The following is a 41,717-nucleotide window of genomic DNA, read 5'->3' on the forward strand; positions in this document are numbered from 1 at the left end:
TGTTTTCCGTACTGAACGGAAAGATCCTTGATCTCAAGCATAAATAAGCGCTCCTTTACTCGGCAAGAGTGATATCCTTTGTCAGCCAGTAATAATCCATTGGATACATCTTAACACCTGTTACCTTTTTGTTGGAGAAGAGGTAGGTTGTCTCATAACCAAAGAATACAGTTGCAGCATCATCCATGATATCCTGCTGAATATCGATGATGAGATCTTTTCTCTTGTCCTCATCAAATGTCTGCGCAAGCTCGTCAAGAAGCTTGTCAACCTCCGGGTTATTGTATCCTGCAGTATTGTTTGCAGAGGAGCTGTACCAGTTCTCTCTTAAGTAGTTCTCAGGGTCTCCAGTGTTTGCTACCAGCACGTTCCAGATCAGAAGGTCATACTGACCGGAATCTCTCATGTCAAGAAGTGTCTCATAACTTACTGTGTTCAGGTTTACGTTGATACCGATCTCCTTCAGACTGGCCTGTGCTGCCTGTGCGTATACACCAAGCTCGGCACGGCTTGTGTAGATAACAAAATCAAGAACAAGAGGATCTCCGTCAGGAGTTTCTACAAATCCGTCACCGTCAACATCTTTGTATCCGGCCTCATCAAGGATCTTCTTTGCGCTGTCCGGATCATAGGAATTCTCATCCTTCAGATCATCGAATCCAAAGTCAAGTGTTGGAGGAACCGGTGCTTTACCAGCTGTTGCACCCCCCTCAAGAAGAGTGTTGCAGTATGTTTCCTTGTCAAGGCCACGAAGAAGTGCCTGGCGAAGAGCCTTATCGCTGAGTGCATGATCCTCATTCTGGTTCATGAATGCATAGGTGGAGCGAAGAGACTGAAGCTCCTGGATGTCGTAATTGTCATTTCCCTCAAACTCAACCAGGTTCTCTGTTTTCAGGTTGTAAGCGATATCGATCTCACCTGTCTGAAGAGCCATGGAACGTGTTGTCTGGTCATCCACACATTTCAGTGTAACTTTATCAAGGGGAACTTCTCCATCCCAGTAGTTCTCATTTTTTACTACGATACAGGAATCCGTCGGGCTGAAAGACTCTACTGCGTAAGGTCCTGTACAGATCGGTCCTTCCATGGCAAATGTAGAATCATCTACATTTGTATTTACGATCAGAAACAGCGGGTCTGCAAGGCATCCGGCCATGTTTGCATTTGCTCTGTTCAGGTGGAAAATCAAGTTCTGTCCGTCAACTTCGAGGCTGTCGAGATCAAAGAATTCCGGAACACGGTCACTCTTTTCAGCGGTACGTTCGATGGAGGCTTTTACCATTTCCGGTGTCATATCGTCACCGTTGGAGAATTTTACGCCCTCACGGATCTTGAAGGTCCATGTTTTTCCATCGTCACTGTTTTCCCACTTTTCCGCAAGACATGGAACGATCTCACCGTTCTCATCGAATTTTGTGAGGCACTCGCCGATCGCATAACGGGATACAACCCAGCTGAAATACTGCTCTGTCGGCTCCAGTGTATCTGCAAAGCTTGTTACTCCGATGGTGATTTCCTTATCACTTTTTTTGTCACCCTTTGCCTGAGCCACTGTTGTCATGGAAAAAGTCATCATACATGCAAGTGTAGCAGCCAGCACTTTTTTAACTACATTATTTCTCATTTCATCCTCCTAAAGATAATAACTGATCATATGGTGTTGGTTTGTTACAGAGTTGTTTTATTGATCCTGACGCGGATCCAGTACATCACGGATGCTGTCTCCAAGCATGTTGAAAACAACAACACAGATCACGATAGCGATACCAGGGTAGATCATAAGCCATGGCGCCTTTGCCATGTAGGTTCTTCCTTCATTCAGCATCAGTCCCCACTCCGGTGTCGGCGCAGTTGCACCAAATCCCAGGAATGAAAGGGAAGCCAGCTCCAGCATCATAGTTCCGATATCTGCTGCCGCAGTTACCACCATCTGGGTTACCATGTTGGGAAGAATGTGTACAAGAAGAATTTTCCAGGTCTTTGTTCCGTTTACTATAGCTGCCTCTATGTAAAGACTCTTCTTGACTTTCAAGACCATACTTCGTGCAAGACGGGCATATTTTGTCCAGCTTACAGCCGCAATGGAGATAACGGCATTGACCAGGTTTGGTCCAAGCATGCCGGCAATGGCAATGGCCAGTACAAGCCCAGGGAAGGAGATCATCATATCTGCGATACGCATGATCACTGCATCCACAACGCCGCCGAAATATCCGGCAATAACTCCTAAAAATGTACCGATGACAAAGATCACCGCAACCAGACATAAGGTCATGATCAGAGAGGTTCTTGTTCCGAAGATAACACGGGAAAGAAGATCTCGTCCAAGCTTATCCGTTCCGAATAGATGAGCGGAGCTTGGCTCCTGCAGTGATTCGGTCATAACTGCATTCAGTGGATCATATGGTGAGAGCTGTGGCGCAAAGATCGCAATTCCGATCACCACGAGACCCAGAATGAAGAAAAGAGTGAACTGTTTATTTTCTTTGAATGTTCGTAATACCTTTTTCAATTATCTATCCTCCTTAAGTCTTGGATCGAGATAAGTATAGGACAGATCCACAAGCAGGTTGATGCACATGTACAGGATCGCGATCCAGAGTACATAGCCCTGTACAAGAGGATAGTCACGACAGGAAATTGCTTTTACTGCCATATTTCCCATTCCAGGCCAGTTGTAAATGATCTCTACAACTGCAGTACCTCCCAGAAGACTTCCAAGGGAAAGTCCCAGCAATGTTACCAGAGGAAGCATTACGTTAGGAAGGACGTGTTTCCAGAGAATAACGCTTTCCTTGATTCCACGCATTCTTGCACCTGTGACATAATCCTGGTGAAGTTCCTCCAGTACTGCACTTCTTACCTGTCTGGTATATTTTGCAGACATGGCAAGTGCAAGAGTCAGCGCCGGGAGGATCATGGATTTAAAATCAGTACTGCCTCCTGCAACATTGATCCAGCGAAGCTGAACACCAAAGATGCTGAGAAGGATCAGGCCCAGCCAGAAGCTTGGAACAGATACTCCCACAAAGGTAATTCCTCTCACAAAATAATCCGGGAATTTGTTCTGATATACAGCGGCCAGGATTCCAAGCGGTATGGAAATAATGACCATCATCAGAAGTGCCAGCAACGACATCCTCAGCGTCGGCCAGAAACAGGATACCAGTTTATCTGTTACCGGCATTTTGAAAGAATAGGACTGTCCCATATCTCCTGTAACAACACCCTTCAGCCAGGAACCATACTGCACGAGAAAGGGCTGATCAAGGCCAAGCTCATGTCTTGTCTGTTCCAGAAGCTCTGGTGTAGGAAGATTACCACACTCTGTCAGCATGATCTCCGCAGGATCACCAGGTGACAGATAGGTCAGTCCAAATGTGAAAAAGCTGATTCCAAATAATACAATGATGATCTGGAGAAATCTTTTTCCTACTTGTTTCTTTGTCACGTTTTACTCCTTTCCTCATTTGATGCGATTTTAACATTGCCGTTTTAATTTAGTTAGATAAAAGAAACTATTGGATTCTTAATATGCAGAATATGCATGGAATTTTAGAAAATTTGCACGAAAAAAGCCCGTGACGAAATACGGGCACACAAAATAAATATGCTTCCTATCTTCCGTAAGAATCATTTTAAAACAATTGCAAGCAGGTCTCCTGACTTAGGATCCTTACCCTCAGGCACCTTCCCGGTCTATTTCTCACGTACTCGACCAGTGGTACTTTGTCTGAGGATTCCCCCTTACAGTGACGGGATCGTACCGGATTTACACCGGTTTCCCTATTAATCCTCTCAGAACTTACAACGGCTGATGTGAAAATCAGCAAATGCTGTTAAATTACTGCAACATTATATGATAAAACTATAGTTTATGTCTATGGAAAAATGTTATATTTTTAGAAAACTCATAAATTTTGTTAAAGATGCTTGAATTGTATATATCCCCCATGGGGGATATGACAATTGGATTTATCTGATCTGCTAAAAAAAACACGGATTTTACCTCGCTGTTTTTACAAATAGAATAGCAAATGGTAAAACCCGGTTTTCTTACTGTTTCAATATGATTTCAGACAGAAGCGTTCTGAAAAGGTTGTTTACTATCAGGTCAGAGTCTCCGTGATCGCTGCATATGCGATCATTGGTCCGTCTTCAATAATGTTCAGACTGGCTGTTTGATAAAGTACGACTCCGTTTTCAGTTGCAATAGATGTGTAAAGTAAATTTCCATAGTAATCTTTCAGTTCACCCAGTTCTTCTCCCTTAAAGAAGTACTCTCCAGGCTTCTTGGATGGATACCAGCATCCGGTATACGGCGCATATTCATAGACTACATTTTCAAGAAGCATCTGACGGTAATGCTTCAGACCATGACATTTCTTTCCCTGGAGATGAAAAACAAGGTGACGGACGTCTCTTTTATCCTGTTCTACTTCCTCCCAGGTCCAGTAGCTGTGTCCGCCTCTTTCGATGAGAATACTTGGAATTCCAAGAGAAGAAGCATAATTGTAGGCGCCACCTGTGGCGGTTGTGGAACGGACCACATATTTTACGCCGATATGCCGTGCCATATGTAATGATTTCTCTGCTGTCTTTTCATCTACAACCCCTACATAATAAACATAGGGATGAAGCTGTTCGAACCCATCTCCGCTATGCAGGTCGATATAATAATCTGCTATGGAAAAAAGCTTTGTCACTATAGCATAGGCAATACGATCTGCAGCTGTTCCCTCAGGATCTCCGGGGAAAACGCGGTTCAGGTTCTTGCCATCCTCATAGACCAGACTCATGGTGCGATGCTCAAAGCCACTGACATTGACCAGTGGAACGATGATCACATTTCCCTTCAGTTCTTCCGGTTGAAATTCTTTTGCAAGTTCCATTGCCGCCTGGATTCCTACATACTCCGCACTGTGTATTCCCGCTGTGATCAATATCGTCGGTCCGTCTTTCACTCCGCATATCACAGTTGCCGGCATTGCTATGCCGTATCCTGTGATCTTAATTTTCCCCTGTGCCTTCTCTCCTTTTTCAATCACCCAGTCATCAATTTTGATCATTGGTTGTTTCCCTTTTCCTTTTTTATATTTCCGCACTTTTGACGATAAGTATATCATGCCTAACCGAAATTGTACATATTCTTTTAAGATTCCGGGAAAACAGAAAAAAGCTTTCGTAACCGTTCATTCTGATCCGACGTACAAAAGCTTTTTTCCTGAATGATATATAATTTATCTTTTTACCAATTCTTTGGTGATTTCTTCCCAGCTGACTCCTTTTTCCACCATGAGTACCATCATATGATAAAGAAAATCTGAAATTTCGTATTTAATCTCTTCTTTATCCGGATTTTTGGCTGCAATGACGATCTCTGTGCATTCTTCACCGACTTTTTTCAAAATCTTGTCGATTCCTTTATCAAAAAGATAATTGGTATAGGAACCTTCCTTTGGATGTTCTTTTCGGTCAGTGATCACATCATACACATTCTGGAACACGTGAAGTGGGTTGGTATCATCGTACTCTTTTTTCATCAGCGGTTTGAAGAAACAGGTACGGTTTCCTGTATGGCAGGCTGCGCCCACCTGCTCCACTTTGGCAAGGATCGTATCATTATCACAGTCAATGGTAAGAGACTTTACATACTGTACGTGTCCGGATGTCAGACCTTTGGTCCAGAGCTCATTCCGGCTGCGGCTCCAGTATGTCATTTTTCCAAGCTTCAATGTTGTGTTAAAAGCAAGCTCATTCATATAGGCCAGCATCAGTACTTCATCCGTCCGGTAATCCTGGACAATAACCGGAACCATTCCGTCACTGTTTAATTTAAAGTCCGACCATGCAATATTACTTTTATATGTGTTTACCGGAATTCCGGCTTCTTCGCAAGTTTCCTTAAATGTATGCAGATCATTTTCAAGACTGCTTACATAAGCACCGCAAAGTCCGGACACAGCTGGTTCTCCTAAAAGCTCCAGAACGTTCTCAGATCTGTTTTCATCGGTATGAAGAACAATGGAAATCTGAGAAATCTCTGCAATTTCATTTTCGACAGTGTCCAAAGCCAGAACAGTGTCTGCATATGTTTCGATCAGATCCTGATTTTCTGTGAATTCTCTCAGATCAGAGATGCTGATCATCATACGCTCTTTTCCAAAGCGCCGGGATACTTCTTCCAGAAGCTTGATATTATTCTCTTTCGAAAAATTCAGTACAACTTTGGCACATCCCGCATAGATCAGCTTTTTTACATCTTCCATACGTTTGATATTTCCCGCTGCGATCACCGGGATCTCAGATACCTGACAGATATCACGGATTTTTCCGATCGCACGGTCATGCTCTGCATCTGCGGAAGAAAAGTCAAATACCAGAAGCTCATCTGCCCCATTGTCACCGTAAAATTTTGCAAGTGTTTCTACATTTCCGTCTCCGAAAAGATTTCTCTGTCCAAATCCTGTTACCGCCTTTTCTGAATGAAGATAAAGGCATGGGATCAACTGTTTGTTCATAAGTGGTCTCCTTCTGTATCAGAGGCTTCCCTTGGTAGAAAGCACGTCTGTAATCCGGGAATCGTACTGTGTTGCTGCATCAAGGGCTTTCGCAAAGCTTTTAAACATGGCCTCTGCCACATGATGGCTGTTTCCTCCGGAAAGAACCTTGATGTGAAGATTCATTGCCGCGGAATAGGATATTGCATAAAAGAATTCCTTTACCATCTCTGTAGCCATATCTCCTATTTTTTCCGTAGAAAACTCTGCATCCCATCCGAGATAAGGTCTTCCGGAAAGATCTACTGCGCAGAGCACAAGCACTTCATCCATAGGAAGGATACAGCTGCCGTAACGTTTGATCCCTTTTTTGTCGCCAACTGCCTCGCGGATAGCGTTTCCAAGGACGATCCCCGTATCTTCAATGGTGTGATGATCATCTACATTCAGATCACCGTGGACTCTCAGTGTAAGATCATACAGTCCATGGCGCGTAAAACCGTCCAGCATATGGTCAAAAAAGCCAATGCCTGTATCAATATCGGAACTTCCTGTTCCATCAATATTCAGCTGCAGACGTATCTGCGTTTCTTTTGTGTTTCTTTCAATCAGTGCTTCTCTTGCCATTATTCGTTCTCCTTGTCCTCTTCCTCAAAACGGACTGCAATGGAATTTGCGTGTGCAGTCAGCTGTTCCGATGTGGCAAACTGGATAATGTCCTTGTGGATCTTTCGGAGTGCTTCCCTGGAATAATATACAATACTGGATTTTTTGATAAAATCATCTACAGAAAGTGCGGAGAAAAATTTGGCAGTTCCATTGGTAGGAAGTACATGGTTTGGTCCTGCAAAATAATCTCCAAGGGGTTCAGAGCTGTGCTCTCCGATAAAGATCGCACCTGCATTTCGTACCTTCATCATATCTTCAAAAGGATTCTTTGTGACGATCTCCATATGTTCAGAAGCAATTTCATTGGCAGCCTCAATGGCCTCGTCCATATCTTCTGCGATCAGGATATAACCAAAGTTCTCCAGGGATTTCTCAATAATGGCTTTTCTGGAAAGTACCTCAACAAAACCTCTGACTTCTTCATCTACCTGATCTGCAAATTCCTCATTTGTTGTGATCAGGATCGCAGATGCCATCTCATCATGTTCTGCCTGAGAAAGAAGATCTGCTGCAATATAACGAGGATTTGCAGTCTCATCTGCAAGAACGAGGATCTCGCTTGGGCCGGCAATAGAATCAATGCTTACGTATCCATAAACTGCCTTTTTTGCAAGCGCAACAAAAATATTTCCGGGTCCTACGATCTTGTCAACCTTTGGAATACTCTCGGTTCCATATGCAAGTGCTCCGATGGCCTGTGCACCACCCACTTTATAGATTTCATCTGCTCCGGCTTCGTTGGCAGCAACAAGTGTGCTTGGATTTACTTTTCCGTCTTTTCCAGGAGGTGTTGTCATTACAATACGGTCAACACCGGCAACTTTTGCAGGAACGATATTCATCAGCACGGAAGACGGATATACAGCCTTTCCACCGGGAACGTAAACACCTACACAGTTCAGAGCGGTTACCTTCTGACCAAGCATGGTTCCGTCTGTTGTGCTTGTGAACCAGCTGTTCTGAAGCTGCTTTTCGTGATAGCTGCGGATATTCACCAATGCTTTTTTGATCACATCGATCAGGGAAGGATCTACCAGCTTGTATGCTTCCTCGATCTCCTCAGGGGTTACACGGATCGTATCCTTTGTCACTTCGACTTTATCAAATTCTCTGGTAAATGCAAATAACGCGGTATCTCCCTCTGCTTTTACTTTGGCAAGGATATTTGCTACTGCATCCTCGTATTTTCCATAATTATTAGGACTTCTTTTTAAGAGAGTTTCCAGAATATCTTTTGTAGATTCTTTGGTGAGTTTTACCTTACGCATAATAAATTCTGCCTTCTTTCTGTATTTTGGAGGTTCATCTGTTATTCGGTTTATTTGATCACACCTCGAAGTTCTGTGATCAGTTTGCGGATCCGTTCATCTTCCATTTTCATGCTGACCTGATTAACTACCATACGTGCAGACAGCGGGCAGACTTCTTCCAGCACCTTCAGGCCATTCTCGCGAAGGGTGCTTCCGGTTTCCACGATATCCACGATAACCTCGGAAAGTCCTACGATCGGTGCAAGCTCGATGGAACCGTTCAGCTTAATGATCTCCACAGTCTGATGCTTTTTGTTATAGAAGTAATCCTTTGCAATATTTGGATATTTTGTAGCTACACGGATCAGCTGATTGTTATTCAGGACTTCTCTGGCGCTTTCAGGGCCGCATACGCACATGCGGCATGCTCCAAATCCAAGATCCATAACCTCATATAGCTTTCTTCCTTCTTCCAGAATGGTATCCTTACCTACGATACCAATATCTGCTGCACCATACTCTACATAAGTCGGCACATCCGGACCTTTTGCAAGGAAAAACTTCAGCTTCAGTTCCTCATTGGTAAAGATCAGCTTTCGGGAATCTTTGTCACGCATCTCCTCACATGTAATACCGATCTTCTCAAACATATCCAGTGTTTTGCTGGCCAGACGCCCTTTTGTGAGGGCAAATGTAAGATATCTCATCAGTCCTGCTCCTCCTTTGCCGGGCACAATGCCACTTTTTTGCCTTTATTTCGAAGCTCCATTGCTTCCTGGATCGCTTTTTTCAAATTTCCCGGATCATAAGTGATCACAATGGTCTTATCACCGGACGGAACGGTCAGCTTCTGTCTGGAAAGCGCGAGCATCAGGTTGTCAACCACAATGGCAAATCCAATGGAAGAAGCCGGTTTTCCGAAATGCTTCATCAATTCGTTGTAGCGTCCGCCTTTGATCAGGGGTTCACCGGTTCCATATGTATAAGCCTGGAAAATGATCCCTGTATAATAACGGAACTTACTGAGCATTCCAAAATCAAAAGCAATGTATTTCTCACAGCCGTATACTTTCAGGATCTCATAAATTTCTTCCAGTCGTTTTACTGCAGAAAGTGCTTCCGGATTGGAGGTGAGTTTTTTTGCTTTTTCCAGCACTTCTGCTGAACCGAACATCTGAGGCAATTCAGCAAAAGCCTTGGAAAGGTTATCGCCTAAATTCTGTCCCTTAAGAAGCTCTTCCACACCAAAATAATTCTTCTGAGAGATCAGCTCACGAAGATGCTCTTCTATCTCCGGCTCCAGATCTGCCTCTGCAAGCAGGGATTTATAATAATCTACCTGGCCTACGCTAACCTGGAATTCGGTAAGTCCTGCTGCCTTCAGACACTCCACGGTCATAGCAAGGAGCTCAGCATCTGCTGCTGCAGAATCATCTCCCATATGCTCAACACCCATCTGAGTATTTTCCTTCATCTGACCTCTGTAACTGGAATTGTTGATAAATGTATTTCCGGTATAACAAAGTCTTACAGGTCCTTTTTCCGGATCAAAATAAGTTGCACATGCTCTGGAAACAGACGGTGTAAAGTCAGGTCTGAGGACAAGTGTGTTTCCCTCTCTGTCAAAAAATTTATATAAATCCTTGGATGGGATCGTTCCTACTTCATTGCTGAACACTTCAAAATACTCAAATCCCGGTGTTTCTATATCTTCATATCCATATCTTGAAAACACCTGGTGGAGCTCCCTCTGGAGCCGTTTTTTGCGGCTGCATTCCTCTCCATAAATGTCCCGCACACCTTCCGGTGTATGAAAAATACGCTGCATGTTCATTTCCTCCGTAACACGTTTTGAGATTTTCTGCGTTCCGCTTTAATTCGCTACCATGCTACCACAGAAAAACTTAAATTTGATTATATAGGAAACCTTTCCAAAAGTCAATCCCGTAATTGCAGATCTTTCTGGATCCCTTCCAGATAAGGAACCAGAAATCCATTTTTTCCGGAAAGATAAAATTCCTCGTCCAGCTCTTCCCGACGAAAACTTTTTCGTCCGCCGTCTTCCATCCTTTTCCAGAATTCCTTCAGCTTACGAAGGGTAAGATAATAAAAAACATTATCTGCGCTGAAATAGATCAGAAAAAAAGCAATCCCCTTCTGCTTTTCAAACTCATCCATAAATGCTACCTGATGAGGATGAATGTTCGCAAGGGGAAAAGTTTTTACACAGCATTCTTTTGCATCGAAGCAGACAGGGATTCCCTGTACTGCTCCGATATAATCTACGGTACTTTTCTGTTCAAAATATGCCAGCGTGATATGCCGGGAGGTTTTATCCATTTTGACCGGAGTGATCGGCGTCGGGATTTTCTGGATGAGGGCCAGTCCCTTTTCCCTGTACTGCTCATTGGTACGATTGATAAGTTCCTCCAGAGTAGAACCACGAAGTCCTCTGCTGTTCCATGTTGCCATAAAGTCTGCCCTTTAATTTAGAAGTTTGATGGATGGGAAATAACGGATCTCCGCCTTTCCGACGATCTGATCAAACTGTACATATGTATTCTGCCAGTATCGGGAATCCTTGGAATTGTTACGGTTGTCTCCCATCATAAAGTAACAGTTTTCCGGTACTTCGTATGGTCCGAAGCTTCCAAGAGGAGTTTCCGGCACAAAGGAATCATCCAGAGGTGTCTCCGAATCATTGATATAAACTTTACCATCTTTGATCTCTACTTTATCTCCGGGAAGACCGATGATACGTTTGATGAACAGCTGGGACTCATCATCCGGATATTTGAAGATCACAATGTCAAAGCGTTCCGGATCTTTCCATTTTTTTGAGATCTCGTGACCAAATACATCCATATTCAGACCATAGGCCAGACGATAGCCAAAGATACGATCCCCGGTCATAATGGTATTTTCCATAGATTCTGACGGGATCTTTGCATTGATCAGTACTACATTGTTGATAACCAGGACTACAACTACCACGATGATAATCATCTTGACGTAATCCCATATTTCATTCCAGATTTTCATAATAACTCTCCTCCAACTTTTCCTCTTTTAGTGTTCTGAGAAAGATTTCCGGAAGCGGTGCTGTAAAGACCTTCCCGGATAAATATGACAGGCTTCCTTTCATAGATGGAAACTCCATTCGAAAAGAATGAAGCAGCTGTCCTTTCAGTTTTTTATCGGCTTTTCCATATTTGGGATCACCAACAACCGAATGTCCCTCCGAAGCAAGGTGAGCTCGGATCTGATGTGCACGTCCTGTGATCAGTTCAACCTTAAGAAGGGTACGGGTTCCATTGGTACCCAACGGATAATACTTTGTTTCCACTGGAAGGGCATTTTCTTTCTCTTGTTTATAGATGGTTACTTTATTGCTTTTTTTATCTTTTGCCAGATAACCTTTGATATATCTTTCTTCTTTTAAAACTCCCTCCACAAGACAGAGGTAATATTTATGAAGTTCCCTGGACTTGAACATCCCTGAAAGTTCCTGCAGACCGGAAAGGCTTTTGCCTGCCGCTATCAGTCCGCTGGTATTGCGGTCAAGGCGGTTGCATACGGAAGGACGAAAGGTTCTCAGATCATTCTCTGTAAGAGAGCCATTTTTCAGAAGATAGCCAGTCAGATATTCTACCAGTGAAGGGGTTCCGTCATCAGCAGGCTGAGAAAGCATTCCTGCCGGTTTGTTGATCAACAAGATATTTTCATCCTCGTAAATGATATCCAGAGCATAATGTGCCCGTGGAGCAGAATCATTTCCGCTGAATTTTTCAAATGTTTCATCACTTAAAAACAGTTTTACATGATCTCCTGAAAACAGCTTTTCATTCCCGGTGGCTTTTTTTCCATTGAGCGTGATATTTTTTTTCCTCATCATTTTGTAGAAAAAGCTCTTTGGAGCTTCACGGAGAAGCTTGGCCAGATATTTGTCAAAACGCTGTCCGGCCTCGTTTTCGTTAATGATAAATTCTTTCATTATATAATGCTCCTACAGACAGATTGCCAGGATCGTATGTTTGATCAGTTCTTCCCTGGAAAGATCCGGGTATCGCTCATCCGGCGTGAATTTAATCCCGTTTCTCAAAGATTCTTTGTGCTCATTCATGGAATCCAGACGTTCCAGATAGGGTTTCAGTTCCCTCAGGATCTTTACATCTACTTTATATCCGTTTTTACGGATGATTTTCTGTGACTGCTCTGCAAGGTAGGCGATATCTGCTTTTGGATCACTGGTATAACCCACTACTGTATTTCCGCACACGGCAACAGCGTCCAGATAACCGCTTTTCTCATAAAAAGTCATGTACATTTCATAGGACATGACCAAGTCACCGGCATGCTTGCGGATCTCTTTATAGAGCTTTTCATCCATAGGATGACGTAACAGGATCATGATCAGGCTTACCATGGATTTACATCCTGGCAGACAGCCTACTACGGTCAGAACCGTCCAGACTGTCATTCTTGTTCCGTTGACGGCCCACGCCACAAAGAAAATGAGCAGTGGAAGCGAAAATAATCCTGCGGTGATCAGGAGTCTTCGTTTTTTTTCGCTGTTAAAATAACCGAAATCACCTTTTTTTGTTTTTCTTTTTCTGGTATCTTTCATGTGCCGAACTCCTTGTCTGTGTTTTTTTGGCTTTTTTATGAAGCTCTCTGGGACGGATCAGACATTTCGGTCCAAAGCCGACCAGATCCATACGTCCGGTCATCTTAAGTCCTTCCAGGACCAGTTCGCGATTTTCCGGATTTTTATACTGCATCAGTGCTCGCTGTATTGCTTTTTCGTGTGGATTTTTCGGCACATATACCTTTTCACCTGTCAGCGGATGGATTCCTGTGTAATACATACAGGTAGAAAGTGTTGATGGCGTTGGATAAAAATCCTGAACCTGCTCCGGCGTAAATCCAAGATCACGGACGTATTCCGCAAGCTTCACGGCTTCCTTCATTGTACACCCGGGATGGGACGACATGAAATACGGAACGGCATATTGCTGCTTACCAGTCCGCGCATTTGCTTTTTCATATTCCTTCAGAAAGCCCTCATAAACCTCGTGCCTGGGTTTGCCCATAAACTTCAGGACTTCATCAGAAACATGCTCTGGTGCTACCCGCAGCTGACCGCTGACGTGATATTTCACAAGCTCATTAAGAAAAGTTTTATCCGGGTCTGCCATCAGATAATCAAACCGGATGCCGGAACGGACAAAAACTTTTTTAACTTTGGGGATATTCCTGACCTTTCTGAGAAGCTGAAGATAATCCTTGTGGTCTACCGTCAGATTCTTACACGGAGAAGGAAACAGACACTGCCGCTCCTTGCAGACTCCTTTTGTCAGCTGCTTTTTGCAGGAAGGATAACGAAAATCAGCCGTAGGGCCTCCTACATCATGGATATAGCCTTTAAAATCCGGATCCTCCGTCATCTTTTCAGCTTCTTTCAGAATGGAAGCGTGACTTCTTGTCTGAAGGATACGGCCCTGATGAAAGGTCAGCGCACAGAAATTACAGCTTCCAAAGCATCCTCTGTTGCTGGTCAGACTGAATTTGATCTCTTTCAGTGCCGGAATCCCGCCTTCTTTCTGGTACATGGGATGATATCGTCCTGTATAAGGCAGATCGTAAACATCGTCCATTTCCATCTGCGTCAGAGGCTGAGATGGTGGATTCTGTATCACATATCCACGGTTCCCATAAGATTCTGCCAGAGGCTTTGCTGTAAATGGATCTGTGTTTCGGTACTGAATGGCAAAGCTGTCCGCATAAGCTTTTTTATCGGTCTGTACCTGTTCAAATGACGGAAGGACCACCGGATCGTAAACCCTGCTGATATCGTGGCTTTTAAAAACCGTCCCTGCCACATATGTGATCTCCTGGACCGGAATCCCGCTTTGCAGGGCTTCTGCGATCTCCAGGATGGAATGTTCCCCCATTCCATAAGAGATCAGATCCGCACCGGAATCGATCAGAATACTGTGCTTGACCTTATTTTCCCAATAATCGTAATGTGCCATTCTTCGAAGGCTGGCTTCGATTCCACCAAGAATGATAGGCGTATGTTTATAGGTCTGCCGGATCAGATTGCTGTATACAACAGAAGCCCTGTCCGGTCTTAATCCCATTTTTCCTCCCGGAGAATAGGCATCTGTGCTTCGGTGCTTTTTGGAAACCGTATAATGATTCACCATGGAATCCATGTTTCCTGCTGTAACGAGAAAACCCAGGCGCGGTTCCCCGAACACCTGGATGCTCTCCTTCTTTCGCCAGTCAGGCTGAGGGATCATGCCTACACGATATCCTCTGCTTTCCAGAAGACGTCCAATGATCGCAGATCCAAAAGACGGATGATCCACATAGGCATCTCCTGTCACGTAGACAAAATCCAACTCATCCCAGCCTCTTGACTTCATATCTTCTCTTGTAACTGGTAAAAAATCCTGCATTTATAATTCCTCGTATGTATGTGTATTAGTACTGTCTGCCCTGTGTTCATATGCTGTGATGGACTGCCTGGGCACGATAACCCTCTGCAATGATATCCAGCTGCCTGTGGAAGCGTTCCAGCTGACGCAGATCCTTGGTTTTGAATACCCGCAGGAACTCATCTTGTATTTTGCTGACTTCCCGTTCACTGGAAACACGGTAGAGATTTTCAATATTATTCAGAATATCCTTTACAAGATTGGACTGCATTTGAGATGAATTCTGGGCATCCATGATCTCATTGCGCACAGAAGACATTTCATGATCCAGCGAAATGATCGCATCGGATGCTTTACTAAGACGTTCTGCTACATGAGGAGGCATATCACCTTTGTATTTATACTGAAGGGAATGTTCGATCGTTGCCCAGAAATTCATTGCCATGGTACGGATCTGTATTTCTACCTGAAGCCGTTTCGGCCCATGAATAGTCTCCACTGTATAATAAAGGATCATGTGATAACTCCGGTAACCGCTCTGCTTGATATGCGTCAGATAGTTCTTTTCACTTTTGACTTCCATATCTGTTCTTTTTCGGATGATCGCAGCAACGGTATCGATATCTTCTTCAAACTGACAAATGATTCGTACTCCTGCCAGATCTTCCATTTCTGTTTCCAGCTGTTCGATCGGGATATCTTTACGCTGCATTTTCTCCAGGATACTGGAAACACTTTTTACTCTTCCACTGACTTGTTCAATGGGAGAATAACGATCATTTTCGTGATACTCTTCTATCATATGTTTAAACTTGACTGTCAGTTCTTTGACAGCCAGCTCGTAAGGGCACAAAATACTTCGCCATAACTGTATTTCCATGTTGCTCGCTCCTTATCATCTGCCGCCAGTCTCTTTTTGGTTTTGGTGACAGCGGCATACATTTTTTATTATAACATATGTTTTGAAAAAAAAGGGATTGTTTATCAATTTTTTATTAAAAAATTATAGAATTATTTTCCTTTTTGTGTGATGCATCCACAAATCTATATATATGTATAATTCTGTATTTTATGAATATTTTTTATCAGGGCATAAAAATACCCTGGAGAAACCTTACGTCTCTCCAGGGTAAAAGTTCGAACATACTCCGAACGGGATCAGTCTTTCAGATTTTTGAGAACCTGTACAAGATAGTTCCATACTCTTTCTGTGGAAGCAATGCTGAGAACCTCCTCGGATGTATGGATATCCTTCATATCCGGTCCAAGGGATACACAGTCCAGTCCTTCCATTTTTTTATAGAAAAGCCCGCATTCAAGGCCTGCGTGGATCGCTACGACTTCAGGCTTATGTCCGTACATTTCCTCAAAAACTGCAACCATTTTATCTCGTAATGGAGATTCCTTTCTGTACTCCCATGCCGGGTATGCACCCTGTACTTCATAGTCACCACCAAGAAATTCTGTGAGATACTCAATCTTATCAGATAATGCACTGCATGCAGCGTCTACAGAGCTTCTTACACTGGAACTTGCAAAAAGCTCGTCCCTATCCAGACGGAGGATACCGATATTGCTGGAGGTTTCCACCAGGCCTTTGATGGTTCCGCTCATTTTCTGGATTCCGAATGGTACATTCTGCAGATAAAATACGATCTTTTCCTGACTTGTAGGATGAAGAACCTCTGCTGTTGCAGTACCCTTTTCTGTTATTTCAAAAGTAATGTTTTCGTCAGAACCAGTATATTCTTCACGGAGCTGCTCCTGGAGCTCTTTTGCGTAAGCTTTTACCTCAGCAACGGAATCCGTAAGAAATTCTGCGGTGCACTCTCTTGTAATGGCATTGTCTTTCTGTCCGCCTGTAAGAGAAATAAGGGCATATTCCGCTTTTTTCTTAAGTTCGTAAAGAAACCGTCCCATAAGTTTATTGGCATTCGCTCTGTTCTTGTCAATCTCGGCACCGGAATGTCCGCCCATAAGTCCACAGACTTTGACCTGTACCTTTTCTCCTTCTCCTTCTACGCGCTGGACAGGGATATGGCTGATACCGGAAAGACCGCCGGCACAGCTGATCCAGAGACTTCCCTCCGCTTCAGAATCCAGATTGATAAATCTTCTTCCCTTCAGCACGCTGCAGTCCAGACCGACTGCACCAAGAAGACCAATTTCCTCATCAACCGTGAGCAGTACTTCAAGAGGAGGGTGTGGAATATCTGTACTGTCAAGAAGGGCAAGGCCATAAGCAACTGCAATACCATCATCACCGCCAAGAGTTGTTCCGTTGGCTGTGATATAACCATCTTTTACAGAGATGTTCAAACCATCTTTTGTAAAATCATGATCTACATCCGGTCGTTTTTCACATACCATGTCCATGTGGCCCTGGATGATCACTGTGGGAGAATTCTCATATCCTGGTGTGCCTGGCTTATAGATCACTACATTATTCAGCTCATCCTGTACATATCTGAATCCATGATCCTTCGCGAATTCCACAAGAAAATCACTGATCTGTTTTGTATTTCTGGAACCATGAGGAATCTTGCAGATTTCTTCAAAATAATGAAAAACTCTCTTTGGTTCACAATTTTCTAATACTGGCATAAATTCTGCCTCCTTCTGCTTCATAAATTCATTTGTCTTTTATAATAATCATATACTGTAAAAAAAGCAAGGACCTGTTTTTATGAAACGAAAAATAATCATATTTTTCTATATCTGCCTGTTGCTTTTTCTGCTTTTTCACCCAAAAGAAGCTCTTACCGGAGTAAAAAATGGACTTGGATTGTGGTTGAATATCATGATTCCCACTCTGCTGCCATTTCTGATCCTGACAGGAGCATTATTAAAAACTGGAAATATCCGGAAGCTTCTGAAACCATCTGCTTTCTTCTGGAAAACGTTTTTCGGGCTTTCACCTGCTGGAGCCTATGTTCTGATCCTGGGTCTGTTATGCGGATATCCTATGGGAGCCAAACTGGCACATGATCTGTACATAGACCAGCAGATTTCCCGCAGAGAAGGGGAATATCTTCTTACGTTTAGCTGCAATGCAAGTCCCGCATTTATCATTTCCTATCTTTCCGGGATACTCTTGAAAAATAAGATATCAGCAGTACAGATGATCCTCACTTTTCTGGCGGCAGATCTCTTTTGTATGCTGTTTTTTCGTTTCGTTGTATATCGTGGGCATACCGTGGACTCTGTCTGCGTAAACAAGATAAAAAAAGAGACATACCAACAGGACTCCATAGGAGTCATCCTGGATGTCTCGATCATGGACGGATTTGAAACCATCACACGTCTCGGGGGCTATATTCTCCTCTTCTCACTGATACTCGCCAGTATCAGCTTTTACTGGCCATTTCATGCACAAAGCTGTATGCTGTTCACAGCACCACTGGAACTAACTACCGGGCTGAAACAGATTGCCGGCGCACCACTGCCATGGAAAAGCAGATACCTTGCTTCTATGCTCCTGACTTCTTTTGGTGGCTTTTGCGTCATGGCTCAGACAAAAAGCGTATTGGAAAACAGTTTGTCACTGATCCCCTACGCTATTTCAAAATGTCTGAACGCCAGTGCGATATTCCTGATCCTAGTTTTCTCCGATATCGTCTAACAGATCTTCGTCTTCTTTTGTTATAGAAGAACTGTCATCATCCTGGAAGGTATTGGAAATTGCCGCTGCCTGAGCAGTCTGTGGTGCAAGCTCCTGACGATTATGATTAACAACCTCAAGGCAGCTCTGCAGAGCATCAATAAATGCTTTGTATTTACCACCGGCATCTTCAAGTGTCTGATTCAGGACAGAACCGATATTAGCCATCATATCATCTGTGTATGTGATCGCACTGAGACGAATGCTGTTTGCATCCTGTGTTGCAGAATCAAGAATCTCCTGAGCCTGCTTGTTTGCAGCATTTATGGTCTCATTTGCCTGTGCATATGCTTTCTGCATGATCTCATGCTGTGTAACAAGTTCCTGAGCTTTGGCCTGAGCATCTGCGATCAGACTGTCAGCTTTAGCCTGAGCATCCTCAAGGATCGCATCCTTATTGCTGATGATCTTCTGATAACGTTTGATCTCATCCGGAGTTTTCAGACGAAGTTCACGTAAATACTCCTCAATCTCTTCTTTGTTCACTACGATCTTGGTAGTGGAAAGAGGCTGGAATTTACAGCTGTCCACATACTCTTCAATCTCCTGAATAATCTGTTCAATTCTGCTGCTCATAATACACTCTCCTTATTTCTCTGTTTCTCTTTTTTTCAATTTCTCTTCGACTGCATCCGTAATCTCACGTGGAGCGAATTTGCTCAGATCTCCTCCGAAATTAGCAACTTCTTTCATGATCGTGGAGCTTAAGTATGCATATTCCAGACTGGTTGTAAGAAAAACGGTGTCCACATCCGGTGCCAGAACACGATTAGTCTGGGCCATCTGCAGTTCATATTCAAAATCCGTGACAGCACGAAGCCCTCGAACGATCACCTGGGCATGGTTTTCCCTGGCAAAGTTCACTGACAGGCCCTCGAATGCTTTCACCTCCACATTCGGGATATCTTTTGTCGCCTTTGTTAGTATCTTAACACGTTCTTCTACAGAAAACAACGGACTTTTTGCAGAATTATGCAAAACTCCCACTATAACCCGGTCAAATGAAATGCTTGCCCGCTTAATGATGTCAAGATGGCCATAGGTTGCCGGGTCAAAGCTTCCCGGGTATACTGCTGTTATCATATGTCTGTCTCTCTTTCATTTTTTTAGGAAAACATGCTTGTTGGTTTTATATTCCTTGGAACGTACCAGATGATATCCAAGGTCCTCTACATAAGAAAAATCCGTATGTAGATCTTCCTCCACAACGATCAGCGTGTTTTCATCTGCAAGAGTGCTGTCAGCCAGATACTCAAGGACTGGTTGTTCCAGATGCTGTTCGTATGGTGCATCCATAAAAATACAGTCAAATGGTTCTCCGCCTTCCAGTGAACGCAGTGCCTGAAGCACATCCATGTTCAGCAGTTTACCACCATCCGTGAGTTTTGTAAATGAAAGATTTTCGCGGATACAAGTGCATGCTTTGGGATTTTTTTCTACAAATACGGCATACTCGGCTCCACGGCTCAGAGCTTCAATACCGATCGCTCCGCTTCCGGAAAACAGATCCAGAAACCGACAACCCGGTATTTCAGGCTGGAGAATGTTAAAAAGAGTTTCCTTAATACGGTCTGTTGTTGGTCGTGTCTCATTTCCGGGAATGGTTTTTAAGTTTAATCTACGTGCTTTTCCTGCTATGACTCTCATTTCAGATTTAATCTCCAATCCAGATCACCGCGGGCCAGTCCAAGGATCAGAAGTTCCGCAGTGGCAATATTTGTAGCAACCGGAATGTTGTACTGGTCGCAGCGTTTGACAATGCTCATGATATCCGGCTCTACCGGATCCATCATGACAGGGTTATAAAACAGGATCACCATATCCAGATCCTGACGCTCTACCATCTCCATAAACTGCTTGTCTCCGCCTATACTTCCGGCAAGAAACTTGTGAACGTGAAGACTGGTTGCTTCCTCAATTCTTCTTCCTGTTGTTCCGGTTGCATATACTTCATGTTTGGCAAGGATATTCTTGTATGCAATACAGAAGTCTTCAATCAGAACTTTCTTACTGTTATGCGCAATAATTCCTAAATTCATAATTCACCTCTCCATTCTGCCCTTGGGTTACATCCCTTTTCTCCCCTTTATATAGGTAAAATCATATAACTCTGTAACTGATTCTAGCATAACGCCCAAAAAAGTGCAATTTAATTCATGTAAATTCATGAAAAATTAATATTTTCCCCGGCGTTACTCCATATACTCTATTCTTCCCAGCTGTTTCCTGTAGTATAATCAATTTCAATTCCCGGCTGTATGTTATAAACAAAAACATGGAAAGATATCTTCTGGTCTTTAACGGATTCGGCTTCCATTTCCACACCCCGGGCTACCAGTTCATCTCCCTTAAAAAACGGAGTTACACGATACATGCAGGGATTTCCTGTACTGTGCACGTAATCTGCAACCTCATTTTCAAAAGGAAGCATTCCCGTCACATTGAGATATCTGGTTCCTGTGATAAGATTTTTCCTGTTTGCATTCTCTCCAGTCAGCTGATATCCGATAAGATGGCAGCGATTATACAGATACCTGCCATCTACATTTTCATATTTTACAGTATGCCATCCTGTAGGCTTCACCATTCCGATCGCTCCTCGCTCTTCATCAGGCATCAGCTCCGGTGTGACCTTGGATTCTGCATAACCACAGCGCCCCAGGGAATCTAGTTCACTATAAAATTCGTATGCAGGTCCTGCGCTTTTTTCATCAGAAAAAGAGGGTATATTTCCATTGATCTCCACATATGGACTGCCGCTGTATTCCGGAATCTGATCCAGAGAAACAGATTCTGTCTGCCCTCCTGTCTTCGTCTGAGATTGTTTCAGTAATCCTGTCACTGCATCGGAAGCGGATTCCGAAATATCTTCCCAGAGGATCTGTGCATTTTCTTCTATATATGTAAGAAATACCTGTCCGAAGATCCGGCTTTGATCTTTTACCTCTTTCAGACTCCGCGGCGGCATCCAGCCATTACATACTGCAAGGATGACACACAGTATAATGGCTGTGAGTATTTTTCGCCTGGGCTGTTTTTTTCGTTTATATTTTCGTTTGTATGTAGGATAACGCTTCTTTTTCACGGGACCCCCTTACTTTTTTTGTCTGACAGATATTATATGTGATGCAGAGATTATTATAGCCGCAATTCTACTCAAAAAGCAACCATACATTCGTTTTTTTACTGCGGTATAATTTATGAACGGAAATATTTTTATATGTTAAATTTCCTTTAACTGCCAGTGTATTATTTTATGGTTTTCACATACTAGCAATGTAACAGTAAACCAAATAACAACCAAGGAGGAAATGAATTATGCCAAGTAACACTTCTTCTAACAAAGCAGTTGTACCGGAAGCAAAGGGCGCACTTGACCGTTTCAAATATGAGGTAGCAAACGAGCTGGGTGTTCCGCTTACAGACGGATACAACGGAAACCTGACTTCCAAACAGAATGGATCCGTAGGCGGATATATGGTCAAAAAGATGATCGAGGCACAGGAGCGTCAGATGTCCGGCAACTCCCAGGGCGGCCAGCAGTACTAAATCTGTACGCGCAGGTAGTTTCATTGCTATGCTGAGTTGATCTAAGCTCATGCAAAAAAGATGCTGTCTGACAGAACTGAAAACCTGCCAGACAACATCTTTTTATTTTATATAAAAAGAGATCTTATTTCACAAACATATCCACACATTATACAGGCAATAAGATCCAAAAGTCTTAAAATCCTATATTTATTTACAGCAATTCCTGTACTTTCCGATATACAACCTCTGCAAATTCCTTATGTCCTGCTGCATTCAGATGTTCCTGATCTGCGTCACAGCAATGTACATAGGATGCTGCCGGGAGGAAACGGATATGACGTTCAGCTGCGATTTTTTCATAAACAGGCTGCAGATTTCTGGAAACGATCACAGACTCTCTGGAAAACTCCTGGTCATATCCTTCCTGCCATACTTTTTCTCCCAGGTAGATCGGAGCCATGAGAAGGACTTTCGCTTTTGGTGCATATTCCTGGACCTGATCCAGCAATCTTATGATTCCCTTTCCAATTACATCTGCGGATGCTCCGAAAACAGTTTTACAGTCATTAGTTCCCAGCATCAGCGTGATCACTTCCACCTGGGCATGTGTTTCCAGAAGTGTGGGAAGAAGTGCAGTTCCTTTTCTTCCATCGCGGAGCGGATCTTCGAAAACCGTTGTTCTTCCGCACAGTCCCTCCTCGATCACACGATATTCTTCTTTATTCAGTTTTTCCTGGAGAAGACTTGTCCAGCGTACTCCCCACGGAAGTCTCTCTCTGCTCTCTCCGTCATATCCCCATGTATTGGAATCTCCAAAGCATAATATCTGTTTCATTCTATTATATTCCTATCTATTTAGTATGTATATTGGTTGAATGAATCATATCACGCTCTTTTACATTGGTCAAATACACAAAAGAAATAGCCTGTTACAGATTTTATCTATAGCAGGCCATCTTACATACTCTTTTATATACTTTTTATCAGAGATTCTTTTTACAGTCCGATAAATCCTGTAACATCTCCGTTGATCACATAATGTGCACCATTATCTTCCGGTTTAATGTAGATTTTGAGGTCTTTCAGTTCAGAGGCTTTTTTGCCCATGTCTTCTGTCCAGATCTTTTTGATCCTGTCAGCAACCTCTGAAGTATGTATCTCTTTGCCCCAGTACTGAACATATACTTCTGTCACTGGTTCAGCTTTTTTAGCTGCTGTCTTTCTTGTTGTTTTAGCTGCTGTTGTCTTAGCAGTCGTCCTGGTTGTTGTTTTCTTAGCTACAGCAGTTTTTCGTGTTGTTGTCTTCTTGGCGGCTGTTTTCTTAGCCGGCTCTTCTGATTTTACAGCTGTTGTTTTCTCTTCATCAGATTTTACTTCTGCTGCTTTTTCTTCTACTGGTTTCGCAGCAGCAGGTTTTACCTCTGCTGTCTTCTCAGCTGCTTTTGTCTCTACAGAAGCTTTTGCATCGTCTGTCTTTGGTGTCTCAGCCTTAACGGCTTTCTCTTCGGATGCGGTTACTACAGATTTTGCAGGAGTCTCGCTTACTGAAGCCGTTTTTACAGTTGTCTTGGTTGCAGCTTTCTTTGTTCTAGCCATGTTTATAGCCTCCTTACAAGGGATTTGTTAATCTTTTCTCGAATTTTAGGATATCACTTTTTGTGAAAGAACGCAAGGTTAGATCCCCAGATTTTCCAGTTCTTCACTCATATACCCCTTGAGATGCTCCTTTAAAGCCTTATGCTGAGGCAGGATAAGATCAAAATCCAGTGCCAGGATCTCACCAGCTGCTTCACTTGCATTCTTCAGGATTCCCGCATCATTGTAGATATCACCGATCTTAAATTCCATCAGTCCGCTCTGGCGGATACCGAAAAGATCTCCTGGGCCCCGAAGCTTCAGATCTTCTCCGGCTATATAAAATCCATCATTGGATTCATTGAGGATCTTCAGACGTTTAGAAGTATTTTCTTCATTATTTCCCTGGATAAAAATGCAGTAAGACTGATGCTCTCCACGCCCTACACGGCCCCGAAGCTGATGAAGCTGGGCAAGCCCGAAACGTTCTGCATTTTCCACCATCATAACAGTAGCATTTGGCACATTCACTCCAACCTCCACAACCGTGGTAGATACCAGCACCTGGATCTCGCCGGAAGCAAAGGCCTCCATGATCCTGTTTTTCTCTTTTGGCTTCATCTTTCCGTGAAGGATTTCTACTTTGATCTCCCCCGGAAGGACCTCCTGAAGCTTTCTGGCATAATCTGTAACATTCTCTGCCTCCAGGCCTTCGCTCTCTTCCACCATAGGACAGATCACATAAGCCTGCCTTCCCATCTGCACCTGCTTTTCAATAAAAGAATACGCCTTGGGACGGTAGGAAGTTCCTACTACGCAATTTTTGATCGGAAGTCTTTTTGCAGGAAGCTCGTCAATGATCGAAATATCCAAGTCTCCGTATAAAATGATCGCCAGTGTCCGGGGAATGGGGGTTGCGCTCATAACAAGTACATGAGGCGGATTTCCTCTGGTCGTCAGCGCTTCTCTCTGGCGAACGCCGAATCTGTGCTGCTCATCTGTGATCACAAGCCCCAGATTCTTATATTCCACCTTTTCCTGGATCAGGGCATGAGTTCCGATGATCACATTCACTTCACCGTCTGCAATCTTCTGATAGATCTCACGCTTCTGTCTGGCTGTGGTAGATCCTGTCAGAAGCACCGGATGGCAGGAAGCGATATTCTGTTCTTCCATCAGCCTCAGAAAGCCTTCGTAATGCTGATTTGCCAGAACCTCTGTCGGTACCATCAGAGCACTCTGAAATCCATTCTCTGCTGAAAGTACCATAGCTAAAAATGCGATCACGGTCTTGCCGCTACCAACATCCCCCTGTACAAGCCTGAACATCAGCTTATGACCGCTCAGATCCCGTTCGATCTCATGCCAAACATTCTTCTGGGCTCCGGTCAGGTCATAGGGAAGCCCTTCTATGATCTCCTCGGTTGTCCATACTGGTTTCATTGGAAAAGTATTTGGAGCCTCTTCTGTTTTCTCCTTCAAGAGCTGTATTGCCAGCACAAAAAGCAGAAATTCATCGAATACCAGACGTTTCCTGGCTGTGAGAAGCTCCTGCATATTTTTCGGGAAATGGATAGTCCGGATCGCATAATTGGCATCTGCGAGCTGATAGCGTTCCCGTATCTCCTCCGGCAGATATTCCCCATGGAGAGGCCTTGTATCCAAAATCTGATGGACCAACTTCGTGATCATCTTGTTGGAAAGTCCTTTCGTCAGACCATATACAGGCTGCATACTGTGAATGATCTCCTCATAAGCTGCCGGGGTAAAAATCTCCGGATGTTCCATCTGCGGACGGCCTTTTTTTCTGATGATCTTTCCTCTGAGGATAAACACACTGCCCTTTTTGAGTGTTCCCCTCAAATAAGGCGCATTGAACCAGGCAACCGGCAATCGGCCGCTTGCATCTGCCACAGTTGTTGTCAGAACCTGGAGATTGCGTATCTGGTTAATATAAATACCTGTTGCTATAGTGGCACGGATAGAGACTGTTTTGTCCTCCTCTGCTGATGCAATCTCCACAGGCTCCTCATATATATCGTAAGTCCGCGGATAATAACGGAGAAGCTCTTCCGCAGTCGTGATCCCGATCTTCTGGAAAAGCTTCTCTGTTTTCTCACCCACGCCTTTTAATTCACGTAAAGGTGTCTTATCATTCATTTTTTTTGCTCTTTATTCTACAGAAATCAGATAGTAGTAAATTGGCTGTCCACCCTGGTTCAGCTCAACCTCGCACTCCGGATATTTCTCGGTAAGAGAATCAGAAAGTGCCTCTGCATCTTCCTCAGATACATCTTCACCATAGTAAACACTGATAATCTCAGATTCCTCGTCAACCATCTCTGCTACCATCTCCTCTGCTACCTGAAGTCGATCTCTGCCTACTGCAAGGATACCTGCATCACCGATTCCCATGATATCTCCCTCATGGATTTCCTTGTTATCAATGCGTGTATCACGGACTGCATAAGTAATCTGTCCGGTCTTCACTCTGGAAATCGCATCGGTCATGGAAGCAAGGTTCTCCTCGCCGCCCTTCTCCGGAACAAAGCTGATCATTGCGGAAATTCCCTGTGGGATTGTCTTGGTTGGTACTACAATGATCTCCTTGTCCTCAGTCAGATCTCTTGCCTGGTTAGCTGCAAGGATAATATTCTTGTTATTCGGGAAAATATAAATTGTTTTTGCATTTACTTTCTCAATAGCATTGAGCATGTCTTCAGTACTCGGATTCATAGTCTGGCCGCCTTCGATCAGATAATCTACGCCAAGCTCACGGAAGATCTGAGAAAGTCCCTCACCTACGGATACGGAAATAAATCCATGATCCTTTGGAGGTTCTTTGTTTTCTGCCTGTTCTTTTGCAAGTTTTTCCGCATCTTTGATCAGTTTTTCCTGATGTTCTTCTCTCATATTGTCAATCTTCATACGGGAAAGCTGACCATACGTGAGTGCGCGTTCAAAAGCCTGTCCCGGATGATTGGTGTGCACGTGTACCTTGACAATCTCATCATCAGCCACCAAAACAATGGAATCACCGATGGAATCCAGAAATTCACGGAAACGGTCGATCTCATCCTGTGGAAGCGGTTTTTCAAGAAGGATAATAAACTCTGTACAATATCCAAATTTGATATCTGCCTCTGCCTGAGGAGAAATCTTTGTGATCTTAGGAGCTGCTGCCTCAAACTGGGAATAATCCACTTCTTTTCCATGATATCCGTCGATGGCACCACGGAAAACTTCCAGAAGTCCCTGTCCGCCAGAATCCACAACACCTGCTTCTTTCAGGACTGGAAGCATCTCTGGTGTTCTGGCAAGAGTTTCCTCTGCATGCTGAAAGATCCCGTCGAAAAAAGCATCCAGATCTTCTGCAGCATCAGCAAGCTCTGCTGCTCTGTCTGCTGCAGCTCTGGCTACAGTAAGAATGGTTCCCTCTTTTGGTTTCATAACTGCTTTGTATGCAGTTTCAGCGCCTCGCTCCATAGCTGCGGCAATGGCAGGTGCATCCAGATCTGTAAGTTTACGCACACCTCTGGTAAATCCACGCAGAAGCTGTGACAGGATAACACCGGAATTACCTCTGGCTCCACGGAGGGAACCGGAAGAAATTGCCTTTGCCAGGGATTCCATATCCGGATCTGTAAGAGCACCTACTTCAGAAGCAGCAGACATGATGGTAAGCGTCATATTGGTTCCCGTATCTCCATCAGGTACAGGAAACACATTCAGTTCATTAATCCACTCTTTCTTCGCTTCCAGATTCTTTGCTCCGGACAGAAACATTCTGGAAAGTATTTTAGCATCTATGGTTTTGTTATTCACCACAAGTTCCTCCTCTAAAACTAATCTATTGCACGCACGCCCTCAACCATAATGTTGATCTTTTCAATCTCCATTCCTGTAAAGGCTTCGACTTTATATTTTACATTGTTGACAAGATTGTCCGCAATAGTACTGATATTCACGCCATATGCTACGATGACATGAAAATTCAGCCGGATCTTATTATCATCCGTGATCTTAACACTGATACCATGTTTCAGGCTGTCAATACGCAAAAGCTTGACCAGGCCATCCTTCATACTGATAGCTGCCATTCCGATGATACCAAAACACTCTACCGCCACACTGCCGGCATAAGTCGCAATGACATCTGTATCAATTACGATCTGACCCAATCCGGAATCTATACGTCCATTCATATGGTTACCTCCATTGTTTCATTCAGATTAAATTATATAAAACTATTATAACCTTTTTTTTATAATTACGCAATGATAGAGTTCAACTTGTTTTATCTTATAGAAAATTAAGCTCATCCACTCTATTGAAGGGAAACCCCGGATTGTGATGGAGCATACTGGCCGATACTATGAAGCCGGTTTTTCTTTTTCGTTTATCTACTTATAATCCTTTTACAAACTCAACTGCATTTTTTATATCTTCTTCATCTGGATGCCCTTTTGCAATTCCACCAACCAGTTTAAATGGACCAAATGTGTCATAGCCCTTGCACCCGAATTTTCCTATCACTTTAGAACGCTTCTTATCCAAAATCTGCTCTATGGATTTATAATTGGCACTTCCACCATAAGTACAGATTAGAAATACCTTTTTGTCGTCCGGTAGATTCTTCTCTGCAAATCCCAATATCGACTGATGAAATTTTGAAAAATAGATTCCTGATGCAAACCCAATCATATCATAACTGCTCACATCTGCATCTGGTTGTTTTACAGCATCGATCAAATCGATCTGGCACGCTTCTGCTACACTTTTTACTAATTTTTCTGTATTTCCATGATGTACAGATGCATATACGATTGCTTTTCTCATTTGTTTTCCTTTCTGCCTGCTCCATCAATCAGGTCATAACTCATGTCCAAAAAGTCCAGTATCTTTGCTTTACTGACCGAACCATCCAGTAAAATCGTGATCCAGTGCTGCTTGTTCATATGGTATCCAGGTAAAAATCCATGCGTCTGAATAATCATATTCGTCATGTCCGGATCACACTTTACATCCATGATATCAACCGGATCTTTTCCTTCTAATCCCAGTTTTGATTTTTCAATAGTCATGATCACTGCATACCATTTTCCGTTTTTATGTCGGAGTACTGCACTGTCTGGCGATTTACTCCATAAATATTCTGGGACTGTTCCGTACTGTTTCTGCACATATTTAAAGATTTCTTCCGTCTTCACAATCTATTCAACTCCTGACGTTTCTGATATCCTACCTATAATCATACCACATTTTCGGATTCCGAACTACCTGCCAAATTCTTTTGCATTTTCCCGGTTTTCCTATTCTCATATGCCAGTTCAGCAAGAATATGTTCTATTCAGCTTCAGGAAAGAGACCAGGCCAAAGAAAAAACGATAAATTAATTCGCACTGGGTAATTTTCTATGTTTCAAATTGATCTAAACCATACACACAACGCTTAATTCTACCATGATCCGCCCTGTTCCCGGAGGTATGGAATACTTTCCTTAAAACTCTTTGCAGAATTTTTGATAAATTTCCTTTTTTTGCTTGCAAAAGAGCAATTCATCTGTTAAAATGGTGACTGTTGATAAAAGGAGGTGCTATTCATGGCTAAATGTGCAATCTGCGATAAAGGAGCTCATTTCGGAAACAATGTGAGTCATTCCCATAGAAGATCCAACAAAATGTGGAAATCTAACGTTAAATCCGTCAGAGTAAAAACAACTGCCGGCGGAGCAAAGAAAATGTATGTATGTACTTCTTGTTTAAGATCCGGAAAAGTTGAAAGAGCGTAAGTAATATCGTATGCCCCCGTAGAATGCGGGGGCTGTTTTTTTATCTTTAAGACAGATAAATTACAAGCGGGAAGTATGCCAGGTGCACACTTCCCGCTTATCTGCAAAACATATGATATCCGCATAGCAGACATATGACTGCCATTGCGATCACAATAAAATTCTCTGTAATAAGGATACCAAGAACCATGCCCACACCAATAAAAAACAGCATAAAACCAGTTAGCTTTCCCACTCCTGTCTGCTCATTTCCTGTTTTTTATTACAGTATATGCATGAAATCTAAATGGAATACTACTCTTCTTTCCCGTCTGTATCCTCAGCATTGCCTGCACCTGGCGCAAAACGGTTCACAAAATCCGGCACCATATCCAGAACCTTGGTAAGGCCATCCTGATTTTTTACGTTTACAAGTTTGGTGCTTCCATTCTGGATCACAAGTACTGCGCAGGGAGACATCTTTCCGGCAAGACCTCCGCCGCCGTTATTTTTCTTGTCCCCTTCAAAAGCTCCGGCTCCCACGCCGAAGGATACATCGACCAGAGGAAGGATAATGGTATCACCTACATGAATGGCATCGCCAACCACTGTTTTGGCCGATACAAAGCCATCCATTCCTTTAAATAATGAATTCACGGTATCTTTGAAATTATTCTCTTTCTCCATGTTTTACCTCCTTATGTCTCCATCGGTGGATGACGTATTTTATATTTTTATTGAAATAAAGCTCTGTTGCTGTTTTGAGAACTACAATTCCATAAATCCTTCCCTTTAACAGGATCTCTCCCTCAAGAACATTTTCATCATCAAAAAGGGGCGCTGCTTCGATCTTGTTTTTATGAAAAGGAATCGTCATTCCTAATACAGCCAATACCATACCTGTAACTGCCGGATCTTCATTGCCAAATGTGATTTTTCCGGTGATCCTTGTCGGAAGCACATGATAAATCAGTTTTTTTGCATTTTTCCACAGAAAGGAAAGAGCCTCTCTGGTTCGGGGATGGTCTAAAAATTCTTTCCACCAGTTTATCTTATCATAGAAATTCCGGATTGTTAATGCAAGACTTTGCATTTTTTTCAGAATCCTTTTGGGGATTCCAAGAAAATTCTGTACGATTCGGATCAGATTTCCAACTGCAGTTTTTATTCTTCCCACTATATTCAAAATTAAATCTGCAATCTTTGTCCGAAGCTTCTTTTCATCTTCCGATTCTTCCGATATTTCTTCGGAAATCGATATCGGCTCCATTATTACATTTTCCAAAATTTCATTTATATCTTCAACAGTATCTTCCTGAGGCTCAGACATTTGCAGCTCTGCGGTATCGTTCTGATTTTCGTTTTTTGATGTCTTTTCATGGCTTCTGGAAGCCTCTGCCTGTTTTTTGGCATTTTGATTTCCGGAGTTGGAAAGAGATCTAGGTTTCTTTTTTTTACGAAACAGATTTTTAAATTTTTCCAAAGGAATCCCTAAAAAACATATTTTTGTTTTCAGAACGCCCTGCTCCCAGAATACCTGTGCAGATATTATATGAAGCAGCCAGCTTACTTCACCGGTAGCATGTATTTCACGAAGACTATCCGTACGGTCTTTTTTTAAATTCCCTCTGTATCTGATTGGACAAAATAAAAGAAGCAGCAGGATCAGAAAGATCAGCCCGATCAGAATCCCCAGAAGGATCAATATCCATTTTATTATCAGCCATAATATATGCAACATTGGTTCACCTGTTTTTCAGATATTCTTTTATTTTAAAATTTCCAGTTTCGGTATAAACCTGTTCGATCATATCCTGTACCATCTGTATAGCACCGGATTTCCCTCTGGCCATTCCAACGATCAAAGGACAGGTGGCTCTGGCGCTTCGCTGTACAAGCATGCCTGCGGGAAGAATTTCCAAAATATTTCCGGGATTATCAGACAAAGTAACAACGTAGATATCCGGCACGAATTTGCCAGCAGTGATCCTGGCTCTTATTCTAGTAGGATTTTTTACATCATTTCCTATGTAATAGTTTTTCATCCATTTCAGCAATCTGCCATCACCTCCGTTTATAATGCCAAACAGGGCTGCGTAAGTACACAGCCCTGTCCTGTTGTTAAAAATACTTCTGCTGTTTCGCCCAGACGCCCTCACTTCGCATTTCCAGATACTCCTGATAGGCCTGTTCCACGATATGCTTCTCGTTGGAAAAACGGAGAAGATGATAGATCTCATGAAACTTATAGTATCCGGAATCTACAAAATATTCCTCTCGCTGGGGTTTGCTATGATAATTATCAGCTATCATGAGATACCAGTGTACCTCTTTCATTACCACATCCTCCGGAACGGTGAAATTATACTGGCTCTTGCCGATATATTTCACGATAGAGGCCCGAACACCTGCTTCTTCCATTACTTCACGTAAAGCAGTCTGCTCAAAAGTCTCTCCTTTTTCTACAGTTCCTTTGGGAAGCACCCATCCTTCATAACGGTTCCTGTAGGATTTATACAATGCCAGGATCTTACCCCGATGAATTACCACACCGCCACAGCTTGTTGCTTCTATCATATTGCAATCCTCCTGTAATGCGTGTGTCTTTTGCACTGGCTATAGTATACCTCTTTTTCACCTTATAGGCAAGGGGCAAGAAGCAGATACTGTTCTCAATTTAATCGAAATAATATGCATCAAAAACATCGGCCGCAATGGGAACTGCCGCTTCACTTCCGGTTCCGCCGTTTTCCACGATCACTGCAATGGCGATATCCGGATCATCTACATTAGAATAACCCACAAACCAGGAATGACTAGAGCCATTTTCATCAAACTCCGCAGAACCGGTTTTTCCGGCAACAGTATATCCTCGTCCGTTCAATGCAGAAGCCGTACCGTTTTCAACTACATTTTTCATTAGTTTTCCAAGGATATTGGCTTCATTTCTTGTCATCAGACGTTTGTATTCTGTTTTTTCTGTTTCCCTGACCGTATCACCGGAATTATTCACGATCTTATCGATCATAGTTGGCTTCATCAGTACACCATCATTGGCGATGGCACTTGTGAGCAATGCCATATGCATCGGAGAAACAAGAGTGTTACCCTGGCCGATCGAGGTCTGCATCACAAGTGCGTTCGGAGAATCATTATCCAGGGTAAAGCGACTGGTTTTATAGGAATTCAGCGGAAGCGCCCTATTAAAGAGCAGATCCTCTGCAGTACTTTTCAGAGTATCTCCTCCCAGACCAAGGCCCATATCTGCAAATGCACAATTACAGGAATGTGCAAATGCGGAATAAAAATCCTCCTGTCCATGTACTGCACCATTGTAACACTGGATCGTGTGGTCATCCACTGTGATACTTCCCTGACACAGATAGGAATATCCCTCCAGTGATCCCTTTTGTCTGAAATAATCCAGTGCCGTGACGATCTTAAATGTTGATCCCGGAGGATAAGCTCCATTGGTTGCACGGTTTAAAAGGCTACTGTTACTTTCATCATTAACAAGGGTATCCCAGTTCTGTGCGATCGTGTTCGGATCAAAATCCGGTTTGCTCACCATAGCCAGGATACGTCCGGTGGATGGTTCCAGTACAACTACCGCTCCTCTCCGGTCTCCCAGAGAATTGTATGCCGTTGTCTGAAGATCTGCATTCAGACTGGAGATCACGGTATCACCCTGATTCTTTTTTCCCAGGAATTCATTTTTCATCTGTTCCAGAAAAAATGAATGTGAGGTGAGAAGCTGGAAATTTGCTTCCGATTCCAAACCACTCTTACCATTGGTATCATATCCTACTGCATGTGCAAAAATATTGGAAAACGGATACGTTCTCTCTTCTGTTCCATCTTCATACACATTGGTCTGTGCCAGAACCTCACCATCCGAAGACTGGATACTTCCACGTACTACCCGGTCCGAAAATGTATCCTGACGGGTGTTGTACGGGCTGTTGATAAAATCTTCGCTTTTTATGGCGTCAAAATAGGCCAGATATCCGATCAGACTGACAAAGATCAATATAAAGAAGGCCGATACAAAAGTTAAAGGCCGGTTCTTTTTTCTACGGAGTCTGGCGATTTCTCTTTCTCTCAGGCGTTGCTCTCTTTCCTCTTCTTTCAATCGTTTCTTTTCGCTGCGTTTCAATTTGTTCGTCCTCATCTTCCCTCAGAATATACAGTCCCTGAATGATCGCAAGCATCAGGATGGTACACATGACAGAACTGCCTCCGTAACTCACCAGCGGAAGTGTAACTCCTGTCATTGGAATAAACTTGGTTGCACCGCCGATGGTCAGAAATACCTGAAAAGCATATTCTGTTCCGAGCCCCAGTGCGATCAGTTTATAAAACGGATTCCTGATCTTTAGTGCAATAGTAACGATCATCAGAAAAAAGCTTGTGCATACAAGAATCAGGCAGATGGCAAAAATGCCACCCAGTTCCTCGCAAATAGCACTGAAGATAAAATCATTTTTTACGACCGGAATCTTCTCCGGAGAGCCCTGACAAAGTCCCATTCCAAACCAGCCTCCGGTTCCGATCGCAAACAGAGACTGCACGATCTGATAACCTTCATTTTGATAGACAGCCATCGGATCCTTCCAGGCACTGACTCGCTGACGGACATGTCCAAAAAGATGATATGCGATCACCGAACCAAAGCATCCTCCGCCAAGTCCCAGAAATAAATAGCTCGGATTTCTGGTTGCCACATAGATCAGTACAAGGTAGGTGACAAAAAAGATTACTGCACTACCCAGATCCCTGGAAAGAACCAGGATCCCTACATGGATCACTGCAACGATCGTAGCCAGTACTACTTTACGAAAATCCACCTTGGTACACAGAAGTGATGCCATAAAAAATACGAAGGTTATCTTGATCACCTCGGAAGGCTGGATTCCCATAAGAGAAAGCTTTGCACCGTAGCTTGTGCTTGCCAGAACAAGAACTGCCGCCAGAAGTACAATACCAATTCCGGCATAAGCCCATGTAAGATCCTTTAAAAATTTCATTTTTCGTATCATTACCGGTATCACCAGTGATACTGCACTACCTACGGCCACGATCAGAAGCTGCTTAGTTGCAGACGGAAGTGAAAGCCGGCAGAGCATGATAAATCCTACGCTCAGGAGCATACACATATTATTTAAAAGAAGCAGCGATGCATTCTGATAAATAATTCGATAAAGGATCTGGATCGCTGCAAAAAAGATCATCATTTCGATATAGAACAGGATGACCCTGAAATCCATGCTTTTTAAATAGATCACAAGAAATGCTGTAAAATCAATAAAAAAGATCATGGTCAGCTGCTGATGGAGCAGTTCTCTCTTTTCTTCCTCATCCTGCCGCCACACCATATAAAAACAATGAAAGGTATAGACGATCATCAATGTGAGGATCACATACTTAGATAATTCTGTAATTACATTAATCATACACTTTTACTCGGCTCCTCTTTTAAAATGGCCTTTTGTATACCTGCGTCCGGAAGGTTTTCCGTTTTCCTGATAAACCGTCCGGAATTCTTTCAGGATCGCTTTTGCTTTCTCTGGCTCTTCGATCGTAAATGCCAGTCGCAAAGAGTGAAGGTTCAGTTTTTTTACCTGATCTTTTTCACCCGGAAGTCCGTAAGGAATGCTGTTATAAATGATATTATAACAGTATTTTGCTTTTTCGGAGATGTTTTTTCCCCATGGATCACAGCTGCATTTTACCGGAAATTCACTGTTATAGCGGTCTTTCAGATAAGCCGTCTCATATTTTCCTGTACATCCGAAAAGATTCTTCCTTACACACTGCGCGGAAAGCATCAGTGGGATATAACCATATAAAAGCAGCTCCGAAGAAGTATTATCTCTGTGTTTCAGTTCACCCTCATTCAACTCAAGGGGGACTGTATTTCGAAGAACTCCCTCTTCCCGCCAGAAATCAACACTCTGATCATTCCAGGTATACATGGATGCATCCAGGATACATTTTCCGCCATATCCCATTTTTTTCAGTACGGCGTAAGATTCCAGGTTTCTTACCAGAAAACCCTTCATACCCTGCTCCAACCATTTTTGAGCTGATCGAAGCCACTTTTCGGGGATTTCTCCGCGATGGATATGTGGAGTAGAAAGATATAATTCACTGCTTGCAGCAAGTTCCGGTGAAAAATATTTTTCCATAGTATCAAAAGGAAAATAAAAACCTGTAATCCCTGGTTCGTTCAAAAGTACTTCCGCAGTATCCGAACGTTCACAGGATACATACACAGGCAGGCTGTCTGTTACCCTTCTGTGACAGGCAGCCTGATTCTTAGATTTCGTCGGCTGCTTCGTAACCTGTGCTCTCTTCTGACATCCGATCAGTGCTTCCCGCAGCTGACTCAGAGCATCTCTTCGTACTTCATTGAGAACTTTAACCGGAACAAAAATCCTTCCATTTATTTCAATGTTCAGATCCTCCCACTGAAAATCTGTATTTCCCAGTTTCTCCATCTGCTGACGGATCCTCTGTTCTTCCATTGGCTGATTTTTAGCAAACTGTACCTCACCGCCCATAGCAGTTACTGTCTGGCCCTTGCAGGTTATTTCCAGTATAACAGGACTTTCAGGAGAAAGTATTAAATTCCCATGAATTTTTTCTTTTATTTTTCTGATCTCCGGCTGTATATTACCGGATTTTTTTTCATTGGCAAAAGCCATCATTTCCGGTCCGCGATACATATCATAGTATCCTTTGCAGGATCCTCCACGACTGAAAAGCTCAAGAAGATACTTCCGATCGTTTTCCTGAACGTGATATTCTTTTCCACTTAAATACATATCCAGATATTTTCGATATACTGCCGTGACGCCGGCTGTGTACGCCGGCTGTTTCATACGCCCTTCGATCTTCAGAGACATAACACCCGCCTCCAGGATATCCGGAAGAATATCCAGAGTGCAGATATCTTTCAGGCTTAATGCACAAAAATCCTTGTCTCCTTTATATTTTCTGTGATCCATGGTTACACTGTAAGGAAGCCTGCATGGCTGTGCACAGCGGCCACGGTTTCCGCTTCTTCCACCGAAAATACTGCTCATCAGACACTGGCCGGAATAGCTGTAACAGAGAGCTCCATGGATAAAAGTCTCTATTTCCAGAGGACTTGCCTTATGCATGGCAGATATCTCTTCCAGGGAAAGCTCTCTGGCCGGAACCACACGCGTTGCTCCCTTTTCCTCCAGAAACCGCATTCCCTCTGGTCCGGTTACTGTCATCTGTGTGCTTGCATGAATATCCAGATCCGGGAAATTCCGGCGTATAAAAGAAAATACTCCCAGATCCTGTACGATCACCGCATCCAGACCTGCCTCATAATACGGAAGCAGATATTCAAACAGCTGATCATCCAGTTCACGGTTCTTCAAAAGTGTATTCACAGTAAGATATAATTTACGGTTATGGATATGTGCGGTCTCAATGGCAGTGATCAGCTCTTCCTGGGTGAAGTTCTGCGCATATGCTCTTGCTCCAAAAGCCGGTCCCCCTACATATACCGCATCAGCCCCGGCACCAATAGCTGCCTCAAAGCTTTCATAAGAACCTGCCGGCGAGAGCAGTTCTGTTATCATATTTTTCAAAGTATTCCCTCATCTCCCATCTGTTAATCAACCCGCTGACCATAAAACAAAAGAGGATTACCGAAGCAATCCCCCATCCTTATTTAAGCAGTTCATCAAGTTCTTTCTCCAGTTCCTTCACCTTACCGTCCAGAAGATTCTTCTGTTCCTGAGCTTCCTGTTCTGCCTTCTTCGCCTCTTCAATCTGCATTTTCAAAGAGATCAGTTCATGTTTCAGATCATACATCTCCTGATCTTTCTGCTGCAGATCCTGTTCAAAAATCTCCGCCTGCTTCTTTGCCTTAAAATAATCATCTGTAATATTCAGACTGAGCAGTGTATGCTTGGTCTCCATGGCCTGTCTGGAGTATCCCGGCATCTGACTCAGCTCACTGATCTTATTATTCATATAGGCTGCAACCTTCTGAAAATATTCCTCGGACTCATACCCGCCCAGAGTAATGATCTTTCCATCGATAACAACCTGTGCTGTATTCTTTACCGCCATTCGTAAAGCCTCCTGAATTTATCTGTTACTGGTAATTTCCTCAATAACATTCCTCTGCATTGCCGGTCTTACAACCCACAATTTCTTTTATTATAACTGATTCCCGCAAAAATGTATAGAAGTTTTTCTATTATTTTGTCGATTACAATATTTTCTTTAAAAATGCAAATGTTTTTCTCAATTATGAGTGTTGGCTTTCATGTGTTCGATCATCTTTTTCCAGGAATCAATACCGCAGGTTCCACTTACCTTTACGCCTGTGTTTTTCTGGAAAACTTTCAGAGATGCTTCTGTATCGTCTCCGAAATGGCCATCCACAGTAACACCAAGTACAGACTGCAGCACGGAAACTGCAACGCCGGAATTCCCTTTCCGGATGATCGGAAGCTGGGTCTCAAATTTTCCTGTCAGAACTACTGCCTTTTCTGAAGTCTGTACAGGATACACTGCTTTTCCGTTCCAGTCATAGATGGTGTAGCCCTGTTTCCACTCTTTCTTTGCATTCTCAAGGCTCTTGTATGCTCCAATCTGGCTCTTGCTGTCAGCCCAGGACTTTCTTGTGCGATAATACTTATCTACCGTTGGCGTGGTGGTCTCAGCTCCGATCAGCTGCTTGAACCGGTTCCAGTCACCTTTTGCACGGATCGCTGACGGGCAGTTCTTTGCGCATACATCATAATGCTGCACAACTCTGTCAGCCGGGATTCCCAGCTGTTTCATAAGCTGTTTGCACAACCGGACTGTATTCTGGAAAGCTTTCTCATAATTATAGCCAGCCTGGACACACATCTCGATTCCTACTGAATTTCTGTTGTTGACAGTACCAAACAGCCGACCGCCGTAGTTAACCCCTACGTGCCATGCGCCACGGTTATACGGAAGCGCCTGATATGCCTCTGTGTCATCCACATATACATGTGCAGAATAGCCTTTAAAGTTTCCATCATGTTGAGCCTTAGCATGTGCTTTCGCATTTGCACCCTTGGCATAGTTATCTGTGTTGTGAATTACGATATATGCCGGTTTATGACCTGCATAGCTGTTGTTGTTACTGATAAGACTTGTGTTGATATTCATGGTTGTACTCTCCTTTTCTGTTTTTGATGTCTTATTTGATGCCTTAATAGATAATATGCCATTCAAAATGCTGATGATCTTCTGACCATAATTCCTGCCGGATACCTGAGCTTTTCCCATAATCTTTAACATATGTTTCCTCCAATAAAAAAAGACGATTACTCGCCTCCTAAAAATACTTGAATTATTTTTTTCGAAATGGTATATTGATAATACAAAGGAACAACCGCCCACAAGGGGTTGAACTCAGTGAATAGCGAAATAGAAATTCCACCCTACACTCAGCCAAAGTTTTGGGGTGGTTTTTCTATGTAGAAAATTACTTACAAAACGTCAAAACGAACGTAAGCAATGCCAGAATGAACATACCAAAAGCCATGAGGTCTTTGAAATCAAAATGATTCTTGTCCATCAGCACCACCTCCATTCTATGTAGAATAGAGGTCAGCCACCCTGCAACACGATTGCTCCGTGTTCTATATTATCATATCGTCCTTTGATGTTCAACGAATTTCACAAAGGGATCACTTGCCCTCTGAATCTTTGTATTTCGTCCTGTCCCAGATACCTTTTACTTTTTCCCAACCGCCGGTCGCAACCAAATACACTACAAACGCCGCAATAATCGATGCGAAAATATAATACCAGGTGACAGCTGTCTTATAATACGTGCACAGGACTGCCAGTGCCACCGGACACAGGATCAGTGATGTGACCAGTGCTACAATACTTGTCGGGATCTTATTAAGTCCCGGGAGCTCTTTGATCACCTGCACAATAATCGATACCAGGAACGCCAGCACCCCGATCAGCGCCAGACCATATGTTACATACTGCATCATTACATTTACATTCATGTTCATTCTCCTTTTCTTTCCAGATCTTCTATTCTATGACATGAGCAAATGATTGTTTCCATGTAGTGTTTCCCTTCTCCGACTGTTGCACCGGCGCAATTACAGTTTAAAGCACATGTTTTGAAATTTCTTATAAGCATCAAAGTATAACTCGTGCTTATCTCCGTTATATGTCAGCTCATAATACATTCCATCCGGCACAGTCGTGCTCAGAAGTGCTTTACTGTTCTGTAATGTCTTACAACTCCATACCACGTACACATACTGTACTGTGATCTGTTTTCCATCGATCTTATCCATGTGTGAATTGGTATATTCAGCTACTTTTACTTTGCAAAGTCTTAAAAATTCTTCATTTCCCATTCCTTACCTCCTACACATGGTCAATTCTCGGAATTCCATACTCAACCGCACGCTCATGTTCGATCTTGCATCCTCTTGCTTTCTGCCAGTCTTTTGCAAAATAGGCGATATCGGCATCAGATAAAAACTCCAGGGACTTTCCAATGAACCACAGAGGTTTTGCTCCTACCGGTGCTGACTGGAAGAAAGAATCAATAACCTCTACAGGTTCTCTCAACAACTCTTCTGCCGCTTTGATTGCCACCTTTCGCTCTGCAAGAATCTCCTCGTCTGCTTTGCCACTCATTGGCTGACTGATAAATAATTTCTTCATTTCTTGTCCTCTCTTTCTTAAAAAAGTGTATAAAAATACCACCTGTCATTTTCTGACTGGTGGATAATTATTGTTTATTTTAAGTCTTGCATTCTTGTGTATATTATCGTAAAATACACATAAGATATCTTAATAAGAACCATTCGCAGTACCCATGATCTTTTAGATCGTACAGCTGAATGGTTCTTATTTTTTATTTCTTTGATAAACACCAATTATTTTTCTATCCTTGTACAATGCGATCTCTTCCAAAAAAGGAGAGATGTGTTGATCTGAACAGATTATTGACCTGCTCCATTATTTCGCCCTCTTTCAGCGGGCAATCCGTTATATCAAAAATAAAGTTTCCTGCCTGGCGCTTTTTCTTTTTTACCGCATTATACAGAACGTTTTTTCACCTGTGCTAATAGTCTTCAATTCAGATTCTCTGGTAACTCAGTTACCGAGTAATTCACTTTTTTTATGACCTTTACTTTGTCGATAAATCAGGACGAGGATATCCAAGATGGGTATATGCCAGCACGGAAGCCATTCTTCCACGTGGAGTTCTGTTAAGGAAACCTGTCTGCAAAAGATAGGGTTCATACACGTCTTCCAGTGTTCCGGAGTCTTCTCCGATCGATGCGGCAAGTGTTTCAAGCCCCACGGGGCCGCCCTGAAAATTCAGGATCAAGGTCTGGAGAATGCGGCGGTCTGTTTTATCAAGGCCATACTGATCTACTTCCAGAAGATCCAATGCGAAGCAGGCAACATCGTAGGTGATCACACCATTATACTTCACCTGGGCGAAATCACGTACTCTCTTCAGAAGACGGTTGGCCAGACGGGGGGTTCCTCTGGAACGCTTGGCGATCTCGGCAGCTCCATTGGGTTCGATTTCCACGCCAAGCACCTGAGCGGAACGTAGAATGATCGTCGTCAGTTCTTTTTTATCATAAAACTCCAGTCTCTGTGTTACGCCAAAACGATCACGAAGCGGCGCGGAAAGAAGACCTGCCCTCGTTGTTGCACCTACCAATGTAAACTTCGGAAGATCCAGACGAATGGAACGGGCGGATGCTCCCTTGCCGATCATGATATCGATAGCAAAATCTTCCATTGCCGGGTAAAGAACCTCTTCTACCTGTCGATTCAGTCTGTGTATCTCATCTACAAACAGCACATCTCCTTCCTGAAGGTTGTTCAGGATCGCAGCCATTTCGCCTGGCTTTTCAATCGCAGGACCTGATGTTACCTTCATATGTGTTCCCATCTCATTGGCAATGATCGCGGAAAGTGTAGTCTTTCCCAGCCCCGGAGGTCCATAAAACAGCACATGATCCAGTGAATCATGACGCTGCTTTGCTGCTTCGATATAAATTTTCAGGGTATCTTTTGTTTTCTGTTGACCAATATACTCATCCAGACTCTGAGGCCTTAAATTTCCCTCCAGGGAAAAATCCTCTTCTGTAACATCTGTTGTAATGATCCTGTTCTCCATTTGCTATGCTCCGTTCTATTTCATTTCAGTGCGAGCATGTTTGCTCTTACTCACGGCGGTGACATGCTCCCACCACTTAAATCTTACGATTTTGAAGTGGGGGCTTCCTGCTC

At 43.1% G+C, this 41,717-nt stretch carries 46 protein-coding genes, 1 pseudogene and 1 riboswitch (1 of these 48 only partly in view); of the genes and pseudogenes, 3 read left to right on the plus strand and 44 right to left on the minus strand.

Features of this window, described 5'->3' with window-relative positions; all coding sequences use genetic code 11:
- The 17 genes from NE638_RS10670 to NE638_RS10750 all read right to left on the minus strand — a co-directional run.
- Window positions 1-41, minus strand: partial view of an ABC transporter ATP-binding protein gene (locus tag NE638_RS10670; protein ID WP_059085714.1) — the 5' end (the start) only. It extends 745 nt beyond the left edge of the window; only the first 41 of its 786 coding nucleotides appear in the window; its start codon is at window positions 39-41; its stop codon lies beyond the left edge, outside the window.
- Between the two features lie 14 nt (window positions 42-55).
- On the minus strand, window positions 56-1,624 hold the full coding sequence (locus NE638_RS10675) for an ABC transporter substrate-binding protein (protein WP_173746169.1): 1,569 nt from the start codon (window positions 1,622-1,624) through the stop codon (window positions 56-58).
- Window positions 1,625-1,681: 57 nt separating this feature from the next.
- On the minus strand, window positions 1,682-2,512 hold the full coding sequence (gene nikC / locus NE638_RS10680; protein WP_173746170.1) for a nickel transporter permease: 831 nt from the start codon (window positions 2,510-2,512) through the stop codon (window positions 1,682-1,684).
- A complete protein-coding gene (gene nikB / locus NE638_RS10685) occupies window positions 2,513-3,451 on the minus strand; it encodes a nickel ABC transporter permease (RefSeq protein WP_021651480.1) in 939 nt (312 codons plus the stop codon).
- A 184-nt stretch (window positions 3,452-3,635) separates the two neighbouring features.
- Window positions 3,636-3,824: riboswitch (cobalamin riboswitch) on the minus strand.
- A 285-nt stretch (window positions 3,825-4,109) separates the two neighbouring features.
- The gene (locus NE638_RS10690) at window positions 4,110-5,069 is read right to left on the minus strand and encodes a M14 family metallopeptidase (protein WP_173746171.1); all 960 of its coding nucleotides are present in this window, start codon (window positions 5,067-5,069) and stop codon (window positions 4,110-4,112) included.
- A 171-nt stretch (window positions 5,070-5,240) separates the two neighbouring features.
- Entirely contained in the window at window positions 5,241-6,521 is a 1,281-nt protein-coding gene (gene hisIE, locus NE638_RS10695) for a bifunctional phosphoribosyl-AMP cyclohydrolase/phosphoribosyl-ATP diphosphatase HisIE (RefSeq protein WP_015524924.1), read from the minus strand.
- Between the two features lie 18 nt (window positions 6,522-6,539).
- Window positions 6,540-7,127: an imidazoleglycerol-phosphate dehydratase HisB gene (gene hisB, locus NE638_RS10700; RefSeq protein WP_173746172.1), complete on the minus strand. Its 588-nt coding sequence runs from the start codon at window positions 7,125-7,127 to the stop codon at window positions 6,540-6,542.
- Window positions 7,127-8,437: a histidinol dehydrogenase gene (hisD, locus tag NE638_RS10705; protein WP_173746173.1), complete on the minus strand. Its 1,311-nt coding sequence runs from the start codon at window positions 8,435-8,437 to the stop codon at window positions 7,127-7,129. The genes hisB and hisD overlap by 1 nt, the downstream gene beginning before the upstream one ends.
- Before the next feature lie 50 nt (window positions 8,438-8,487).
- A complete protein-coding gene (hisG, locus tag NE638_RS10710) occupies window positions 8,488-9,126 on the minus strand; it encodes an ATP phosphoribosyltransferase (protein WP_015524921.1) in 639 nt (212 codons plus the stop codon).
- Window positions 9,126-10,247, minus strand: coding sequence for an ATP phosphoribosyltransferase regulatory subunit (hisZ, locus tag NE638_RS10715; protein ID WP_173746174.1), 1,122 nt, complete (start codon window positions 10,245-10,247; stop codon window positions 9,126-9,128). The genes hisG and hisZ overlap by 1 nt, the downstream gene beginning before the upstream one ends.
- A gap of 110 nt (window positions 10,248-10,357) precedes the next feature.
- On the minus strand, window positions 10,358-10,891 hold the full coding sequence (locus NE638_RS10720; protein WP_015524919.1) for a Holliday junction resolvase RecU: 534 nt from the start codon (window positions 10,889-10,891) through the stop codon (window positions 10,358-10,360).
- A 12-nt stretch (window positions 10,892-10,903) separates the two neighbouring features.
- On the minus strand, window positions 10,904-11,461 hold the full coding sequence (lepB, locus tag NE638_RS10725) for a signal peptidase I (protein WP_118623957.1): 558 nt from the start codon (window positions 11,459-11,461) through the stop codon (window positions 10,904-10,906).
- A complete protein-coding gene (locus tag NE638_RS10730; RefSeq protein WP_173746175.1) occupies window positions 11,445-12,413 on the minus strand; it encodes an RluA family pseudouridine synthase in 969 nt (322 codons plus the stop codon). The genes lepB and NE638_RS10730 overlap by 17 nt, the downstream gene beginning before the upstream one ends.
- Before the next feature lie 12 nt (window positions 12,414-12,425).
- Window positions 12,426-13,046, minus strand: a complete 621-nt coding sequence (locus tag NE638_RS10735; RefSeq protein ID WP_173746176.1) for a hypothetical protein — start codon at window positions 13,044-13,046, stop codon at window positions 12,426-12,428.
- On the minus strand, window positions 13,009-14,883 hold the full coding sequence (locus NE638_RS10740; protein ID WP_173746177.1) for a YgiQ family radical SAM protein: 1,875 nt from the start codon (window positions 14,881-14,883) through the stop codon (window positions 13,009-13,011). The genes NE638_RS10735 and NE638_RS10740 overlap by 38 nt, the downstream gene beginning before the upstream one ends.
- Before the next feature lie 46 nt (window positions 14,884-14,929).
- Entirely contained in the window at window positions 14,930-15,742 is an 813-nt protein-coding gene (locus NE638_RS10745; protein WP_015524915.1) for a GTP pyrophosphokinase, read from the minus strand.
- Between the two features lie 278 nt (window positions 15,743-16,020).
- Entirely contained in the window at window positions 16,021-17,466 is a 1,446-nt protein-coding gene (locus NE638_RS10750; RefSeq protein WP_173746178.1) for an aminoacyl-histidine dipeptidase, read from the minus strand.
- Window positions 17,467-17,548: 82 nt separating this feature from the next.
- Here NE638_RS10750 and NE638_RS10755 point away from each other — a divergent pair, with 82 nt between their 5' ends.
- Window positions 17,549-18,484, plus strand: coding sequence for a hypothetical protein (locus NE638_RS10755; protein WP_059085706.1), 936 nt, complete (start codon window positions 17,549-17,551; stop codon window positions 18,482-18,484).
- Here NE638_RS10755 and NE638_RS10760 read toward each other — a convergent pair.
- From NE638_RS10760 to NE638_RS10780, 5 genes and pseudogenes are all read right to left on the minus strand, one after another.
- On the minus strand, window positions 18,461-19,099 hold the full coding sequence (locus NE638_RS10760; RefSeq protein WP_015524911.1) for a hypothetical protein: 639 nt from the start codon (window positions 19,097-19,099) through the stop codon (window positions 18,461-18,463). The two genes, NE638_RS10755 and NE638_RS10760, sit on opposite strands and share 24 nt — an antisense overlap.
- Window positions 19,100-19,111: 12 nt before the next feature.
- Window positions 19,112-19,606 (minus strand): pantetheine-phosphate adenylyltransferase, encoded by a 495-nt coding sequence (coaD, locus tag NE638_RS10765; RefSeq protein WP_015524910.1) that lies wholly within the window; start codon window positions 19,604-19,606, stop codon window positions 19,112-19,114.
- Window positions 19,607-19,621: 15 nt separating this feature from the next.
- Entirely contained in the window at window positions 19,622-20,170 is a 549-nt protein-coding gene (gene rsmD, locus NE638_RS10770) for a 16S rRNA (guanine(966)-N(2))-methyltransferase RsmD (protein WP_015524909.1), read from the minus strand.
- Window positions 20,167-20,562 carry a methylglyoxal synthase gene (locus tag NE638_RS10775; protein ID WP_015524908.1) on the minus strand — a complete coding sequence of 132 codons (396 nt, stop codon included), beginning with the start codon at window positions 20,560-20,562 and terminating at the stop codon, window positions 20,167-20,169. Before NE638_RS10775 ends, rsmD begins: the two co-directional genes overlap by 4 nt.
- Before the next feature lie 173 nt (window positions 20,563-20,735).
- A pseudogene (locus NE638_RS10780) lies at window positions 20,736-21,365 on the minus strand (DNA/RNA non-specific endonuclease); the annotation flags it as partial.
- 476 nt (window positions 21,366-21,841) lie between these two features.
- Between NE638_RS10780 and NE638_RS10785 the strand changes: the two are divergent.
- Window positions 21,842-22,072, plus strand: a complete 231-nt coding sequence (locus NE638_RS10785) for an alpha/beta-type small acid-soluble spore protein (RefSeq protein ID WP_015524906.1) — start codon at window positions 21,842-21,844, stop codon at window positions 22,070-22,072.
- A gap of 193 nt (window positions 22,073-22,265) precedes the next feature.
- Here NE638_RS10785 and NE638_RS10790 read toward each other — a convergent pair whose 3' ends face one another.
- The 7 genes from NE638_RS10790 to NE638_RS10820 form a co-directional block, all read right to left on the minus strand.
- Window positions 22,266-22,889 carry a GDSL-type esterase/lipase family protein gene (locus tag NE638_RS10790; RefSeq protein WP_173746179.1) on the minus strand — a complete coding sequence of 208 codons (624 nt, stop codon included), beginning with the start codon at window positions 22,887-22,889 and terminating at the stop codon, window positions 22,266-22,268.
- 161 nt (window positions 22,890-23,050) lie between these two features.
- Window positions 23,051-23,650: a DUF6465 family protein gene (locus NE638_RS10795; RefSeq protein WP_173739963.1), complete on the minus strand. Its 600-nt coding sequence runs from the start codon at window positions 23,648-23,650 to the stop codon at window positions 23,051-23,053.
- 78 nt (window positions 23,651-23,728) lie between these two features.
- On the minus strand, window positions 23,729-25,789 hold the full coding sequence (gene recG / locus NE638_RS10800; RefSeq protein ID WP_173746180.1) for an ATP-dependent DNA helicase RecG: 2,061 nt from the start codon (window positions 25,787-25,789) through the stop codon (window positions 23,729-23,731).
- A gap of 12 nt (window positions 25,790-25,801) precedes the next feature.
- Window positions 25,802-27,454, minus strand: a complete 1,653-nt coding sequence (locus NE638_RS10805; protein ID WP_173746181.1) for a DAK2 domain-containing protein — start codon at window positions 27,452-27,454, stop codon at window positions 25,802-25,804.
- Window positions 27,455-27,474: 20 nt separating this feature from the next.
- Window positions 27,475-27,834 carry an Asp23/Gls24 family envelope stress response protein gene (locus tag NE638_RS10810; RefSeq protein ID WP_015524900.1) on the minus strand — a complete coding sequence of 120 codons (360 nt, stop codon included), beginning with the start codon at window positions 27,832-27,834 and terminating at the stop codon, window positions 27,475-27,477.
- A gap of 202 nt (window positions 27,835-28,036) precedes the next feature.
- Window positions 28,037-28,468, minus strand: a complete 432-nt coding sequence (locus tag NE638_RS10815; RefSeq protein ID WP_059085704.1) for a flavodoxin family protein — start codon at window positions 28,466-28,468, stop codon at window positions 28,037-28,039.
- Window positions 28,465-28,839: an MmcQ/YjbR family DNA-binding protein gene (locus NE638_RS10820; RefSeq protein ID WP_110103925.1), complete on the minus strand. Its 375-nt coding sequence runs from the start codon at window positions 28,837-28,839 to the stop codon at window positions 28,465-28,467. Before NE638_RS10820 ends, NE638_RS10815 begins: the two co-directional genes overlap by 4 nt.
- Window positions 28,840-29,231: 392 nt before the next feature.
- Between NE638_RS10820 and rpmB the strand changes: the two genes are divergently transcribed.
- Window positions 29,232-29,420 carry a 50S ribosomal protein L28 gene (gene rpmB / locus NE638_RS10825; RefSeq protein ID WP_015524898.1) on the plus strand — a complete coding sequence of 63 codons (189 nt, stop codon included), beginning with the start codon at window positions 29,232-29,234 and terminating at the stop codon, window positions 29,418-29,420.
- Between the two features lie 97 nt (window positions 29,421-29,517).
- Here rpmB and NE638_RS10830 read toward each other — a convergent pair whose 3' ends face one another.
- From NE638_RS10830 to ruvB, 15 genes are all read right to left on the minus strand, one after another.
- Complete coding sequence (locus NE638_RS10830) at window positions 29,518-29,655, minus strand: hypothetical protein (RefSeq protein WP_173740860.1); 138 nt, start codon at window positions 29,653-29,655, stop codon at window positions 29,518-29,520.
- 59 nt (window positions 29,656-29,714) lie between these two features.
- A complete protein-coding gene (locus NE638_RS10835; protein WP_015524896.1) occupies window positions 29,715-30,086 on the minus strand; it encodes a GerW family sporulation protein in 372 nt (123 codons plus the stop codon).
- Window positions 30,070-31,140, minus strand: coding sequence for a DUF2953 domain-containing protein (locus NE638_RS10840; protein WP_173746182.1), 1,071 nt, complete (start codon window positions 31,138-31,140; stop codon window positions 30,070-30,072). Before NE638_RS10840 ends, NE638_RS10835 begins: the two co-directional genes overlap by 17 nt.
- A 4-nt stretch (window positions 31,141-31,144) precedes the next feature.
- The gene (locus tag NE638_RS10845; protein WP_059085676.1) at window positions 31,145-31,456 is read right to left on the minus strand and encodes a hypothetical protein; all 312 of its coding nucleotides are present in this window, start codon (window positions 31,454-31,456) and stop codon (window positions 31,145-31,147) included.
- A gap of 64 nt (window positions 31,457-31,520) precedes the next feature.
- The gene (locus NE638_RS10850; protein WP_015524893.1) at window positions 31,521-31,976 is read right to left on the minus strand and encodes an NUDIX hydrolase; all 456 of its coding nucleotides are present in this window, start codon (window positions 31,974-31,976) and stop codon (window positions 31,521-31,523) included.
- Window positions 31,977-32,076: 100 nt separating this feature from the next.
- Window positions 32,077-33,570, minus strand: a complete 1,494-nt coding sequence (locus NE638_RS10855; protein ID WP_173746183.1) for a peptidoglycan D,D-transpeptidase FtsI family protein — start codon at window positions 33,568-33,570, stop codon at window positions 32,077-32,079.
- A complete protein-coding gene (locus tag NE638_RS10860; protein ID WP_092070612.1) occupies window positions 33,473-34,852 on the minus strand; it encodes an FtsW/RodA/SpoVE family cell cycle protein in 1,380 nt (459 codons plus the stop codon). The genes NE638_RS10855 and NE638_RS10860 overlap by 98 nt, the downstream gene beginning before the upstream one ends.
- Before the next feature lie 6 nt (window positions 34,853-34,858).
- On the minus strand, window positions 34,859-37,018 hold the full coding sequence (locus tag NE638_RS10865) for a peptidase U32 family protein (RefSeq protein WP_173746184.1): 2,160 nt from the start codon (window positions 37,016-37,018) through the stop codon (window positions 34,859-34,861).
- Window positions 37,019-37,106: 88 nt separating this feature from the next.
- On the minus strand, window positions 37,107-37,514 hold the full coding sequence (locus NE638_RS10870; RefSeq protein ID WP_015524889.1) for a cell division protein ZapA: 408 nt from the start codon (window positions 37,512-37,514) through the stop codon (window positions 37,107-37,109).
- A 177-nt stretch (window positions 37,515-37,691) separates the two neighbouring features.
- Window positions 37,692-38,723 carry a peptidoglycan recognition protein family protein gene (locus tag NE638_RS10875; RefSeq protein ID WP_022426490.1) on the minus strand — a complete coding sequence of 344 codons (1,032 nt, stop codon included), beginning with the start codon at window positions 38,721-38,723 and terminating at the stop codon, window positions 37,692-37,694.
- 392 nt (window positions 38,724-39,115) lie between these two features.
- Window positions 39,116-39,448 carry a hypothetical protein gene (locus NE638_RS10880; RefSeq protein WP_022426489.1) on the minus strand — a complete coding sequence of 111 codons (333 nt, stop codon included), beginning with the start codon at window positions 39,446-39,448 and terminating at the stop codon, window positions 39,116-39,118.
- 99 nt (window positions 39,449-39,547) lie between these two features.
- Window positions 39,548-39,811, minus strand: coding sequence for a DUF6275 family protein (locus tag NE638_RS10885; protein ID WP_110103918.1), 264 nt, complete (start codon window positions 39,809-39,811; stop codon window positions 39,548-39,550).
- Between the two features lie 10 nt (window positions 39,812-39,821).
- Complete coding sequence (locus NE638_RS10890) at window positions 39,822-40,124, minus strand: DUF4406 domain-containing protein (RefSeq protein WP_022426487.1); 303 nt, start codon at window positions 40,122-40,124, stop codon at window positions 39,822-39,824.
- Between the two features lie 223 nt (window positions 40,125-40,347).
- On the minus strand, window positions 40,348-40,509 hold the full coding sequence (locus NE638_RS18440) for a hypothetical protein (protein WP_158526504.1): 162 nt from the start codon (window positions 40,507-40,509) through the stop codon (window positions 40,348-40,350).
- A gap of 84 nt (window positions 40,510-40,593) precedes the next feature.
- The gene (gene ruvB / locus NE638_RS10895; protein ID WP_015524888.1) at window positions 40,594-41,604 is read right to left on the minus strand and encodes a Holliday junction branch migration DNA helicase RuvB; all 1,011 of its coding nucleotides are present in this window, start codon (window positions 41,602-41,604) and stop codon (window positions 40,594-40,596) included.
- Between the last annotated feature and the right edge of the window lie 113 nt (window positions 41,605-41,717).

Origin of the sequence: Blautia sp. MSK.18.38 (assembly GCF_024460535.1) — a bacterium.
Classification (GTDB): domain Bacteria; phylum Bacillota; class Clostridia; order Lachnospirales; family Lachnospiraceae; genus Blautia_A; species Blautia_A fusiformis.

Bases quoted from the DNA above. Each gene is read 5' to 3' on its own strand.
- NE638_RS10885 (WP_110103918.1), bottom strand. From the start codon at position 39,811: ATGGGAAATGAAGAATTTTTAAGACTTTGCAAAGTAAAAGTAGCTGAA.
- NE638_RS10865 (WP_173746184.1), bottom strand. From the start codon at position 37,018: ATGATAACAGAACTGCTCTCGCCGGCAGGTTCTTATGAAAGCTTTGAG.
- NE638_RS10775 (WP_015524908.1), bottom strand. From the start codon at position 20,562: ATGAATTTAGGAATTATTGCGCATAACAGTAAGAAAGTTCTGATTGAA.
- ruvB (WP_015524888.1), bottom strand. From the start codon at position 41,604: ATGGAGAACAGGATCATTACAACAGATGTTACAGAAGAGGATTTTTCC.
- NE638_RS10740 (WP_173746177.1), bottom strand. From the start codon at position 14,883: ATGCAGGATTTTTTACCAGTTACAAGAGAAGATATGAAGTCAAGAGGC.
- NE638_RS10855 (WP_173746183.1), bottom strand. From the start codon at position 33,570: ATGAGGACGAACAAATTGAAACGCAGCGAAAAGAAACGATTGAAAGAA.
- NE638_RS10810 (WP_015524900.1), bottom strand. From the start codon at position 27,834: ATGAATGGACGTATAGATTCCGGATTGGGTCAGATCGTAATTGATACA.
- NE638_RS10785 (WP_015524906.1), top strand. From the start codon at position 21,842: ATGCCAAGTAACACTTCTTCTAACAAAGCAGTTGTACCGGAAGCAAAG.
- NE638_RS10875 (WP_022426490.1), bottom strand. From the start codon at position 38,723: ATGTTAAAGATTATGGGAAAAGCTCAGGTATCCGGCAGGAATTATGGT.
- NE638_RS10720 (WP_015524919.1), bottom strand. From the start codon at position 10,891: ATGGCAACATGGAACAGCAGAGGACTTCGTGGTTCTACTCTGGAGGAA.
- rsmD (WP_015524909.1), bottom strand. From the start codon at position 20,170: ATGAGAGTCATAGCAGGAAAAGCACGTAGATTAAACTTAAAAACCATT.
- rpmB (WP_015524898.1), top strand. From the start codon at position 29,232: ATGGCTAAATGTGCAATCTGCGATAAAGGAGCTCATTTCGGAAACAAT.
- NE638_RS10745 (WP_015524915.1), bottom strand. From the start codon at position 15,742: ATGGAAATACAGTTATGGCGAAGTATTTTGTGCCCTTACGAGCTGGCT.
- NE638_RS10870 (WP_015524889.1), bottom strand. From the start codon at position 37,514: ATGGCGGTAAAGAATACAGCACAGGTTGTTATCGATGGAAAGATCATT.
- coaD (WP_015524910.1), bottom strand. From the start codon at position 19,606: ATGATAACAGCAGTATACCCGGGAAGCTTTGACCCGGCAACCTATGGC.
- NE638_RS10735 (WP_173746176.1), bottom strand. From the start codon at position 13,046: ATGAAAGATACCAGAAAAAGAAAAACAAAAAAAGGTGATTTCGGTTAT.
- NE638_RS10850 (WP_015524893.1), bottom strand. From the start codon at position 31,976: ATGATAGAAGCAACAAGCTGTGGCGGTGTGGTAATTCATCGGGGTAAG.
- NE638_RS10840 (WP_173746182.1), bottom strand. From the start codon at position 31,140: ATGTTGCATATATTATGGCTGATAATAAAATGGATATTGATCCTTCTG.
- hisB (WP_173746172.1), bottom strand. From the start codon at position 7,127: ATGGCAAGAGAAGCACTGATTGAAAGAAACACAAAAGAAACGCAGATA.
- NE638_RS10790 (WP_173746179.1), bottom strand. From the start codon at position 22,889: ATGAAACAGATATTATGCTTTGGAGATTCCAATACATGGGGATATGAC.
- hisG (WP_015524921.1), bottom strand. From the start codon at position 9,126: ATGAGATATCTTACATTTGCCCTCACAAAAGGGCGTCTGGCCAGCAAA.
- recG (WP_173746180.1), bottom strand. From the start codon at position 25,789: ATGAATGATAAGACACCTTTACGTGAATTAAAAGGCGTGGGTGAGAAA.
- NE638_RS10795 (WP_173739963.1), bottom strand. From the start codon at position 23,650: ATGGCTAGAACAAAGAAAGCTGCAACCAAGACAACTGTAAAAACGGCT.
- hisZ (WP_173746174.1), bottom strand. From the start codon at position 10,247: ATGCAGCGTATTTTTCATACACCGGAAGGTGTGCGGGACATTTATGGA.
- NE638_RS10815 (WP_059085704.1), bottom strand. From the start codon at position 28,468: ATGAGAAAAGCAATCGTATATGCATCTGTACATCATGGAAATACAGAA.
- NE638_RS10880 (WP_022426489.1), bottom strand. From the start codon at position 39,448: ATGAATGTAAATGTAATGATGCAGTATGTAACATATGGTCTGGCGCTG.
- NE638_RS10730 (WP_173746175.1), bottom strand. From the start codon at position 12,413: ATGAAAGAATTTATCATTAACGAAAACGAGGCCGGACAGCGTTTTGAC.
- NE638_RS10835 (WP_015524896.1), bottom strand. From the start codon at position 30,086: ATGGAGAAAGAGAATAATTTCAAAGATACCGTGAATTCATTATTTAAA.
- NE638_RS10690 (WP_173746171.1), bottom strand. From the start codon at position 5,069: ATGATCAAAATTGATGACTGGGTGATTGAAAAAGGAGAGAAGGCACAG.
- hisIE (WP_015524924.1), bottom strand. From the start codon at position 6,521: ATGAACAAACAGTTGATCCCATGCCTTTATCTTCATTCAGAAAAGGCG.
- NE638_RS10750 (WP_173746178.1), bottom strand. From the start codon at position 17,466: ATGCCAGTATTAGAAAATTGTGAACCAAAGAGAGTTTTTCATTATTTT.
- NE638_RS10675 (WP_173746169.1), bottom strand. From the start codon at position 1,624: ATGAGAAATAATGTAGTTAAAAAAGTGCTGGCTGCTACACTTGCATGT.
- hisD (WP_173746173.1), bottom strand. From the start codon at position 8,437: ATGCGTAAGGTAAAACTCACCAAAGAATCTACAAAAGATATTCTGGAA.
- NE638_RS10890 (WP_022426487.1), bottom strand. From the start codon at position 40,124: ATGAAGAAATTATTTATCAGTCAGCCAATGAGTGGCAAAGCAGACGAG.
- NE638_RS10755 (WP_059085706.1), top strand. From the start codon at position 17,549: ATGAAACGAAAAATAATCATATTTTTCTATATCTGCCTGTTGCTTTTT.
- NE638_RS10760 (WP_015524911.1), bottom strand. From the start codon at position 19,099: ATGAGCAGCAGAATTGAACAGATTATTCAGGAGATTGAAGAGTATGTG.
- NE638_RS10860 (WP_092070612.1), bottom strand. From the start codon at position 34,852: ATGATTAATGTAATTACAGAATTATCTAAGTATGTGATCCTCACATTG.
- lepB (WP_118623957.1), bottom strand. From the start codon at position 11,461: ATGAAAATCTGGAATGAAATATGGGATTACGTCAAGATGATTATCATC.